This window comes from Vibrio sp. 1078-1, from assembly GCF_033340475.1.
The window spans coordinates 1-57,671 of the sequence record NZ_JAWOWM010000015.1; the positions used below are offsets into that span (position 1 = coordinate 1).

A 57,671-nucleotide genomic window follows, 5' to 3' on the forward strand; every position below is an offset into this window, starting at 1 on the left:
CGGCCTGTCACGCCGGGGGTCGCGGGTTCGAGTCCCGTCCACTCCGCCACTTATATTAAGCCTCAGTCGAAAGACTGAGGCTTTTTCGTTTTGGTTCCCCCGACTTACCTTAAATCCACTTTCATATTAAAACCTTGCATCTAGAGTTACACTACCCTCTTCACATGGTTTTAATATCGTCGTGAACGAGCTAGCATGTAACTCTGTGCCTTAGTCTTAGCCTTATTCCGATACCAAGCTCTAACCAAAGCTCCTTTTTATTCGATATTAGAAAATCTAGTTATGTGACAGAGTTTAATTGTTTGAGGTGTCGCTTGTTTCTAATTTGAAAACAGGACGACTTTGAATACAAGTTTAGTCTCACTGAGTTCAAGAGGGAGGGATTTAAACTTCCGTTAAGGCTTTGCTACCTGGGTGCCAGCTCAGTTTTATCTCGGTGAGGTTGCTAACCCGTTTGGGTTCTGAACGCAATCACCCTAAATGTCTCTTTCTCATAAAAATACAAACTCGCTCATTGCTAAGTATTGTGGAAGTTTAGCTTTGATGTTTGCGAGGAGCCTATATTGCCAAGGGAAGAGAAGTGATACAGATGAAAATGGGTAAATTAAAAGACTCGTCTATGAATACTATCTATCGGCAATAGTTAGTATCTATGAAAATGTAGCGTAGCGATTCTTCGTATATTTGATGGTATATCAAAGAATAAGGAGCCTTCGTCCTTGAAGGGGAGTCTGAAAATTAGTTATGAAAAAAGCAGCTAGGTAGCTGCTTTTTATTTATTAAGTTACGTGTCTTTAAGAGTCCACTGTCTCCGTATGTTCCGGAGTGGTTATTGCTTGGTTGTTCTCTTCCATCTTCTTCTCTTCTGCTTTTGCTTTTTCAATCATTGGAGTGATTGTTGAGCCTTGAATGAGGATAGAGAAAACAACGACGGAGTAGGTCATTACAAGAATAATCTCTTTTACATCGATTAACTTATCTTGAATCACCCAAATACCAGATGGAATGGAAAGTGCCATTGCCAATGCAAGGCCCCCGCGTAAGCCGCCCCACGTCAAAATACGTACTGACCACGGGTTATATTTTCTGTAACGCTTAAAGCCAATGTACGAGAGAAATACGCTTAAATAGCGAGCTGCTAGTACAAGAGGGACTGAAATAGCCATCATGATCCAGTCTTCTTTGTGGAATTCAAACAGCAGCATCGACATGCCGATCAGTAGGAATAACACGCCATTCAAGAACTCATCAACAAGCTCCCAAAAATGGTCAAGGTGATCTTCACTCTCTTTTGAAAAGCCAATAAAGCGTGTCCAGTTGCCAATCATAATACCGGATACAACCATTGCGAGTGGGCCTGATACATGGATGTATTCAGCAAATGCGTAACCTGCTGTTGGGACACCAATGGTAAGTAACAATTCCATTGAGTGATCATCGGTGGCACTGATCAAGTAGTGGAATAGCAAACCGAGGACGAAACCATATGTGATACCACCGATAGCTTCTTGGATGAAGAGTAAGGTGACACTACCTACAGTTGGTGCCTCAGTGCCAAATGCAATCGTAAATAGAGTGACGAAGATAACCAAACCGAAGCCATCATTGAAGAGCGATTCTCCTTCAATCTGAGTGGAGATACGTTTAGGAGCATCGAGTTTTTTCACAATAGCCAATACAGCGATTGGGTCAGTTGGCGATATTAGAGCACCAAATAGTAAGCAGTAGACCAAATCAAATTGGATGCCAATTAACTGACAAAACCCATACAGCGCAAATCCAATAAAGAACGTAGAAAACAGTGTAGCTCCAAGGGCTAAAACAGTGATCTCCCACTTTTGATCTTTAAGGTTCGGGAGTTTGATGCCTAGTCCACCAGCAAATAGTAAGAAGCCAAGAATGCCTTTGAGCAAGAAATCTTCGAAGTTAATCCTTGTGACCGTCTCCGTTGCAATTTCGGTGAGATGGAACCAGTTGTTTTGACCCGCAATTAAGATTAGAAGTGAAAGCACCATTGAACCTGCGGTAATCGCAATGGTGGTTTGCATCTTTCCTATCTTGCTGTTTACAAAAGCAATTAGCATCGCAGCTGCGGATAGAAAACATAAAGTATGATAGACCGACATAGAGCTCTCTATTTGTAACATTTTATGAATGGAATTCTCGGCTGATGCTGCTTAAATAGCAAACATTTTTTCGTGATTATTTTGCAAGTTAAGAAGGATATAAAATAATCATTAATTCTACGTTTAGACGTCTAGACTCCTGAAGTTTGTGTGATAGGATGGAAAGATAACTAAAGGAATGAGGCTGTACTGTGGGAAGTAACGTAATACAACAGATTGAAGCTCAATTGAAGCAACGTATTCTTTTGATTGATGGTGGTATGGGAACCATGATTCAAGGGTACAAACTTGAAGAGCAAGACTATCGAGGAACGCGCTTTGCGGATTGGCATTGTGATCTAAAAGGTAACAACGACCTGTTGGTTCTAAGTCAGCCTCAACTTATCAAGGAAATTCACGCTGCATATTTAGAAGCGGGTGCAGATATTCTCGAAACCAACACGTTTAACGCAACAACCATTGCGATGGCTGACTACGAGATGGAAAGCCTAAGTGAAGAAATTAACTTTGCTGCTGCCAAGCTTGCACGTGAAGTTGCAGACGAATGGACCGCAAAAACACCCGATAAACCGCGTTATGTCGCAGGGGTTTTAGGGCCGACGAACCGCACTTGTTCTATCTCTCCTGATGTAAACGACCCTGGATATCGAAATGTTTCTTTCGACGAGTTAGTTGAGGCTTACTCTGAATCGACTCGAGCGCTGATTAAAGGTGGTTCTGATCTTATTCTTATCGAGACCATCTTCGATACTCTTAACGCTAAGGCTTGTTCATTTGCTGTTGAAAGTGTGTTTGAAGAGATGGGTATTGAGTTACCTGTGATGATCTCGGGGACTATTACTGATGCTTCCGGTAGAACATTATCCGGTCAAACCACAGAAGCGTTTTACAACTCATTACGTCATGTTAAACCGATTTCGTTTGGTTTGAACTGTGCACTTGGCCCGGATGAACTGCGTCCTTATGTTGAAGAGCTCTCGCGTATATCAGAATCTTTTGTTTCCGCTCACCCAAATGCTGGGCTTCCGAATGCATTCGGCGAATACGATTTGTCGCCAGAAGATATGGCTAAGCATGTTAAAGAGTGGGCTCAAAGTGGCTTTTTAAACTTGATTGGTGGGTGTTGTGGTACAACTCCTGAGCACATTCGCCAAATGGCACTCGCGGTTGAAAATATCGCCCCTCGTCAATTACCTGAACTTCCCGTTGCTTGTCGCTTGTCTGGCCTAGAGCCACTCGCTATTGATAAAGACTCTTTATTTATCAATGTCGGTGAGCGTACGAATGTAACCGGTTCTGCGCGTTTTAAGCGCTTGATTAAAGAAGAGCTGTACGATGAAGCGCTCGATGTGGCTCGTCAACAAGTTGAAAATGGCGCTCAAATTATCGATATCAACATGGATGAAGGCATGTTGGATGCACAAGCTTGTATGGTTCGCTTTTTAAACCTTTGTGCGTCAGAACCTGAAATCTCAAAAGTACCAATCATGGTTGACTCTTCCAAGTGGGAGGTTATTGAAGCCGGTCTTAAGTGCATCCAAGGCAAAGGCATTGTTAACTCGATCTCTCTCAAAGAAGGCAAAGAGAAATTCGTTGAACAAGCTAAGTTGATCCGCCGTTACGGTGCGGCTGTGATTGTGATGGCGTTTGATGAGATTGGGCAAGCAGATACACGTGAGCGCAAAGTAGAAATTTGTACCAACGCTTACCGAATTCTTGTTGATGAAGTGGGCTTTCCACCAGAAGACATCATTTTTGACCCAAACATTTTTGCCATTGCTACGGGGATCGAGGAGCATAATAACTACGCGGTGGATTTCATTGAAGCCGTTGGCGATATCAAACGTGATTTACCACATGCGATGATCTCGGGTGGTGTTTCTAACGTCTCATTCTCTTTCCGTGGCAATAACTATGTACGTGAAGCGATTCACGCGGTGTTCCTCTACCACTGTTTTAAAAATGGTATGGATATGGGGATTGTGAATGCGGGTCAGTTAGAAATCTACGATAACGTGCCTGAAAAATTGCGTGAGGCTGTGGAAGATGTCGTTCTTAACCGTCGTGATGACGCCACTGAGAGATTGTTAGATATCGCGGCGGAATATGCAGGCAAAGGGGTAGGTAAAGAGGAGGATGCCTCTGCACTTGAGTGGAGAACTTGGCCTGTTGAAAAGCGCTTAGAGCACGCGTTAGTGAAAGGAATAACTGAGTTCATCGTTGATGATACCGAAGAGGCTCGTGTCAACGCTTCAAAGCCATTAGAGGTGATTGAAGGCCCATTAATGGATGGGATGAACGTCGTCGGAGACTTGTTTGGTGAAGGTAAAATGTTCCTTCCTCAGGTCGTAAAATCTGCACGAGTGATGAAGCAAGCAGTCGCGCATCTGGAGCCCTACATCAATGCAGAAAAGCAGGTGGGACAAACAAACGGTAAGATTTTGCTAGCGACGGTCAAAGGTGATGTACATGATATCGGGAAAAATATCGTTGGCGTTGTATTGCAGTGCAATAACTACGAAATTATCGATCTTGGTGTCATGGTTCCTTGCGAAAAGATCTTAAAAGTAGCGCAAGAAGAGAACGTCGATATTATTGGTTTATCAGGGTTGATCACACCTTCATTAGACGAAATGGTGCATGTTGCAAAAGAGATGGAGCGTCTCGACTTTAACTTACCTCTTCTCATCGGTGGCGCAACAACGTCAAAAGCCCATACAGCAGTTAAGATTGAGAAAAATTACAAGCATCCAGTGGTTTACGTGAACAACGCCTCACGTGCAGTGGGCGTATGTACTTCTCTTCTGTCTGATGAACGTCGCCCTGAATTTGTTGAAAAACTTGAAGCTGATTACGAACGAGTACGTGATCAACATAATCGAAAGAAACCGAGAACCAAACCAGTGACATTAGAAGCTGCTCGAGCGAATAAAGTTGCTATCGATTGGGAAGCTTATACTCCTCCAGTGCCTGTTAAGCCTGGCATTCATATCTTCGATGATTTTGATGTGGCTATATTACGTCAATACATCGATTGGACACCATTCTTTATGACTTGGTCACTTGTGGGTAAGTATCCAACAATTTTCCAACATGAAGAAGTTGGTGAAGAAGCAAAACGTTTATTCGAAGATGCCCACGAGATACTTGATCGAGTTGAGCGAGAAGGCCTGTTAAAAGCGCGTGGAATGTGTGGCTTATTCCCTGCTGCGAGCGTGGGGGACGACATTGAAGTTTATGCTGATGAAACTCGTACCGACGTTGTGAAAGTATTACGTAACTTGCGACAACAGACCGAGAAACCAAAAGGATTCAACTATTGTTTATCCGACTACATCGCACCTAAAGAGTCGGGTAAGCATGATTGGATAGGGGCATTTGCTGTCACTGGTGGTATTGGTGAACGAGAGCTTGCTGATGAATACAAAGCACAGGGAGATGATTACAACGCAATTATGATTCAAGCGGTGGCGGATCGCCTAGCCGAAGCGTTTGCTGAGTATTTGCATGAGCGTGTCCGTAAAGAAATTTGGGGTTATGCAGCTGATGAAGATTTATCTAACGATGATCTCATTCGTGAAAAATACCAAGGTATTCGCCCTGCGCCGGGTTATCCCGCGTGTCCTGAACATACTGAAAAAGGACCGCTTTGGGAGTTACTTAATGTGGAAGAGAACATTGGTATGACTCTAACCTCCAGCTATGCAATGTATCCGGGCGCGTCAGTCTCTGGTTGGTATTTCTCTCATCCTGACTCACGTTACTTTGCGATCGCACAGATCCAAGAAGATCAGTTAGAGAGTTACGCCGATCGTAAGGGGTGGGATAGGATCGAGGCTGAAAAATGGTTAGGGCCAAACATTAACGGTTAAATTGATGTTTACCTCGTCCAAATGTAACAACTAATGAAACGACAAAGGGCTGCAAATACGCAGCCCTTTGTTTTATTGAGTTGAACTTACTTCTCAAACAACTCAGTGTGGAGTTTTTGTATGGCTTGTTTCGATACCGATTCATGGAGCAAGAAGCATAAGTTGTGAGGGCTAGCGCCATAACAAATCATGCGTAGGTTAAAATCTTCTAGCGTGCCAAAAACCTGTTTCGCGTAGCCTTTACTCTCACTCATGTTGTTTCCAATGAGAGCAACGAGGCATAGGTCATGTTCAACTTCTACCTTACATAACTCTTCTAACTCTTCTCGTGCAGCTTGCGGCAGCTGTGGTGCTCCGCCAGAGGTATCAGTTTGATCAAGTGTTAACGATACACTGATTTCAGATGTCGTGATCAAATCGACAGAGATCTTATGCTTTGCAAGGATCTCAAAGACCTTTGCTAAAAAACCGTATGCGTGGAACATATTGGCGCTGCGTAGCGTTACCATGGTTTGGTTACAACGCAAAGCTAGCGCACGGAATAACGGTGAGCTTTCGACTTGGTGGCGAATCCAAGTTCCCCCTTTTTCTGGCTCTTTCGATGACCCTACAAATACCGGAATGTCGTGGCGCAATGCAGGTACTAGCGTAGAAGGGTGAAGGATTTTAGCGCCAAAGTTAGCCATTTCTGAAGCTTCACTAAAGCTGATCTCAGGAATTGGTGAGGCTTTTGGTGCAATTCGCGGGTCTGTTGTGTAGATTCCCGGAACATCAGTCCAGATTTCTAGCCCTGCCGCTTTAACGCTCTCAGCAATTAAGGCGGCGCTGTAATCGCTGCCCCCTCGACCTAATGTTGTTGTATTACCGGCTTCGTCAGATCCTATGAAGCCTTGAGTAACAACAACGGATTGTTGGCAAAGTGGTACGAGTTTATCTTGCGCAAGCGTCGAAATTGCTTCAATGTTTGGCTCCGCGCGACCAAAGTTGTCATCAGTACGCAACACATCGCGGATATCAAAGCGCACTGCTTGAATGCCTCGCTCACACATTAACTGAGTTAGAATGTGCGTCGACATGAGTTCACCACATGCGACTAAATGATCGGTTAACTTCGCACTAGCTTGGATAGATGCAGCCTCGGCCAGGCTGGTTACGGTATCTAATATGCCATACACCTCGGCAGCAGTTTTCGTGCTGTCTTCGAGCTGAGTTAAAATGGCGTCATGAATGTTGGCCAAATTTTGTAGCAGCTCAGTACGGTGCGTTTGATCCTGAACACCGTTGGCGAGTTCTACCAATAGGTTGGTGACGCCAGAGCAAGCGCTGCTCACGACCAGGCGAGTATTTGGATTGTTTTCGATAATGGTGGCGCAACGACTCATTGCCTCAAAGTTGGCAACACTGGTTCCACCGAATTTAGCTACGTTAAATGCGCTCACTGCGTTCTCCCACGGCTTCCTAAAAAATTGTACATCCAATGTTTAGTGAGAAAAGGAACAGAGCAAAAAGAGAGGTATTTAGAATGCTATTTGAAAAATTTACCCTCAGAAGCCCTTCATCAGACTGCGCTGATGACAGTTGATGGGATTCAGCCCAATTCAACCGACAAGTCAAATCCTGCAACTTTGACTTACCTCGGCACTACTCCCCCTCAATGATTGGTGTTGGAATTGCGGTTCCACAAATCATCTACCTGGGTAGCGCTCCTCTTCTACATAAAGCTCAAACATTGAACGGTTTTGAGGCCTTAATGTCAATCAATATTTCAACCTTTATGGTGTTTTTTATTAACGATTTTGTGACACTGGTTTGACCTCCATACTTACGGCTAATTGCTGATAGAGGAAAAATCTATTAGGGTGAAGAACCCTACACCTGAGCCATGTTATTGAATAGAACTTTTAGAATGCTCAGGATAAAAGATAATCAAGGAGCTGACATGTCGATCCAAAGCTTTATTCCGCCTCACCGTATTTTAATGGGACCTGGTCCTTCTGATATTTATCCTCAAGTGTTACAAGCACTAAGCCGTCCTACGGTAGGTCACCTTGATCCTCTGTTTATCGGTATGATGGATGAGCTCAAGCAGCTATTGAAGTATGCCTTTCAAACTGACAATGAGTTCACTATTGCGGTTTCAGCGCCAGGTAGTGCAGGGATGGAAACCTGCTTTGTAAACTTGATCGAGAAAGGCGATAAAGTGATCGTTTGCCGTAATGGTGTATTTGGTGAACGCATGCGCGAAAATGTCGTCCGTGCTGGTGGTGAAGTTGTTATCGTCGATGATGAATGGGGGACGCCTGTTTCCATTGATAAAGTCGAGCAAGCACTCGAACAGCACCCAGATACAAAAATTCTTGCTTTTGTGCATGCGGAAACCTCAACTGGTGCAGTCAGTGATGCTCAAGCATTGGGTAAGCTCGCGAAACAGCATAATGCATTATCTATTGTTGATGCGGTGACATCGCTTGGTGGTGTGCCGTTAAAAGTGGATGAATGGCAACTGGATGCGGTTTACTCTGGTAGTCAAAAATGTTTGTCATGTGTACCTGGACTCTCACCAGTGACGTTTTCTCCTGCCGCGATTGAAAAGATTCAAGCAAGAACAACACCAGTACAGAGTTGGTTCCTCGATCAGAGTTTAGTTTTGGGGTATTGGAGTGGAGAAGGCAAGCGTAGTTACCATCATACGGCGCCAGTTAATAGCTTGTATGCGCTTCATGAAGCTTTATTGATACTGAAAAATGAAGGATTAGAAAACGCTTGGGCTCGTCACCAACTGATGCATGAAAAACTCAAAAATGGCTTACAAAAGTTAGGATTTGAATTTGTTGTGGACGAAGCCCATCGGTTGCCACAATTAAATGCGATTTACGTGCCTGAAGGAATTGATGAAGCAAAAGTTCGTGCTCACTTGCTAGAAACCTATAACCTAGAAATTGGTGCAGGCCTTGGGGCATTAGCTGGTAAAGCGTGGCGTATTGGCTTAATGGGTTACGGCGCTCGATCTGAAAACGTTGCGCTGTGCTTAAAAGCGTTAGAAGAGTCACTCACTGAATAAAATCATACAGCAATGAGATAAAGAAAAGCGAAGGTCATCCCTTCGCTTTTTGGTACTTATTACTCTGCACCTGAAGTGGGGGCTGGTGAGGCAGAGATTGCTTGAGAAGGTGGTTGGTAATTGACGTCACTGAAATCAATCTTCGGGAACAAAAACTGCGCTTCAGCTCTAATTTGCTCCGCTTTACTTGAGTCATCTAAGCCTTGGTAGGCCAAAATCAAATTATTATAAAATGCAGGGCGAGGCTTATCTTTGATGATTTTTAGCGACCAATCGATATAAGGCTGAATCAAGGTTGCGTCTTGTTGGTACAGCCCAAGGTTTAAAAACGTGCTATAGACATCCCAATCAAACCTGTCTTTCCAAACCACAGGGTTACTGACTTGATTCAGAATATCAGGGTTAGTTGGTCTAGTGGTCTCAAACTTCGTCAATACATAGTTCGTATGTAATGCGCTTACCATGTAAAACGTAAACGCAACGGGAAGTACCAAACTAAAAACACGCAGCAAGCTTTTGGTCACATTACTAAAGCCGACTTGTCGATAACGAGAGACGCGCTGATCGACCCAGTACAGTAGGATAACGAAGATCAACCAATGCACGAGAGAGTGGTAGAAAGGGTATTCCAGTTGTGAGTGCAATACGATAGGTATAAACAAGGCCAGCAACGCAAGACGAGTTCCGCGTTTGGCTTGATAGATTCGATACAGTACCAGTGCCATCGCTAAGAAGATGCCGATTATTGGCAGCAAGCCACCTTCTACTCCCCAGTAAAGTAGCTCATTATGCGGATGATCCATGGCTGGCAAACCTGCTGGGTAATTCTCATTTAGGGCATGTTGACGAGCCGTATACAGCATGTACTCAGATTCAAACTTGCCATATCCATAACCAGTAAAAGGCTTTTCAATCACCATGTCTAATGTTTGCGGAAAAGTATACGCTCGAGGAGACTCCATATTTACTTTTTCTGCGGCTAACCTACCTCCATCAGGAAAGGCAAGATGCATGACAACGACAGAGAGTAAGAGCCCACTTACAAGTGACACAACCCAGCGGATAAAGCGCCCTTTGGTTGCAAAGCGGTACATGTATGGAATGACCAACAACACGGCGATGACCGAGGCTAACCAACCAGTGCGTGAAGCCAACGCCACAATTAGTGGTAAAGTTAAAACTGGTACGGCATAGAGAAGGTAAACATCGCTTAACTTACGATCGTATTTGTAGGGCTGACGTGCAAGTAAATAGCTGGCAATCACCAACCCTGTCGCAAGAAAACTGGCCATTACATTGGGCTGTTGGAAAATACCATAAGGACGATTGGCCACCGTGTCGTAACCAAACGGATTGCCTGGTTTGAGATACAGATATTGTGTCAGACCAAAAATGGCTTCGATAACAACCGCAAGGACAATGAACCATAATAGGCGTTGGCGATGTTTATTACTGAAATGAAATTGTTGTAAAACAATAAAGAACAGGACACCACACCACAGGCCTATGAGCTTATTGGCTGCCAAGCTGCTATTCGCATTTGGGTACAGAATGGGCACTGTCATGATAAGAGCACTAATGAACAAGCCGATGGTTAGTTTTGAGTAACGTAGCACTCGATTATTCGCTAGTTGGTAACACCCAATGCCTAATGCAAAGCTAAAAGCAATCCAAGTTGTCGCATTGAACGAAAGCGAAAGCCCCGAACCGCCGGGGTTGGGCATGAAAAAGTGCATTGCCAACACAAATAGTGTTGCCAAGGCAATGAGAAACTTGCGATTGAGGGGAACCTGTACTTTTTCGGGAGAAAGCTTTGTTCCACTTACATGTATAGTAGCCATAGTTATTGCGTTGTTTTGAATGAAAAAAGACCAGCACTTGCTGGTCTCGATACTTTACCTGTTTTTTCTACTTCAACATAGGCTTGAGGAAGTGAGCTGTGTGCGAACCCTCGATTTGCGACACATCTTCCGGAGTGCCTTGAGCGATTATCTCGCCGCCACCTTGACCCCCTTCAGGACCAAGATCGATAATCCAGTCCGCAGTCTTAATGACGTCCAGGTTATGCTCGATCACCACGACAGTGTTTCCGTGGTCGCGAAGTCTGTGCAGTACAGTGAGCAACTGCTGGATATCATGGAAGTGCAAGCCGGTTGTTGGTTCATCCAAAATGTACAAGGTTTTTCCTGTATCACGTTTGGATAGCTCTCGCGCCAGTTTCACACGCTGTGCTTCACCACCGGAGAGTGTTGTTGCCGCTTGACCCAATCGTATGTACGACAAACCCACATCCATCAGTGTTTGTAGTTTGCGAGCGATGGCAGGAACTGGATCGAAGAAGGTGCGTGCATCTTCGACCGTCATTTCTAGCACTTCATCAATAGTTTTACCTTTGTAACGTACTTCGAGCGTTTCACGGTTGTAGCGTTTACCTTTACACACATCACATGGCACATAAACATCTGGTAGGAAGTGCATTTCTACTTTGATAACACCGTCACCCTGACAGGCCTCACAACGACCACCGCGCACGTTAAAACTAAAACGGCCCGGTTTGTAACCGCGAGAACGCGACTCCTGTGTGCCTGCAAACAGTTCACGGATTGGTGTAAAGATCCCCGTATAGGTTGCAGGGTTAGAGCGAGGTGTACGGCCAATTGGGCTTTGATCGATATCGATGACTTTATCGAAGTGCTCTAGACCTTTAATCGATTTATAAGGTGAAGGCTGAGCCGTTGTCGCTCCGTTAAGTTGGGTATGCGCAATTTTAAAGAAAGTATCATTAATCAGCGTTGATTTACCTGAGCCAGATACTCCTGTAATACAGCTGAATAACCCAACAGGAATTGAAAGGTTAACGTTTTTAAGGTTATTACCTGTAGCGCCTAATAGCTCAACCGTTTTTTTCGGATCTCGCGGCGTGCGATCTTTCGGTACTGCGATTTCTTTAACACCACTTAAGTACTGACCTGTCAGAGAATTCGGATTCGCGACTATCTCTTCCATGGTGCCTTCCGCAACAACATTACCACCATGTACGCCAGCACCAGGACCAATATCTATGACATGATCTGCACAGCGAATCGCATCTTCATCGTGTTCTACCACAAGTACGGTATTACCTAAATCGCGCAAATGAGTGAGCGTTTTTAATAAGCGTTCATTATCACGCTGGTGGAGACCAATCGACGGTTCGTCCAGAACATACATCACACCAACAAGACCCGCCCCAATTTGGCTTGCTAAACGAATACGTTGAGCTTCACCGCCTGATAAGGTTTCTGCACTGCGTGATAAGTTTAGGTAGTTCAAACCGACGTTAACTAAGAATTGCAGGCGGTCGTTGATTTCCTTCATCACTTTTTCAGCGATTTGGGCGCGTTGACCTTCCAGTTTCAAGGAATGGAAGAATTCCAATGCATCAGCAATGCTGAGTTCAACAATCTCAGGTAGTGTCGTATCAGCAATAAACACGTTACGTGCTTCAAGGCGTAGACGAGTACCGCCACAGCTTGAACAAGATTTAGTGGAGATGTATTTTGCAAGCTCTTCACGGACAGAGTTGGATTCTGTATCACGATAGCGACGTTCTAGGGTATTCAGAATACCTTCGAATGGATGGCGTTTAACGCGAATATCGCCACGATCGTTGATGTATTTAAACTCAATCTCAGTACGACCTGAGCCCTTTAGAATGACATCTTGCGTTTTCTTTGGCAGAGAATTAAAAGGGGCATGGAGGTCAAAACCATAATGATCGGCCAATGAGATGAGCATTTGGAAGTAGTAGTAGTTCTTTTGATCCCAACCGCGAATTGCACCTTGTGCCAAGCTTAATGAATCATCTTGAATGACTCGGCTTGGATCGAAGTATTGTTGAACACCCAAGCCATCACAAGTGCCACATGCACCAGCAGGGTTGTTGAATGAGAAAAGTCGCGGCTCTAACTCTTGCATGCTGTAACCACATTGTGGACAAGCGAAGTTGGCGGAGAAAATAATCTCTTCACCGTCGCCATCCATTGGCGCGACAACTGCAATTCCGCCTGATAATTCGAGTGTTGTCTCGAAAGATTCGGCCAAGCGCTGTTGTAAGTCTGGACGAACTTTAAAGCGGTCTACCACAACTTCAATGGTGTGCTTTTTATGTAGTTCAAGGGTTGGAGGATCGGAAAGATCGCAAGTTTCTCCATCAATACGCGCACGAATAAAGCCTTGAGCCGCTAAGTTCTCAAGCGTTTTAACATGCTCACCTTTACGTTCTTTGACAATAGGCGCCAATAGCATCATTTTGCTGCCTTCCGGCATCTCTAGGACTTTGTCCACCATTTGGCTGATAGTTTGCGCAGCAAGAGGGGCATGGTGCGTTGGACAGCGGGGTTCGCCCACACGAGCATACAATAGACGTAAGTAGTCGTAGACTTCGGTAATTGTACCGACGGTTGAACGCGGGTTATGAGAAGTAGATTTCTGTTCAATAGAAATCGCAGGTGATAACCCTTCAATGTGGTCGACATCGGGTTTTTCCATCAGAGACAAAAACTGACGAGCGTAGGCAGAGAGAGACTCTACGTAGCGTCGTTGGCCTTCTGCATACAATGTATCGAAAGCGAGAGAGGATTTACCTGAGCCACTTAGTCCAGTAATGACAATCAGTTTATCGCGAGGGATTGTAAGATTAATGTCTTTAAGGTTATGGGTTCGGGCACCGCGAACTTCTATTTTATCCATCGTTTTTGCTCTATGTATAACCAAGTGGGGCAAGTATTACATAGTGTGAGAAATGTGCAAAGAAAATTACTGGATAAAAAAACAGTAAAGTAAAAAGCCCAGCGTTGTGCTGGGCTTTCGATACAGTAATTTCGTACTAAGACGATGCTTTATACTGCTTTTTGTGTTGCGTGCTTACCTAGCTCAGAGGTTTTTTCATCTTTTAGATACAGGTTTTCAAAACAATAGTTAGTTGCTTCGATGTAACCTTCAACGCTACCACAGTCAAAGCGTTTGCCCTTGAATTTGTAAGCCAATACACAGCCCGCTTTTGCTTGTTTTAGCAGCGCGTCAGTGATTTGAATTTCACCACCTTTACCAGGTTCGGTGTTTTCGATCAGTTCAAAAATATCGGGAGTCAGGATGTAGCGACCAATGATCGCAAGGTTGCTAGGTGCCGTGCCTTTCTCTGGTTTTTCTACCATGTCGTCTACGCGATAGATGTCGTCTTTGATCATTTCACCAGAGATAACGCCGTATTTGTGTGTTTCTTCGGCTGGTACTTCTTGTACTGCAACGATAGAACAGCGGAACTGCTTAAATAGTGCCACCATCTGAGCCAGTACGCCCTCTTGCTCGTTCACACAAAGGTCATCAGCAAGAACAACAGCAAATGGCTCATCGCCTACCAATTCTCGTCCAGTTAGAATCGCGTGGCCCAAGCCTTTCATTTCGCGTTGACGTATATAAGTGAAGTTTGCAGATTCAATGATTTCACGGATATCTACCAACAGCTCTTCTTTGTTGGTACCGCTAATCTGATGTTCCAGTTCGTAGTTCTTATCAAAGTGGTCCATGATCGAGTGCTTGCCACGACCTGTCACAATACACATGCCGTTCATACCAGCTTGGATTGCTTCTTCGACACCGTATTCAATAAGCGGTTTGTTCACGACTGGCATCATCTCTTTTGGCATAGATTTCGTTGCCGGTAGGAAGCGTGTGCCATAGCCTGCAGCAGGGAACAGACATTTTTTTATCATTGGGGGAATATCCTATCTCGTTTTTATCAAGAATCTGCGTATAACTTTAACACGAGAGGTATCAATGAATCATGAATAAAGTAGGAAAAAATGTGAGACTCGGTGCGGAAAAAAGATGAGCGACTTGTCATTTCAGTTATCAGAGCCGCTCACATTGCATCATGACATTAAGTTTTGGTCTGCCCAGGCGATTGCCTGTACTCGGTTCTTTACGGATAGCTTTTTGAATATCTGATACAAGTGCGATTTGATGGTGAATTCACTGACGAATAACTCCTCGGCCATCTGACTGTTCGAGGCGCCAGCTTGTAGGCAACGTAGTACTTGTAGCTCACGAATGGTTAGGTCTACCGTAGCTGGTGCAGTATGAGTATTAATGACATTGCGGTAATAGTGTAAAAGTTGACTGGTTACATTACGCGGCAGCCAGTTTTGACCGTTAACAATGCCTTTTAACCCTTCTCCAATTTGCTCTAGCGTATCTTCAGAATAAAACACACCTTTTAATTGACCAAATGAAAGAAGTTCATCCGTGGTTAGTCTTTTAGGCACGTTGAAGACAACGGTTTCAAAGTTTTTCCATACAAGAGGCAAGTTTTTGATCGATTGAACAAGTGATTTATGTTCACTGAAGTCGATCAGTAGAATTTTATTACGGTGTTGTGGCTTGGCTTCCATGAGTGCTGCGGTTGAAATCACCGGGATGCTCATATCAACGTACTTTTCGAGTGCCGCCACTTTTTTTTGCGCATTATCTTCCATACTGATCAGAAATAGCTTTCTTGCGTAAGCCGACTTTCTCACGTGTTCCAATCTCCCTGGGTTCAATAGAAGCCATAAACTGGCATTAAAGAGAGGCCATAACCATCGCTTTACTGAATAAATGCGTTCGAATTCAAAGCTTCACGAAACGATGTCTGCAACGCGAATCAAAAATGCTACACACGTAAGTTGAAATACGATTTGGGTTCTAGAGGGTGACTCAATAGATCACAATGGTATTAGACTTTAATCAAAACATTAAAGCGTGCTATTCTAATGCGCTAAAATTTTATATATCCAGAGTGAAACGGAGCACATCATGGCCAGCCGTGGAATTAACAAAGTTATTTTGGTGGGGAATCTAGGTAACGACCCTGAAATTCGTTACATGCCGAATGGCGGTGCAGTAGCAAACATTACTATTGCGACTTCTGATTCATGGCGTGATAAAGCGACTGGCGAACAGCGCGAAAAAACGGAATGGCACCGTGTTGTGTTGTTCGGCAAACTTGCGGAAGTAGCAGGTGAGTACTTGCGTAAAGGCTCTCAAGTTTACATTGAAGGGCAACTGCAAACTCGCAAATGGCAAGATCAAAGTGGCCAAGATCGCTACTCAACGGAAGTCGTTGTTCAAGGCTTCAATGGTGTGATGCAAATGCTTGGCGGTCGTGCTCAAGGTGGCGGCGCACCTATGGGCGGTCAACAGCAGCAACAAGGTGGATGGGGTCAGCCTCAACAGCCAGCTCAGCAGCAGTACAATGCGCCTCAGCAACAGCAACCACAACAACAGGCTCCGCAGCAATCACAGCAGCAGTACAATGAGCCACCAATGGATTTTGACGACGATATCCCGTTCTAAATTCTGCTTATGCTTGAATCGAAAAGGCCGCGAATATCGCGGCCTTTTTTATTGTCGCAATCTAATGATTTCACAGGCTTCTCTTGGCAAGGTTAGGCGTAACAATAAAACTTATCAATGAGTGTGATTTTCTTTATGCTCCAGCCTCTCACTATCAGACTAATCCGATTGTTTGATGAACTCTTATCAAGTATAAATATTTCAATAAGGTATATGATGAATAAAAAAGGAATTTGGTATTCATGAGGTATACCCCAACTCTTAAGTTAAGCACACGGCTGGTGGCCTTTGTCACCATGATCGTTATCTGCGCCATGTTTATCTTGTTTGTCGGTGGCACCCTCTCTTTTAAACGTCTTGGGCAGGAATATCTCACCCATTATTTAGAAGGGATCGTAGAGGTGGTCGACAAGGAGATGGAAGATCCTGACGCCGCTTATTCTATGCAGCGCTGGATGCCGAAGATGCTGCAGGCTTCCAATATTGTCGAAATGACGTTGTCGACCAACAACGCCGTTGTTTATCGCTTCAAAGATACTTCTCATCAAATGGAAGCGTCAGTCTTGTTTGAGGCTGAGTACCAGTTGACTCACAATCAAGATTACACAATTCACTTTAAAGCAATTCCCCCTTACTTAGGTTACAGCTACTCAATGCAGGCGCTTTGGTCGATCACGCTTGCCGTTATATTGATCATCTTCTGCTTAATGCGCGGCGTGGCATGGCTTAAGGAACAATTAGAAGGCTCCGAAATGCTCGAAGAGCGAGGCAGAATGATCCTGGCTGGTAGGGTGGAGCAGTATGCCAAAGGTGACAAAAAAGAATGGCCTTACACCGCCAGTGAAGCGCTCGATGTATTAATCGAAGAGTTACAAGATGCGCGTCAAGAGCGAAGCCGATTTGATACCTTTATTCGAACTCAAACCTTCCTTGATAAGCTAACCGGTACCGCTAACCGAGTGTTATTTGATAGCAAGTTGGAATCGGCGTTACTAGAAAGCGGGGCTCGCGGCGCCGTGTTGCTAGTTCGTATTCAAGACTGGAAACTGGTTGAAGAAGAGCAAGATAAGCAAATTACGGATGAGTTTATTGTTGAAGTTGGGAGTTTATTGTCCAATTTAGTTCAACGATACCCAGATGTTGTATTTTCCCGTTATTACGATGCTGATTTTGCGCTTTTTCTACCGCACCAAAGTGCGAAAGATGTGGCTAACCTTGCCTCGCAATGCATTCGCCAGTTAGAAAAGTTAATGCCGCCAGAGCCACTTGATCCAGACAACTGGTGCCATATTGGCATCACCACTTATAAAGAAGGTGAGCGACACAGCCAAATCATTGATGAAGCCGAGACTGCTTTGCGTAGTGCGCAACTACAAAATAACAATAATTGGAGTCGCTTCAAAAAATGGAACCACGATGAAGAAGCTCGCGGAAGTGTGAGGTGGAGAACGTTATTTGACACAGCACTTACACCTGAAAGTGTGATACTCTACGCACAATCTGTGCACCCAATAAGTGACGCGACGCATAAAAAATCATTATATGAAGAGTTAACATGTCGGATTCGCGATCCTGAGAATGGGATTGTTAAAGCATCTCGGTTCATTTCTGCGATCAGACAGGTTGGTTATGAAGCGCAAATGGATAAGTCGGTTATTAATAAATTCTTAAGAGAGTTTAAGGATAATTTTGATAACTCAAGATCGTATGCGCTCAATTTGAATGTAACGCCATTTTCTAACCGAGAGTACTTTAAATGGTTTCGTGATGAACTCTTACAGTTGTCACGTGAGCAGAGAAAGTGTCTCAGTTTTGAGTTTGTTGAAGCACAATTTGTAAGACACTTAGACTTTATGCGACCAGTCGCTAAAATGCTGGCCGGTTTAGGGTGCCACTTAATGGTTGGGCAGGCTGGGCGTACCATCGTCAGCACTCACTATTTAAAAGAAGTGGACATTCGTTACCTTAAACTTCATCGCAGTTTAGTAGCAAAAATCGACCAACGACATGAAAACCAGCTATTTGTCCGCAGTATGCTAGGTGCGGCGGCAAACAGTAAAACTAAAATTATAGCAGTGGGAATTGAGAATCAGAACGAGCTCAACACATTAATTGAGCTCGGGGTTTATGGTGGGCAAGGGCGTTACTTTTCTGCGGAGCAGCAGTTTCTTCCTCGTCCCCAAGCGTTGCCGAATTCTCAATCAGAATCCCAAGTTAAATTGGGAAGACGAAATCGCTGGCGGAAAAAATAAAGATAATAATCATGGATTTCAAAGCACTATTCGACAAGCTTAAGCGATCATCTAGTGGTGATCGCTCCTGCTTTTTGGTTATTCAGCCAGACGCCGTTTATTTATCATCTTCAATCAAAAGTAGTCGTCCATACCAATTTGATATTTCTGAGTCCAATTGGGAAAAAGCCGTTGAGCAAGCATTGAGCGTTGCAGCGAGTGCGTATGATTCATTAACGGTTATTCTTTCTCATAACTATTACCAGATGTACCAAATCGACAAACCGGTCATGCCGCGTCAAGAATGGCCAGCCGCATTACCGTTTTTGTTGAAAGAACTGATCTCTGAGCGCGCCATCGACATTATTGCCGATGCGGTCGAGTTACCGAATTCAACCAAAGTGCAAGCATACGTCTTATCGCGAAAAATATTGGATAAGATTGTGTTACTGGCCAGTCGAGCCCAGTTACCATTAGAAGCCATTCTTCCTGAAGACGATATTTGGGGAGAGACTGCTGGTGAACTAGGAAACTTCCTATTATTACAACGCAGTGTGCGTGGTCATTTCCGTATAAGCGCTTTTGTCGAAAATACTATTGCGTTCCACCGCTCTATTCGCAGTGTGACGCCACCGTTAACGGGGGTTCCGTCTAGCGATTTACAGATGGACAGTCTGTCGTTAGAACTGCAACGTTCGATTGACTATCTTTCATCTCAGTTACGCCACGTGCAATTACACCAATTGAAAGTGTGCTGTGATGAAGAGGATGAGAGCGAGCTTGTTCAGGCTCTGAACTACCGTTTAAGTACTAAGGTTTCACCGTTATTACCACCAGAACATGAGCTATCAGGGCATGTTTTGGCTGACACTGCGGCTACTTCAAATACTCGACGCGTCAACTTATATCCCGATTACTTAAAACCGAAAAAAGAGCTCCTGACGCTAAAAAATATCGCGTTATCTTGGGGCGTTGCGGCGGCTGCAATTCTATTTTCTTACGGTTATGTCACTTGGCAGAGCAGCGGTTTGGAAGATGAGATTGCTATTGTAAAAAGTAAAGGCGATATCATGAAGTCAGAGCTTGAACGTTATCAAGTCAAGCTACGTAAACATCAACCTGACAATAATAAGCTGGCAGCTAAAGCCCGCTTAGAGCGTGAAGTCAAGGCGAAGCGAGACTCGCTTAAAGCTGTCGGGAAATACGATGACTCGCAACGCACGGGTTACTCTGGCGTGATGCAATCATTAGCGAAGCTAGGAAACCAAGAAATTTCTTTGTCCGAAATTCGAATCAATACCCATACCTTAGATCTGAAGGGACTAGCGAAAAAACCGAGCTCAGTGCCAAATTGGGTCAGCCAATTTAAAAATGAAATTAGCTTGGTTGGCCGAACGTTTGACGACGTCAAAATAGGTCGAAATGATAAGGATATTGTGACGTTTGAACTAAAAACGCGCGAGGATAAAGAGAAATGAACGAATTCTGGCTCTCATTAGAAGGGCGCTTCGGCGAAATGAGTACGCGTGAAAAAGTGCTCACCGCATTGTGCGGTTTAGTTGTCGTGATCATGTTGCTCTTTACGCTGGTATTGGAGCCAAAGCTTAACGAGATCATCAGTAATGAGAGGCAACTAAGTAATTTAAAGCAAGCCAATCAAAAGATTGAAATCGATACGCTACGTATTCAGGCGCAACTTAAGAAAGATCCAAATGCTGAGATTGATCGCGCGATATCTAATCTGTTAGCTGAGAGTCAGCATCTTTCGATGCAATTAGCGGAGATCATCGAGCATCTTATTACACCTTCGCAAATGGCTGAGCTGCTTGAAAATGTGTTGGAGCAGCAAAGTGGCATTCACCTTTTGTCTCTGCAAACCTTGCCATCTGAGCCAATAACGGAAGATAAAGAAGCATCGCAATACTCTGGTTACTACGTGCATCCTGTTCGTATGGAACTGACTGGTGACTATTTTTCTATTGCTAATTATCTGAATAAATTGGAGAGCCTTCCTGCGAGTTATTACTGGCGCAGCTTTAGTTATAAAGTCGAAGAGTACCCGAAAGCGAAGCTTGTGTTAGAAGTCTACACACTAGGATCTAGAGAGGAGTTTATTGGTGGTTAACAAACTCATCATCTCATTGCTTGTTATGGCAGCGGCAGGAACCGCTTGGGCAAACCAAGACCCAACGGCCCCACTTGGTTGGGAAAAACCAGCGGTTGAAACGTCAGCGAAACCAAAAGTTAAACGGTACCGACTGCCTAAGCTCAACAGTATTGTGTGTAAGCCAAGTACTGATTGTATCGCGATTATGGATAACAAACTTGTCGAAAAAGGCGAGCTATTTAAGGGTTATCGCGTCGCGAGCATTAATAGTGAATTTGTAACTTTAAAGCGTGGTAACCGTCAGTGGGACCTAGAGCTTTTTGATTTAAACGTAAAACAATAATAACCAGAGCCCGATCAGATATGCGCAAATTAGTTGTAGGAATAACGATTGCTTCTTTAATGGGATGTTCAATGGGTCATCGGAATCCAGTGGAAGTTAAAGAAGCGCTCAATGAATCGATCAATCAAGCGAACAGCCGCACATTGGAAGAAATCCCTTCTTCTGTTGAGGCAGACTTGATGCCAAATTTAGACTCGAACGTTGCATCAGAGCAAGGCACCTCGAAGCGTTTTCGTATTCAAGCGAATGCGGTCGATGCAAGAAGCTTTTTCGCCTCGTTGGTGAAAGGCACAGAGTACAGCGTGGCGATTCACCCGTCGGTACAAGGTAATATCACTGTCAACTTGTCAGATGTGACATTGGATGAAGTTCTGAATGTTGTACAGAATATGTATGGCTATGACGTGGTGAAGTCTGGCAAAGTTATTCAAATCTACCCAGCAGGTATGCGTACTGTGACCATTCCAGTCGATTACCTGCAGTTCAAGCGTTCTGGTCGCTCATTAACCAGCATTGTTACGGGCTCTGTAACCTCGGCTGGTACGTCTAATTCTGGTGGTAGCTCAGACAGTTCTGACTCGTCAGACTCTAACAATGGAAACAACAACGATAGCTCGACCACATCTACGGGTGGTACACGCATCGAAACCATCACTGAAAGTGACTTCTGGCCTATGCTGCAGCAAGCTGTTGCGAATCTAATTGGTTCAGGCAAAGGGCAAAGTGTGGTTGTAACGCCACAAGCGGGAGTTATTACGGTTCGAGCATTTCCAGATGATATTCGCGAAGTACGCGAGTTCTTAGGTGTATCGCAGGAGCGCATGCAGCGCCAGGTCATTCTTGAAGCTAAAATCCTAGAAGTGACGTTGAATGATGGCTACCAACAAGGCATCAACTGGTCAAACTTATCGGCGTCAATTGGTAACTCGGGTAGTATCGTAGTCAACCGCCCTGCGTCGACATTACCACCATTGGATGCGATTGGCACGCTATTGGGCGGTCAAACTAACGTGACTATTTCGGATGGTAACTTCAATGCAGTGTTGAGCTTCATGTCTACGCAAGGTGACTTGAACGTCCTTTCGAGCCCTCGTATTACCGCTGCCAACAACCAAAAATCTGTCATCAAAGTGGGTACCGATGAGTACTTTGTTACCGAGCTATCGAGCAATGCAGGCAACGGTGAAAACTCAAATGCAGTTCCTGAAGTGGAACTGACGCCATTCTTCTCGGGTATTTCCCTCGATGTGACTCCGCAAATTGATAACAAAGGCAATGTGTTCCTGCATGTTCACCCCGCAGTTATTGAAGTCACGGAAGAAGTGAAGCAATTGAACTTGGGCGGAGATTTCCAAAACATCCAACTGCCATTAGCGAAAAGCTCTATTCGTGAATCAGACTCGGTTATTCGTGCTAAAGATGGCGATGTTGTGGTTATCGGCGGTTTGATGAAACAGCAAAATCGTGAGCTTGTTTCTAAAGTCCCATTTTTGGGCGATGTACCAGCACTGGGGCATTTGTTCCGCAACGTGAATAACGTAACTGAGAAAACAGAATTGGTCATCTTGCTAAAACCGACCGTAGTTGGCGTGAACTCTTGGCAGAAAGAGCTAGAGCGCTCTCGTGATCTGCTGCAAGAGTGGTTCCCAGATGCGCAATAAGCGCTGGGAAAGGTTCTGTTTTTCAATAGGTTTGTGATTCGAGTATGTACTTGTCACACTTTGGATTCCGAGTTCAGCCTTTTTCGTTAACCCCAAATACAGAAATGTTCTTGGGGTTAGCCCCTCACTATGAGGCGATCCAAACCATCCTAGCTGCCGTGCAAATGGGAGAAGGGGTGATTAAGGTGACGGGAGAAGTCGGCACTGGAAAAACCATGGTATGCCGTAAGCTGATCGAGCAGATTGAATCTGAAGTTGAGCTTATTTACTTACCCAATCCAGTGTTGAATGGGGAACAGTTGCAGTTTGCTGTCGCCAGAGAGTTGGGTATCGAGAACGATGATCCGCTGCGTATCGTTTCCCTCATTCAAGAGCACTTGATTCAAGTACATGCCTTGGGAAAGAAAACCGTCTTGATCGTTGATGAAGCGCAAGCTCTTTCCCCACAAGCTTTAGAAACATTGCGTCTATTTGGCAACCTAGAAACGGAACAAGATAAGCTCATTCAATTGGTGTTATTCGGACAACCAGAGTTGGATGAAAGATTGGCTAACCATGATCTAAGGCAATTTCGTCAACGCATTACGTTTAGTTGCCAGTTCCGTCCTCTCTCTATCGATGAAGGCGTGGCTTACATCAATAATCGTTTAGATAAAGCAGGCAATGGGGCACACATTTTTTCTATTGAACAGAAAAAAGCGATTTGGCGTTCATCCATGGGGATTCCGCGCTTGATAAACCAAATTAGCCACAAGTCGTTGCTTGCTGCATTTAATGATCGTTGCACACTATTGAAAAATCATCATGTTTACGCCGCTATGCACGATACGTTTGATGCCCGTAAACCTAAGTTTAAAACACCCGTATTTTGGGGATGGAGTCAACCTTGAGTGCCATCAATAAAGCATTATCAGAACTTGCTGAAAAAACATCGCCGTCAGAGCTTACTCGTGCAGAGATTCCAAGTGTCTCACGCAGTAAACCTTGGCTTTGGCTTGTCGCCGGTTTTTCGTTAAGCCTTGCGGTTGGCAGTTGGGCGGTCTCTCGCGGTCCTGTCCCTTCAGGCGAGCTATCACAGTTTCAAACCGACGCTATGCCACTGTCGTCTGTGAATGTCTCACCAATTGTTTCATCGGAGCGCACTCACTCACCAACGAGTAAAATGACGCCCGATACAACTCAAGTGGTTTACACCAAACCAGCCACACAGCCGGTTGCGCAACAGCCTCACATGCAAGAGACTGATAGGTTCACGCCAAGATCTGAGATAAATATCGCCTCTGATGATGCAGTTTTACTCGCGCAGTTAGCAACGATGCCGAGCGAGGAGCAATACGATCACGTAACCCACACAACATCAGAAAACAGTTCAATGCGCATTGAGCAGGTTGAGCTTACTCACCGCCAATTATCTCTTAAAGCGGTTAGCCGAGCGGAAAAAGCACTGGATGCTAACGATATGCAAACGGCGTTATCGGCTTATGCCGAGGCGTTGCGTTATGAGCCAATGAATGCAGACACGCGTCAAAAGTTATCAGCGTTGTACTTTGGTAAAGGTGACACGCGTAAAGCATATGAGATTATTCAAGAAGGCATCAACCTAGATACGAACAACCAAGTACTCCGCTTGGCCTTGTCTAAGTTGTTAGTGAAAGCTAATCAACCTGAAGCGGCGCTGAGCCCGCTTGTTCATTTGCCTCCAGTACCAAGTCGAGATTACTTGGCGATGCGTGCGGCATTGGCACAAAAACACAAGCAAAATGACATTGCGCTTGAGAGCTATCAACTCCTCACTCAGCGTGAGCCGGAAAACGCGCGCTGGTGGTTAGGTTTGGCTATTCAACAAGAGCGCGCCCTGGCTTTTACTGCCGCGATTAACTCTTACAACCAAGCTCTGGGTAAAGTTGGCATTTCGAATCAATCGCAAGCATTTATCCGTGACCGTTTGAGCATCTTGAAAGAGTTGGAGAGCGCACAATGAAAATTCAGTTGAGAAAACGCTTGGGCGATCTTCTGGTTGAGGAAGGTATCGTCTCTGAAGAACAAATCCAGCAAGCACTAAACGCACAACGCAGTACCGGGCAGAAGCTAGGGGATGCGTTAATTGACCTTGGCTTTATTACCGAAAAGCAAATGTTGGACTTCTTGTCTCAGCAGCTTGGTTTGCCACTGATCGATCTTGGTCGTGCGCCTGTGGATGCCGAAGCCGTGCAGATTCTACCTGAGGTACACGCACGTCGCTTACGTGCGATGGTCGTTGCTCGAAATGGGGACACACTGCGCGTTGCTATGAGTGACCCTGCGGACTTGTTCATCCAAGAATCATTGATGAACTTGTTGGGCCAATACAACCTTGAGTTCATTGTTGCTTCAGAGCGTCAGCTTATTTCAAGCTTTGACCGTTATTACCGCCGTACTAAAGAGATAGCCTCCTTTGCTGAACAGCTGCATGAAGAGCATAAAGATGTACAAAGCTTTGATTACGGTATTGATGAAGCCGATAGTGAAGAGGTTACCGTTGTAAAGCTGGTTAATTCCATGTTTGAAGATGCGGTACAGGTTGGAGCTTCGGATATTCATATTGAGCCAGACGATCAAGTATTGCGTTTGCGCCAGCGAATTGATGGCGTATTGCATGAAACGCTCTTAAATGAAGTGAATATTGCATCGGCTTTGGTTCTTCGACTGAAGTTGATGGCACACCTAGATATTTCTGAAAAGCGCTTGCCGCAAGATGGCCGATTCAATATCAAAGTTCGTGGCCAATCAATTGATATTCGTATGTCGACGTTACCAACGCAGTACGGAGAATCTGTAGTAATGCGCCTGCTTAACCAGTCCGCTGGTTTGCGTCCGTTAGAAGAGTCGGGCTTGCCGCCAGACTTGCTTGCTCGCTTACGTCGACAGTTGGCGCGTCCGCATGGCATGATTTTGGTTACCGGGCCGACAGGTTCCGGTAAAACCACCACGCTTTACGGCGCATTGAGTGAGCTCAACGAACCTGGGAAAAAGATCATTACAGCAGAGGACCCGGTTGAATATCGTCTGCCTCGCATCACTCAGGTACAGGTTAACAGTAAGATCGATCTAACTTTCTCGCGTGTCCTTAGAACCTTTTTACGTCAAGACCCAGACATAATTCTTGTTGGTGAGATGCGTGATCAAGAGACAGTAGAAATTGGTCTGCGAGCTGCACTAACGGGTCACTTAGTATTGAGTACTCTCCACACCAACGATGCTGTCGACAGTGCGTTACGTATGATCGATATGGGTGCGCCGGGTTACTTGGTTGCTAGTGCAGTCAGAGCCGTGGTGGCGCAGCGTCTCGTGCGCCGAGTTTGCCCAGATTGTAAAACAGAAGACCACTTAGATGAGTCTCGCCAGCAGTGGTTAGCTGGGCGTTTCCCAAATCAAGTTAGCACCATTTTTTATAAAGGCGCAGGTTGCCAAAACTGTAACTTGACTGGTTATCGAGGCCGAATCGGTGTGTTTGAAATGCTCGAACTTGAGCAAGAGATGATGGATAAATTGCGCGCCAATGATGCGGTTGGCTTTGCGCAAGCCGCGCGCCGCTCAGAAAACTATAAGCCACTGCTTGCTTCTGCAATGGAACTGGCGCTACAAGGCACCGTCAGTTTGGATGAAGTGATGACCCTAGGTGAGGGCGATGCTTCTGGTAAGACTGATCCCATTTTCATATAGGTAAGTGAATGCCAACTTTTCGTTATCAAGGCCGCACGTTAGACGGCTCATCCACTAACGGCAAAATCGAAGCAGTGAACTCAGAAGCTGCGGCGGAAGCATTGATGAATAAAGGGGTCATCCCGCTCAATGTACGTTTAGAGAAAGAGTCGGCAAAAAGCCAAGTGAGCTTATCTAAGCTGTTTGTGCCTGCTATTCCGTTGGAAGTAATTATTCTTTTCTCTCGCCAGTTGTTTAGTTTGACTAAAGCTGGCGTACCTTTGCTGCGCTCTATGCGTGGCTTGTTGCAAAATTGCGAAAACAAACAGCTCAAAGAGGCGCTAGAAGATGTCGTTTCTGAACTGAGTAATGGCCGAGGTTTGTCTTCTGCGATGCAGCAACACAGCAAAGTATTCAGCCCACTATTTGTTTCTATGATCAACGTCGGTGAGAATACGGGTCGGCTTGACCAAGCGCTATTGCAACTGGCGAATTACTACGAACAGGAACTTGAGACTCGCAAACGCATTAAAGCGGCGATGCGTTATCCGACGTTTGTCATTATCTTTATCACCATCGCCATGTTTGTATTGAATATCTTGGTGATCCCTGAGTTTGCATCGATGTTCACGCGCTTTGGGGTTGAGCTACCATTGCCGACGCGTATTTTGATCGCGACTTCTAATTTCTTTGTTAATTATTGGGTGTTGCTGGTTGTAGCAATGATTGGCGCGTTTACTGTATTCAGAGCGTGGGTGGCGACGGCTGATGGTCGGGAGAAGTTCGATAAGTTTCGGCTTCGGCTGCCAATTGTAGGCGATATCGTTAATCGTGCGCAGCTTTCTCGTTTTGCCAGAACCTTTTCGTTGATGCTGAAATCAGGTGTGCCACTTAACCAGTCTTTGGCTTTGGCCGGGGAAGCATTAGGGAACCGTTTTTTAGAAAACCGAATTCTTGAGATGAAGTCCGCAATTGAAGCGGGTAGCACCATTTCAGTGACGGCCATCAACAGTAAAATATTTACCCCATTGGTGATTCAGATGATTGCAGTAGGTGAAGAAACTGGTCGTATTGATGAGTTGCTGCTGGAGGTGTCGGACTTTTACGATCGAGAAGTTGATTACGATCTAAAAACACTGACCGCAAGAATAGAACCATTACTTTTGGTGATTGTCGCAGGCATGGTCATGGTGCTGGCATTGGGTATCTTCCTACCAATGTGGGGAATGCTCGACATTATCAAAGGCGGCTAATGCGTGGTTGAAAATCAAAGCCGAGCAACGCTTATTGTGTTTGGGGTTATTGCTACGATTATGGCGGTGGGTTTGGCGGTCAAATTACGTCCTGTGACCGAGCAAGCACAAGTAACTGGAGCGAAGTTAGCGAGAGTTTGGATGCAAGATAGTGTTCAGCGTTATCGTCAAGCTTGGCTAGTACAAGGCGAGCCAGAACATATGCTGATGGATGGTTTTAACCTTACTATGACTGAGGACGGGTTAGTGTCTCCCTTTACTCAGCAAGGTGTATTAGATTGTGGTTATTGGCTAGCGGTGCATTACCCCCAACGTAAAATAATGACCAACAAGTTAATAGATATCAGTGGAGTCATCAAAACTGATCGTTATGTCTGTCAATACACTTATGAAAATGGTCAGTCGATTGTAGTTATTTCAACAGCTAATCAACTGAAAATAGACGTCGAAATGTCGGCGGAGTGAATTTTTTGACACCTAATCACTATAATTGGTGTTGAAAGTCGGTATAATGCAATCATTACCATAAGTAAGAAGCTGTAATAGAGGGTAAACAATAATGTGTTTTTCTCATTGCAGCATGAACTGAATAATGGCGAATCGTCATTCTGCTCAAGCGGTAGATACAGTATCCACTTCACGGTCAGTTTTAGTGAACGTTGCTGCCCCAAACCGTTTTGACAATATCCAAAATGGTCGCGTGACCTAAACAAAACTTTGCAGTTGTACTGCATGCTTACATAGAGAGAGTAAACAATGAAAAGACAAGGTGGTTTCACCCTTATCGAATTGGTAGTGGTAATTGTAATCCTAGGTATTCTAGCGGTCACTGCAGCACCACGTTTCCTTAACCTGCAGGACGATGCTCGCAAAGCAGTTAACCAGGGCCTGAAAGGCGCAATGGATGGCGCTGCGGGTATTGTTTACGGCAAAGCAGCGGTTGAAGGGAAAGAAACCAAAACAGCTGCAGATACCAAAGTTGAAGACATTACGATTTATTTGGGTTACCCAACAGCAAATGAGGCTGGTATCGGTAAAGCGGTACAGGGCCTTAGTGATACAAATGACTGGACGTTGATTAAAACAGAAACGCGTACAGCTCAAGCTGGCACTACAGATGGAGTTCCAGGTAAAGTCACTTACGCATCAGAAAGTGGTGTGGACCAGTGTGTTCAGTATGCTGAAGCATATAAAAATAAAGATGGCGATGTTTTGCCAGCTAAAGCATCATTAGTGACTGAATGTACTAAAGTTGCATCTGGCTCATAGAGTTTAGGGGCGAAAGCCCCTTTTAATTTTTTAGGGACTGAGCAGTGAAAAGCATCAGAGGATTAAGCACTACTGAATTTATCGTGCTGCTGACTTTTCTCGCCGTCGCTGGCTACGTGCTATTGCCTCGGTATATCAGTTTTGGACCAGAAACATACGAAGCAAAATGGGAGCAAACCAAGCAAACCGCGGAGCACGTTTCTGAGACGCTAAGCAATAAAGAAACTTACGATCGAATTGAAGAAGAGATTAGTCGTTCAAAGGGGAGAAATAACTAGACATTGGCTATTTGTTCGTCTGTTCACATTTCGAATCGAAAAATTATAAACCTATCATTAATCTCATAATTTCATCGTATACTTATCTCGCTTGTTCTAAGCCTAAGGTTGGGTTATGAAAATTCGCAGCTCTGCATTAGGGTTTACGTTAATGGAGTTAATCCTCGTGATTGTTCTCCTCTCTATCCTTTCACTTTTTGCAGCCAGCCGTTTTATGGGCTCTGGCAGTTTCTCTGCATATGCATTACAAGAACGCGTGATTTCTGTTATTCGCCAAGTGCAGGTGAATCGTATGCAGTCGAATTTTGAAAAAAAAACTGATAATAACTTTCGTTTACAAGTTTCTAGCTCATGCATTGGTTCAGTTGCTGCCTGCACACTAACAGGCAGTGCACAAGATGCTCGTAGTGACGTAGTTATTGATAAATCCGCAAAGTTTTCACTGACCAATGCCGTAACTAATCCAATCGAGTTTAATTTGTTGGGTAATCCTATAAATTCTGCGAGTGGTGGAGTTTCAATCCTGATTGAAGATAAACATGGTCGAAGCCGCTGCCAAGTTGAAATTAATACTCAAGGTTATGTTTCAAAAGGTACATGCTCATGAAGAAATCTAGTGGCATTACGTTAATAGAAATGATCATCGCGATTGTTTTAATGGGCATTGCGATGGTGGCGTTTACTTCTTTTCTTGTCCCTCAAATTCGAGACTCAGCTATACCTCATTATCAAACTCGTGCCGCTGCATTAGGCCAAGGTTTTATGTCTCAGATATTGTCGCGAGGCTTCGATGAAAACAGCGACTTTGATGGTGGCACCGTTCGGTGTGGTGAGAATGGAGTGAGCTGCACTGACGTAAATAAATTAGGTGCGGATAAAAAACTAGACGGTTCCTTGGAAACAACGCCTAGTGATTTCAATGATGTCGATGACTATATCGGGTGTTGGAGCACATCTACAACGGCTTCTCAGTGTGATGGTGTCCCTAGAGGGAATATTAGTGATGTACTTGGTGCGGACAGTACTGAGCAGTACAAAAACTTTAGATTAGAAATTAGCGTTGCCTATGATGATCTGACGGATAAAGCTCCCGATGAAATAACCGAATACAAAAAAGTAACATTAAGGATTTTTGCGGGGAACACGCAGCCCCTTACTTTAACAGCTATTAAGGGGAACTACTGATGAAAGATCGTGGTTTCACCTTAATGGAAATGATAGTTACGATTGTGGTCGGCAGCTTCATCATGTTGGGGATAGCTGGGTATGTCCAGTTAGGAATGAAAGGTTACGCTGATACTATCGATCGCCAACGAATACAAACACAGGCTCAGTTTGTTTTAGAAAAGATGACCCGAGAAATCCGCCATGCTGTACCTAATAGTTTTCATGTGCCAAAAGGAACAACTAATTGTCTAGAGTTTGTGCCGATTGAATATTCTGGTTTTTACACGTTTAAGAATAATGATTTAGAGTTTTTGCTAGGTAATGACTCAACGCTTAATCCTATTCCTGCGAATCGCAGGATGGTGATAAATCCGAGCCGATATGAAGATTTACAATCAACTTCTTCGCGAAATATAGCCATTGGTGGTTTAGCTAAAACAGGTAAGGTTTTTGTTGTTAGTGGGGGGGCAAGTACGATTACGGGATCCTCTGTTTCTAGCCGTCTTTATATTTATCAAGAGAAGTCGGAGGTTCGCTACTGTTTTGATACCAAGCGAGTTACGCGAAATGGTATTACGGTTGCGGATAGTGTCGATTCGTCCGTAAGTGGTATGCGTTATCTAGAGCCAACTCTGCAACGAGGTGGTTTAGTTCATATCAATTTAGAGTTTGAGCAGGATGGTGAACGTAGTGTGTATCAACAAGATGTGCAGGTGCTCAATGTCCCATAGAAGAAACTCCAGCGGAAATGTACTAATCATCGTGTTGTTCGTCATTATTGTAATGGGATATTTGGCTTCCTCTTTAATGAAAGTGACATGGTCGAATCAAAGCGGATTAACAAGAGAGTTTTTGGGAACAAAAGCTTGGTTTGTTGCTCAGTCTGCAAATGAGTGGGCATTGACAAGGTTATATCCCATCAATGGTACGAGTGATAGCGTCGCGACAATCTGCACAAATACGGTAAGCGGTGCAATGCCTAATGTCACACAAGGGACCGGATGTAGGCTTAGCCCAATGAGTTGTGTAGATTTAGGCACTTTAAACTTAGGAACACCAGCAGCAGAGTCACTATTTAGGGTGCAAGCTACGGCCGTTTGTGGCTCGGGCTTATCGCAAGTTGAGCGCCAGCAAGAGATTTGGGTTCGGGAGTAATAACAAGAATGAAAAAACTGATTTGCTTAGCCTTGATATGTATGATGAGTACGGCGAACGTTCTCGCTAAGGTTCACGATATTACGCCAAGTTGGGACTGGGTGAGGTGGGTCCCTGAAGGTGCAAGCGATTTGTGTGATAACGGTAGTTACCAAGATCGATTTAATTTTTTTGTTAGGCCTACAACCTACGTATGCCCGAACGGACTCACGTTGAATAACGGCGATACTATTGTGTCTGATAGTAAAATGACGATTCGTGTACGAGGTACTATTCAACTCGCTGGCAACAACCAGATCGGTAAATCTAATGCTCATATTGACCTTATTAACGAGACCAGCGATGTTATCGGAGATAACGGTGGCTATGATATTTATGGTGATATTGAGTCGCACGGTAAAATTCAACTTAAGAACCGATCGCATGTTTATGGTTCGATCTTGTCCACGCATGGGGAGGTTATTCTTTCTCAAGCGGTTATTGAAGGAAATGTTACGAGTAAAACGAGCACGATAAAAACCGAACAAAGCGACAATATCATTCGCGGTAACGTTGAAGCTGCTGGAACGGTTACGTTGAAGCAAACCCATGTCGAAGGTAGCGTGACAAGTATCGGTGGTGAGGTGAAAACTGAGCAAAGCGGGAATGAAATTCAAGGTGATATTTCTGCATCAAGCCGGGTTACATTAAATGAAACAAAAGTTACGGGTGACGTTACCAGTAAGGGCTTAGAGGTTATTTTAGAAGCCAATAACCAAGTACACGGAAATATTCTCGCTCTACATAAAGTCGATATTAAAAACTCATTGGTTTGTGGCCGGGTAGAATCAACAGGTAGCGAAGTATCGTTGACTAACTCTAAACTCGATCAAAATCGAGGTGTTTATACTCTTAGTGAAGCGATTCAGTCCCACGGGAAAGCCACAGTAAAAAGCTCGACCGTCTGTGGTTCTGTTAACTCAAAATCACATTCTTACGAGTACAATGATAGTGACATTTATTGTGGTGTAGATGATCCCAACTGTCAGCCCCCCCAGACCGGAGAGTGCCCAATAGAGGCTGTAGCCTCACTTTGTCCTGAATTAGTTCCTGTTATTCCGCCAACACAGCAATGTTCACTATTACCAGAAGAAAACTTCAATTCAGGTTCATTGTCAAACTGGTCGGTGATGGGCTTTGGTACCAGTGACGAGCCCCATATCTCTGATGGACGTTTCATCTTAAACTCAAATAAACCAGAGCAGGCAACAGCCTCTGCATATAACTATATTTTTCCGTCAGATCAGAACTATTTAGAGATTGATTTTGATCACAATGCATATGGTGGGAATGGTGCTGACGGTGTTGCGCTGGTGATTTCTGATGCGAGTGTCCCTCCTCAAACCGGGGCATTTGGTGGTCCGCTTGGTTACGGGATGAAGCTTCTAAAGAATCACTACCCTGAAGTCTCCAAAGATGTAGAAGGCTTTGCTGGTGGTTGGCTAGGTATTGGTATTGATGAGTTTGGTAACTACATTCGTGAAGGGAGCGAGAAAATCGTTTCAAATAGTGTTGCTGATAATGTTGGGGTGCGTGGACAGGGCGTCCAAGATGCGAATGGTAAGTGGTTGAAAGGTTATCCGTATATCACTGGCAAAAAATACAGCAGCTCGTTGGATAATCGAAAAGGTAAAGAGAAACTGCATCGTTATAAAGTAGTTTTAAATTCGCGTAACACCGATACGATAACGCTGGCTGTATTTCGAAAAGTCGGAAAAAATGGCGGATGGGATCCTGTTATCGAAGAGTTTAACGTTTTGGAAAAAGGTGGTTTTAACTATATTCCAGATAACTTCCGTCTGTCGGTAACGGCATCCACAGGTATGCTTACCAATACGCATGATATTGATAACTTCCGAGTCTGTGCGGACAAGTACTCGCGATTAACAGATGGTATTCATCATTTCGAGTTTGACTACTCAGGCTCAGGCAGTACGTGTCAGGCTTCTGATGTGACACTTAGAGCTTGTATGAATGAAAGTTGTTCTGAGCAATATCCTAGAGATGCATACGATGATGGCAGCTTAACGCCTCTCTCTGTCACTTTACTTCCATCTACTGGCAATAATGTTGCCAACTGGGTTGGTGGTACAAATGTACAGTTTGAGAATGAAACTCAGCTTGAGCTGCAAGGTTCAAGAGCTGGCGATATTACTTTGGGTATCGATCAAAGTTCCGTACCACAGTTTGGCTTTGAAGGGGCACGATGTCGAATTAATGGCGGGCCACTATCTGCTAACAACTGTAATGTAACCTTCGCTTCAAATGTGCTTGCGGTGAATGTTAATGATGTAGTTGCTAGTCGCGAAACTACGGGGGAGGACTACCTATCGTTTTGTTCAACTCGAACTGAAGACGGCGGAGAATCTCGCGGTGTTAATATGTCGATTGATTATGAAGTGGCACCGATCGATAGCTCTCAACCTGTCGTGATTTCTTACAAGAAAAAAGTGAAAGATCAGGCTGTGGAATGGAGTTCAAATGTCGAGCTAACCAGAGCTAATAAATACCTGCCTAATGTTTATTTTGATGATGAAGGCAAGGCATTCTTTAAGTTGAGATACTCTGAAGCTGGAAAGGTCAAACTTAAAGCCAGTGTTGAAGGTGTTGATGACTCGGATGGATTCGGCAGCTTCGTTAGTTTTCCTTCAAAACTGAAAGTTACTGCAAAGAGTGGTGATAAGAGCGGAGAGTGCACCAACAGTGAAAATGGCTGTTCTTCGGGGTTTGTTGCTGCTGGTGAAGTTTTTGAGTTAACCATCTCGGCATTGCAAGATGATGATACGGTTGCTGAGAACTATCAAGAGAAGACTATTACGGTTAGTAATAAAGTGAAGTACCCGTCTAATGGTTCATTAGCCAAACTTCTAAATGAGAAGCTACCAGAATCAAGTAAATGGTCTCGTGGTAGTGTGACGTTTGATCAATCGGTTTCAGAAGTCGGTGTTTTCGAGCTTATTGCTGAGGCACCAGTTGCTAAAGATGAAAATGGCGATGATATTGGCACATCTCTATATCTTGGTAGTAATGCATTTAAAATAGCCGATGGTAAGTTAACCATTGGGCGCTTCTATCCGGATTACTTTAAAGTCACCGGGACAGAGTGGACCTACCCTGATAATCAGAATCAATCTGTATATATGGGACAGAATTTTGAATCGGTTAAGTTTGAAGTCACAGCATATAACGCTAACGGTTACACAACTCAAAATTATGGTGGTTTTGCCAATTCTTTAAAAGCAGATTTGTATTTGGCTGGTGGTTACTCAGATAGACTTAGCATTTTGGATTCCGATTTGACTAGTGATAACTGGTCGGGAGCTGTGTGGAGCAAAACTTGGGATAACTCAGTTTATTGGCGTAAAGATTTATCTTTGCCGAGTCCCGATGGTCCATTTAATTCAAAACTACCGGCAGACAAGGATAGTTCCATCGAAACGTCTATTTCGCTTTCACTTAATAATAATGGAACTAAAGTATCTGGCTATGTTGATCCTACGATGTTCTTAAAAGAAGGGCAAAATAGCACTGAAGATAGAATGGTTTCGCAACAGCTACTATCGCAACCTGATGTCAGGTTTGGTCGCATAGCTCTGGATGATGTGGGAGTGAATCAGGGTAAATCTGTTAATATCCCCCTTAGAGTGGAGTATTGGAGAGATACCCGATTCGTTTTAAACAGTAAGGATAACGGGACAACAGTGTCCCCAACTCTAAAAAGCCAGGAGCCAGTTTGGCCTGATGATGGCTCCGACTGCGACATTTTACTTGAAGGCGTCAGAACGACGGTTAACGATGGTGCCATGCGTGAACTTATTGCTAAGCAAGAGCGCGCAGACTGTGGACGTCAACAAGCTGAAGTTTGGCTTAATCTCGACCCTAGTGGTAACAACCTCCCTTGGCTCAAATACGACTGGGACAATGATGGCTCCGAAGAAAACCCATCCTCCGTCGTCACCTTTGGTATTCATCGAGGTAACGATCGCGTGATTTACCGTGGTGAGCCAGGGTTAACCGGACAGTAACAACTTAGGTTTTTGCCCTTAAGTTAGGAAACTGCAAGAAATTGAGGCTTTCTGCTCATGTTTGTGTACCAATACCTTGCTGTGACAGCGAGGCATTGGTACATTTAGAGCAATTTTTGTCTTCTATATTTTTGCAGGATGAGCGAAGAGTATGTTTAAGAAACTTCGTGGCATGTTTTCTAACGATCTATCTATCGATTTAGGTACAGCCAACACTCTAATTTACGTAAAAGGGCAAGGAATTGTCCTTGATGAACCTTCTGTAGTTGCTATTCGTCAAGATCGTGTAGGTTCTGCAAAAAGCGTTGCTGCAGTCGGTCACGCAGCAAAACAGATGCTTGGTCGTACACCTGGCAACATTTCCGCTATTCGCCCAATGAAAGACGGCGTAATCGCTGACTTCTACGTAACCGAAAAAATGCTTCAGCACTTTATCAAGCAAGTGCACGATAACAGCATCCTAAAGCCAAGCCCACGTGTTCTTGTTTGTGTTCCTTGTGGTTCTACCCAAGTTGAGCGTCGCGCAATTCGTGAATCAGCACTTGGTGCTGGTGCGCGTGAAGTTTACCTAATCGACGAGCCAATGGCGGCGGCAATTGGTGCTGGTTTACGCGTATCTGAGCCGACAGGTTCAATGGTGGTCGATATCGGTGGTGGTACAACTGAAGTTGCCGTTATCTCTCTAAACGGTGTGGTTTACTCATCGTCTGTACGTATCGGTGGTGACCGCTTTGATGAAGCTGTGATCAACTACGTACGTCGTAACTACGGCAGCTTGATTGGTGAAGCAACGGCTGAAAAGATCAAACACGAAATCGGTTCTGCTTACCCTGGTGATGAAGTTCAAGAGATTGAAGTTCGCGGTCGTAACCTTGCAGAGGGTGTGCCACGCAGCTTTAGCTTGAACTCAAACGAGATCCTAGAAGCGCTTCAAGAGCCGCTATCTGGCATCGTATCAGCAGTCATGGTTGCACTAGAACAGTGTCCACCAGAGCTTGCTTCAGACATTTCTGAAAACGGTATGGTACTAACCGGTGGTGGTGCACTACTTAAAGACCTAGACCGTCTACTAATGGAAGAAACTGGTATTCCTGTGGTTATCGCGGAAGATCCACTAACGTGTGTTGCGCGTGGTGGCGGTAAAGCACTAGAAATGATCGACATGCACGGTGGCGATCTGTTCTCTGAAGAATAAAGGTTTAGGTGAAGCTCATGTCGGGCTTCACCTTCATTTCTGCTCTCTCTGTAATTCAAACATGCTCCATACCTAAAAGTATTTAGTTAAGTATTTTTAGGTTGCCAAGTAAGGCTCAATAATCATGGAAGCAATCAGGTCAAAAACAAGATGAAACCGATTTTCGGCAGAGGTCCGTCTCTGCAATTACGTCTGTTTTTTGCTGTCATCGTGTCGGCGAGCTTAATGCTGGCCGATAGTCGTCTAGATACGTTTTCCAACGTTCGATACCTACTAAACAGTATGGTTGCACCGATTCAGTACGCAGCGAATTTACCTCGTAGTATGTTCGATGGCGTATTTGAACGTTTTAATTCTCATCAGGCATTGGTTGAAGGCAATCGCAGCTTAAAGCGAGAAGTGCTACGCCTGAAAAGCGAGCTTATCTTGCTCGACCAGTATAAAGAAGAAAACCAACGCTTACGTAAGTTGTTAGGATCTTCATTTGTCCGTGATGAAAAGAAAGTCGTGACAGAAGTAATGGCGGTTGATACTTCACCTTATCGTCATCAAGTGGTGATCGATAAAGGCCGTATTGATGGTGTTTACGTTGGTCAGCCTGTTATCAATGAGAAAGGCATCGTTGGTCAGGTCACGTTTGTCGCAGCGCACAACGCACGTGTTCTGCTGCTAACGGACGCGAAAAATGCAATTCCTGTCCAGGTGATCCGCAATGATATCCGAGTGATCGCATCGGGCAATGGTGAAATGGATGAAATCCAACTGGAGCACATTCCAACCAGCACAGATATTCAGGTTGGTGATTTATTGGTGACATCCGGTTTAGGTGGTATTTACCCTGAAGGATATCCAGTCGCGACGGTTACCAATGTGGATCACGATACGCGTCAAGAGTTCGCCTCAATCAAGGCTGAGCCGGTTGTGGAATTTGATCGCTTACGCTACCTACTGCTGATTTGGCCGAATGAAGACCGTCAACACAAAGTACTACGGTCCAATGTAGATGAAGGGTTAGAGCAAGAACAAGAGGTAACCGATGGCCAATAATGTATTGAGTAGCCGAATGGTGATTGGTGTCAGTTTCTTCGTTGCGCTGGTACTGCAAACCATTCCATGGCCAGGTGTGTTAGATGTGTTACGTCCGTCATGGTTGTTCCTTGTCACGTGTTATTGGGTGTTGGCACTACCGCACCGAGTGAACGTCGGAACTGCGCTAGTGTTGGGCTTATTGTGGGATATCTTGATCGGCTCAACGCTTGGAATTCGTGGCATGATGATGTCGATCGTTATCTACCTTGTGGCGCTGAATTTCCTGTTGATTCGCAACATGGCATTGTGGCAACAGTCGATTTTAATTGCCTTTTTTACTGCGTTATTGGAAGTTTTGATATTCTGTGGGGAATATTTGAACCAGGACGTAGTATTTAATCCATTATCTCTGTGGACGGCGGCAATAAACTGTATACTTTGGCCATGGATGTTTTTATTAATGCGACGAGTTCGTCGTGCATGGCACGTAAGGTAAAGCGGTGAAGAAAAGCTTATCTCTCGTTCTCGCATCGGGTTCTCCGAGAAGAAAAGAGCTGCTTGCTCAACTGGGTTATGATTTTGAGATCGTATTGCCTGATATTGAGGAAGCCAAACAGGCTCATGAGCAAGCACGAGATTACGTGTTGCGTCTTTCTTTGGAAAAAGCTCAGGCAGGCTTAGCGTTGGCTAAGCCTGATTCCGTTGTATTGGGCTCTGATACGGTCGTAGTATGCGATGACCGTGTGCTAGAAAAACCAAAAAGCTTTGAAGATTCAAAGCGTATGCTTACTGACTTATCCGGTCGTCGTCATCAAGTGATGACTGCGGTGAGCGTTGTATCATCGGAACAACAACATTCAGTGGTCGTTACCACTGACGTGTGGTTCAAACCACTGACTCACGAAGAAATCGAACAATATTGGCAGTCAGGAGAGCCATGCGATAAAGCTGGAAGTTATGGTATTCAGGGACTCGGAGGGCGATTTGTCACCCGAATCGAAGGCAGTTATCACGCTGTAGTAGGCTTACCTTTGTTCGAAACCGATCAGCTAATTCAAGAATTTTTATAATTGTTTTGAGGTGTGCACATGAGTGCAGAATTGCTGCTTAACGTGACCCCGAGTGAAACTCGTGTGGCCATGATTGAAGGTGGAGTACTACAAGAAATACATATCGAGCGCGAATCGCGTCGCGGTATTGTGGGCAATATATACAAAGGCAAAGTAAGTCGAGTGTTACCAGGTATGCAGGCGGCTTTCGTCGACATTGGTTTAGATAAAGCGGCGTTTTTACATGCGTCAGATATTGTTCCTCATACCGAATGTGTGGCAGAAAACGAAAAACAGCAGTTTCAAGTCCGTGATATCTCTGAACTGGTACGCCAGGGACAAGACATTGTTGTGCAAGTGGTCAAAGATCCGCTCGGCACGAAAGGTGCGCGTTTAACGACGGATATCACCTTACCTTCGCGTTATCTTGTTTTTATGCCGGGGGCCAGCCATGTCGGTGTTTCGCAGCGTATTGAAAGTGAAAAAGAGCGCGAGCGTTTGAAAAAGGTGGTGAACCATTACTGCGATGAGCACGGTGGTTTTATCATTCGTACCGCGGCAGAAGGCGCTGATGAAAAAGAGCTCTCTCAAGATGCGGCATTTTTAAAGCGTTTGTGGTTAAAAGTCATGGAGCGTCGCTCAAAATACAAAACGCGTTCAACACTTTACGGTGAACTCGGCTTAGCTCAACGCATTCTGCGTGACTTTGTTGGCACAGAGCTCGATAAGATCATGGTCGACTCCCGCCTTGAATATGAAAACCTGAAAGAATTCACTTCTGAGTATGTACCGGAGTTAACAGATAAGCTTGAGCTTTACGAAGGTGACAAGCCAATCTTTGACATGTACGACACCGAAAACGAAATTCAGCGTTCTTTAGAGCGCAAGGTCGAGCTAAAATCGGGCGGCTATTTGATCATCGATCAAACCGAAGCCATGACCACCATCGATATCAACACGGGTGCATTTGTTGGTCGTCGTAATCTCGAAGAGACTATCTTCAATACCAATATAGAGGCAACGCAAGCTATTGCGCGTCAGCTACGTTTACGTAACCTCGGCGGTATCATCATTATTGATTTTATCGATATGGCATCCGAAGAGCATCGTCAGCGAGTACTTACCTCACTGGAAACGGCGCTGGCGAAAGACCGAGTAAAAACCAACATCAACGGCTTTACCCAGCTTGGCTTAGTTGAAATGACGCGTAAGCGCACGCGAGAAAGTATTGAACATATCTTGTGTTCTGGCTGTCCTACTTGTGAAGGCCGTGGCAGCGTGAAAACGGTCGAAACCGTATGCTTTGAGATATTACGCGAGATTACTCGTGTGAACCGTGCTTACGACGCCGATAATTTTGTCGTGTACGCATCGCCGTTTGTTGCTGAAGCGCTATTGGGCGATGAGTCTCATGCGTTGGCTGAGCTCGAAGTATTTATTGGCAAGCAAGTGCGAGTTCAGGCTGAACCCCTGTACATTCAGGAACAGTTTGACGTCGTAATGATGTAATTTGGAACATTTGTGAATTCTGGTGTTAACCGTTTTGGGCGTTTTTGTGCGTGGAGTTTAGTTACTGTATTAGTGTTATTAGCCATATTAGTAACCACGCTTCGCGTCACACTGCCGCAACTTAACCACTTCCAAGATGAGATCAAAACCTGGGTCAAACAAGGCACAGGTTTTGACGTTTCTATTGCCAATGTCGCAGGGACGTGGCGCAATAATCATCCCTCAATCGCGTTACTGGGTTTAGAGGCAAATCTACCAAACGTGCAAGATGCACGCTTCGCTGTTGAAGAAGTCCAAATTGAGTTCGACCTTATTCAATCTCTTTTTCAACTTAAACCTGTAGTTGCAGACCTTACCATTCATAACCTCGCTTTAGACATTCACACGGTAGACATTCTGCCGACTTCTCATCGTCAAGATCCGAAGCCTGAAGTGGATAAGAGCGAAGTGAAACTCATTGACCAACTCGACTCACTTCTTTTACGTCAGTTCGAAGACTTCACTATTAGCGATTCACGGATTTGGTATAAGTCGGTGTCTGGTGAAACTCGCCGTTTAGATATTGAGCAGCTTCGTTGGAGCAATCAAGGGAAACGTCACGTAGCCGAAGGCACGGTTAGCATTGCCGATGTTCGCCTGAACTCATTGTTAGTAAGCGCTAACTTTAAAGATCATGGCTCGTTGCGTGATGTATCTGGTGAGTTTTACGTGAGTGCTCAAGATGTCTCGGTCACACCTTGGCTGACCACTTACATGCAAGAAGAGTCAGGAGCAGAGTCGGGTAAAGTCAGCTTAAATACTTGGCTAACGCTCAAACATAGCCAACCGCATGATGCTTATGTTGAATTGCTGCCTTCCGAGTTGGTGTGGAATGAAGATGGACATCATGAGCTGTTTATTGAGTCTGGAATTTTCAATCTTCGACCAGATAAACAAGGCTGGAAAGTAAATGGCCACTCACTTCAGATCAGAACCGATAATACCCCTTGGCCAGAGCTAGACGTCGCGTTTGATTGGCAACCAAACGGCTGGATGCTTAATCTCTCTCAACTCGACATCGAAGCACTCATTCCGCTCATCAAGCTGGCTCCGGAGTCAGAGTCGACCAGCGACCTTATTAACAAACTAGCACCGAAAGGTCGGGTCGAAGATGTCCGATTGTCAATGAACGGTGGTTTAGACACCTTACGCTACTCGGCTGAACTGGATGAACTCGCGATGACACAATGGGAGCTCCTACCCGGGTTTCATCACGTACAGGGCAGCGTATCGGGGGATGTGAATCAAGCTAAAGCAAAAGTCACCGTCATTGATGATGTCTTTCCGTACGGCGATGTATTCCAAGCTCCGCTGAATATCAAACAAGGTGAAGTCGATATTATCTGGCAGCAAGATGATGCGGGTTGGCGTTTGTGGTCGGATAAAGTGACGGCAGCAACGCCTGATCTTCAAGTTTTGGGGGCATTTCGTCTTGATTTCCCAAAAGAACAAAGCCCATTTTTATCGTTCTATGCCGAAGCGGATCTCTACAACGCGGGTGAAACATGGCGCTATCTACCGACTCTGGCACTTGGACAAGACTTGACCGACTATCTTTCGACCGCGATTCAGGGCGGAAAAGTGAATACAGCGAAATTGTTGTGGTATGGCGAGTTAGGTGATTTTCCTTACAAAGAACATAATGGCATGTTCCAAGCTTGGGTTGGATTAAAAGACGCGAAATTTAGCTTTGATACGGCATGGCCAACCATCACGGATTTGCAGCTAGACTTGCTGTTTGAAAATGATGCCATGTATTTGGATTCAAAATCAGCCACACTAAATGGCGTTCATGCCAAGCGTATCACTGGGCGAATCCCTGAGTTGGCAGAAGGTGGACACATCGAGATTGAAGCGAAAGCAAGCGCGCCGGGTAATGAAGTCCGTGACTACATGATGGCGACGCCATTAGTGGATTCAGTCGGTGCCGCATTGACAGCGCTGCAAGTGAGTGGTCCCGTTTACTCTGAGTTTCAACTCAATATACCGTTTGATTTTGAGAAAGAGTCTCGCGCTTGGGGTTATGCCGATTTAACAGAAAATCGTGTTGATATTGAAGCGCCGCCAATGACGCTTGAAAACGCCACAGGGCGTATCACCTTCGACAATGATGTGGTTACCACATCGGGTTTGTCGGCCGAATTATTACAACAGCCTATCTCTCTTGATTTCCATGGGGAGAGTGCGGAGCAAGGCTACAACGTGACAATTAATACACTAGGAGATTGGGATGTCGAGCCTCTCAAACCCTATGTCGGTGAGCGTTGGTTAAACCTTGTTTCTGGCCATGCGCCGTGGCAAATGGACATTGACTTGCAACTCAATGATGTTGGTTTCACTTATCAGCTTGAAGTGCTGGCGCAGCTAAATCGTCTGGCTAGTCAATATCCTTATCCTTTAGCGAAAAAAATTGGTGAGTCTGGGCAAGCGAAACTGCAAGCATCCGGTAACCAAGAGAGTATTTCAGCAAGACTACAGATCCCAAATGTGAAGTATCAAACTGAGATAGATATCGCTGGCGATGTCCCGGTTCTGACTGCGACTCATTTAATGGTTGGCAAAGGTGGCTTCCGGATTAGTCCTATTGTCGGGCACGATGCTTCGGTGCGTGTCGAAGAACTGAATTTAGACCAATGGGCGGAGCTTGCGCAGGTCTCTGAGAGCAAGCCGTCATCGTCTGTTTTGGCAAGCATGAAAACGCCGACCATTCCATTGCCGACACGCATTGAAGTTGAAACGCCAAACTTACAGCTCGGTGGGATTGAGTTTCATGATGTGGATTTTTCAGCAAGCAAGAAAAATTTGAGTTGGCAACTCGATGTGGACAGTCAAGAGGTTAAAGGGAAAGCTAACTATCTGAAACCCTATGATCTATCGGTCTCTTTAGAGCACTTGCATCTGTACATTCCAGGGTTTGAAGAGATGACCAAAGAGCGCAGCTCAATCTTTGCGAGTGAAGATCAAAACGCACCTTTGATTACCAATTTTGACCGCAAGTTTCACGCAGAGATGCCAAACTTAACTTTGAACATTGATGATTTTTGGCTGCAAGGCTACAAAGTGGGCAAAGTGAATGTTGATTTGCAGCGTCGCCAGAACCGTTTGGAGTGGAAAAATATCACCTTTAGTAGCGGCAAAAACCGCATTGATATGAGTGGTTGGTGGGACCTGACGAAAGAGAGTAGCCATTCCAACTTAACCATGAAAATGAAAGGTGATAACAACACCGATCTTATGGAGCGCTTTGGTATTACATCAGGCATTCAACAAGCACCATTTGAGATCAATGCCAATATGGAATGGGACGGCGCACCTTGGTCAATGAAGACACAAACCTTGCAAGGAAACGTCTCAACGGAATTTGGTAAAGGCGTGATCAGTGAAGTTAGTGGTGCGGCACGCTTGTTAGGCTTGTTTAGCTTGGATTCTATCATCCGTAAGATGCAGCTCGACTTTACCGACGTATTCGATAAAGGCATGGCATTCAACTCGATCACGGGAACGGGCAAAATCCAAGACGGTGTGTTTATCACCAATGATATCGTAATGGATGCGTTAGCAGGGGAAATGCAAATCCGCGGCATCGCTAATATGAACAGCAGAATGGTTGATGCGGAAGTGAAATTCACACCAGACATCACATCAGGCCTACCAATGCTGACCGCGTTTGCCGTTGCGCCTCAAACTGCTTTGTATGTCTTGGCCATCTCTACGGTGATATCTCCGGTGGTTGAGGTCTTCACTCAAGTCAATTATGAAGTGAAAGGCCCACTAGATTCACCAACGGTGAAAGAAATTTCGCGAAGTAAAGGTGAATACAAGCTGCCAGAAAAACTGCGTGAACAGGCCAAATAACTCACCGAATATAATGGAATAGGGAGGAAACACATGGAGCGTGTTGGCATTATTCAAATGACTTCGGGTCCGGATATTAACGCGAATTTGGACTTCATTGAAAAACAGTGTGCTTTAGCGAGCAAGCAAGGTGCCAAACTTGTTCTTACTCCTGAAAATACAGTGCTATTTTCCAGTCGCGAAGCTTATCATCAACATGCAGAGCCACTTGGCAGTGGCATGATTCAACAGCGGCTCTGTGAAATCGCTAGAAAGAACCAGTTAACGCTAATTGTCGGAAGCATGCCCATTCAAACCGCAAAAGGTGTCACCACCACAACACTTGTATTTCCGCCGCACGGTAAATGCATTGCTCACTATGACAAACTGCATATGTTTGATGTCGACGTAGCCGATGGTTATGGTAGTTATCGTGAGTCGGATACGTTTATGGCGGGTAATCAAATAGTCGTTGCGGAAACTGATATCGGCAGTGTTGGATTGAGTATTTGTTATGATTTACGTTTCCCAGAACTTTATAAAGTATTGCGTCAAGAAGGGGCGGATATCATTGTGGTGCCCGCTGCGTTTACCGCTGTGACGGGGCAAGCTCACTGGGAAGTATTATTGCGAGCTAGAGCGATTGAGACACAATGTTGGATTTTGGCAAGCGGACAAACTGGAACGCATCCATGTGGACGAAAAACATGGGGACACTCAATGGTCGTTGACCCTTGGGGACGTATCCATAAACAGCTTCAGGATGAAGTAGGCTTATTGGTGACAGAGATAGATTTGTCACAAAGCCAACAAGTAAGGCAGAATATGCCGCTGACTCAACACAGTCGCTTTCAAAATGAATTGAGACGGAAATAAAAGAGCTAACTATGAGCACAAACCAAATAGAACAGGCACTCCTTGCCCCAAATGGTCTGACAGAACAAGACATTGCTGACACGCTTGCCAGCATTGCGACGCGCCAGATCGATTATGCGGACATTTACTTTCAGTCCAGCTGGCATGAGTCTCTGGTTCTAGAAGATAGCATCATCAAAGATGGCTCTTTTAACATTGATTGTGGTGTTGGTGTCCGTGCAGTAACTGGCGAGAAAACAGGCTTTGCCTACTCTGATCAAATCCAGCCTGAAGGCCTGAAGCAGAGTGCAATGGCGGCGCGCGGTATTGCTCAGCAAGGGCAAAATGGCAAAGTCCAAGCGTTTAAACGCACCGAAAACCAAGCGTACTACGCCGCTGTGAATCCACTAGCTGAATGGGAAAAGCAGCAAAAAACAGAATTGCTCAAATCTCTAGATGCTTACATCCGCACTAAAGAACCATTGATTAAAGAAGTCTCGATCAGCATCAGCGGTGTGCATGAGCAGATGCTTGTTGCGGCAACAGACGGTACTTATGCAGGCGATATTCGTCCTTTGGTGCGTTTGTCTATTAGCGTGCTCGCACAAAAAGGTGAACGACGTGAACGCGGTAGTGCTGGTGGCGGCGGCCGTTTCGGTTACGATTTCTTTTTAACGGAAAGCAATGGTGTGAAACAAGCTTTTCATTACGCAGACGAAGCGATTCGCATGGCGTTAATCAACCTTGAAGCAGAAGCCGCACCAGCTGGCATGATGCCAGTGGTATTGGGTTCTGGCTGGCCTGGCGTGTTGCTACACGAAGCGGTAGGTCATGGCCTAGAAGGTGACTTTAACCGGAAGGAATCTTCGGTTTTCTCTGGCAAAATGGGTCAACAAGTGACGTCTTCGTTGTGTACCATCGTCGATGATGGCACGTTAAAAGACCTTCGTGGTTCACTGAATGTGGATGATGAAGGGGTAAACGGTCAGTACAACACGCTTATCGAGAATGGTGTGCTGAAAGGCTATATGCAAGACAAGCTAAACGCGCGGCTAATGGGTGTAAATCCAACGGGTAACGGTCGTCGTGAATCGTATGCACACTTGCCAATGCCTCGTATGACCAACACTTACATGCTTCCAGGTGAACATACGCCAGAAGAAATTATCTCGACGGTCGAGAAAGGGTTGTATGCGCCAAACTTTGGTGGCGGCCAGGTGGACATTACTTCGGGTAAGTTTGTGTTCTCTGCATCGGAAGCGTACTTGATTGAAAACGGTAAAATTACGCGCCCTGTTAAAGGTGCGACGTTGATTGGCTCAGGTATCGAAGCAATGCAGCAAGTGTCTATGGTCGGTAACGACCTAAGTATCGACAAGGGCGTTGGCGTATGTGGTAAAGCAGGTCAAAGTGTGCCAGTTGGTGTTGGTCAGCCGACCTTGAAGCTGGACTCACTGACAGTGGGTGGCACGGAGTAACTCAGTCGAATCGTTATAAAAAGAGCGCTCATTAGAGCGCTCTTTTGCTTTGTGAGTCGGTGTCAATTACAGGTTTTCTTCAGCAAATTCCGCCAAGCGGCTACGAACCACGCCGTTGAGGTGAATATTTGCGCTGCCTTCAAAGTTCTTGAAGCGCTCAACCATGTACGTCAATCCTGATGTCACTGGGGTGAGGTAATGAGAGTCAATCTGCGCCAAGTTACCGGAGCAGACGATTTTGGTTCCTTCGCCACAGCGGGTAATGATGGTTTTGATTTGTGATGCAGTGAGGTTTTGACACTCATCAAGCAGTACAAACGCATTTTGAATCGAACGGCCACGCATAAAGTTGATCGATTTAAATTGAATGTTGGCTTTATCGCAGATGTACTTCAATGAGCCTTCAGTGCAGTGATCGTGTTTATGTAGTGCTTCCAAGGTATCGGTCACCGCCGCTAACCACGGCATCATTTTCTCCTCTTCGGAGCCGGGTAAGAAGCCGATGGATTCACCGATATCTGGCGTGTTACGTGTTACGATAATTTTATCGAACATGCTTTTTTCAATGGTTTGCTCCAATGCTGCTGCCATTGCCAGTAATGTCTTACCACTACCCGCCGCACCCGTTAGAATCACCAAGTCAATTTCTGGATCGAGTAAGGCATCTAACGCCATTCCCTGGTAGATATTTTTAGGTGTGATGTCCCAAGCCTTACGATGCATTAGACGTTCGCGGCTCAGGTCGAGAAGCGTTAGCTTGTCTTCATTGATGGTTTCTACGCGACCAGCAAAGTCACTGTCTTCATCAATAACGTATTGGTTGATAAAGGTTGGGTCGAAGGGTTCGCGACTGAGTTTGTGGTAAGTTTTTCCGCCCAGAGCATAGCTTTCTACTTCCTCAATACCGCTCCAGAAATCACCTTCACGCAATTGAAAGCCTTTGGTTAGGTATTGAATGTCGTCAATCAGTTGGTCGGTTCTATAGTCCTCAACAAAGCGTACACCAGCCCCTTTGGCTCGCAGACGCATGTTGATGTCTTTCGTGATCAGTACCACTTCACGTGGTGCACGTTTATTTTGCAGATAAAGCACCGCGTTGAGAATACGGTTGTCACCGGCTTTGTCGGCGAAGGCTTTGACAGTTTCCTGCAGTTCAAAATCCGCCAAAATGGAAATAGTACCTTGGTCGGGGTTGTCTTTAGAAACAGGAATGCCTTCAGAGATTTCATCTGGCGTTGCTTCTTTAAACAAATCTTCCAAGGTGCGAATAGCCACGCGCGCATCTCTTGCAACGTCGCGCTTACTGTCTTTGATTCGGTCGAGTTCTTCCAACACGGTCATGGGGATAACGACATCGTGTTCTTGGAAAGAGAAGATGGCAAAGGGTTCATGAAGAAGAATGTTGGTATCGAGTACAAACAGTTTCCGATCGGTATCGCCCATAGCGTCTCCTTGCCGTAGTACGGCTCTGCATGCGAGTTGTTAGGTCGTTTCCAAATAGATGTGAAGTGACCTAACTCTGATTGCTTGCAATAGAGGTTGTCGGGCTGATGTCGGCTAGTGTGCAACCGAGTAGCAAGACAACTTACTGCAAACCCGTGTTGATCCTAATCGTGTACTAACGCGCTTAAATCATATGCAATGGTTTTAAACGCCCCTCATTAGAAGTATACGTAATATTTACGTTCTACAACTTAATAATTGGCATGAGTATTTTACAATTTGATTGCATTTAGAGTTTGGGAAAAAAAGTTTCTGCTTGGTGCGGTTTCGGCGTGACCTAAATCACAGCTTCAAGTAAGATTAGCGACCTTTTTCTGCGTATAGGCTACGTCCGATTTATCATGTTGAGCTGGCTTAAAAAATACTCAGTTCATACTGGAATGACGAATGCTATCGGCATAGCAGAAGCCAGAATCAGATCTAAACTATTATCCGTGCCTACGGGCATGAGTAGACCAACAAGAAATACGAATCAAGAACTAATAACGAGGTAGTCAATTCATGACATTTGCTTTGGGGCAGCGCTGGATTAGCGATACGGAAAGCGATTTAGGTTTAGGTACCGTTGTAGCAATGGATGCTCGTACTGTGACATTGATGTTTGCAGCGTCAGAGGAAAACCGAGTTTACGCACGTAACGATGCACCTGTTACCCGAGTCACCTTTAATGTTGGGGATGTCATCGATTGCCAAGAAGGTTGGTCTCTAAAAGTAGAAGAAGTACTGGAAGATGAAGGTCTTTACACCTATTTCGGTACTCGTGAAGACACGCAAGAAACCGCTGTTGTTCTGCGTGAGATTTTCCTTAGCAACCAAATTCGTTTTAACAAACCTCAAGATAAGTTGTACGCCGGTCAAATCGACCGTATGGACAACTTTGTTCTGCGTTACCGTGCGCTAACCAACCAGTTTGAGCAGCATAAGAGCCCAATGCGTGGCCTATGCGGTATGCGTGCAGGTTTGATCCCTCATCAGCTTTACATCGCGCACGAAGTTGGCCGTCGTCACGCGCCACGCGTCTTGTTGGCGGATGAGGTAGGTTTGGGTAAAACCATTGAAGCGGGTATGATCATCCACCAACAAGTTCTGTCTGGTCGTGCCGAACGCATTTTGATTGTGGTGCCTGAAACACTGCAGCATCAATGGCTGGTTGAGATGATGCGTCGTTTCAATCTGCATTTCTCTATCTTTGACGAAGAGCGCTGTATCGAAGCTTTTGCGGATGCAGAAAACCCATTTGATACTCAGCAATATGTGCTGTGTTCTTTGGATTTCCTACGCAAGAGCCGCAAGCGTTTTGAACAAGCACTGGAAGGTGAATGGGACCTACTGGTTGTCGATGAAGCGCATCACCTTGAATGGAGCCAAGATAAACCGAGCCGTGAATACCAAGTGGTAGAAGGCTTGGCTGAACGTACTCCAGGTGTGTTGCTACTGACTGCAACGCCAGAGCAGCTTGGTCGTGAGAGTCACTTTGCTCGTCTGCGTTTGTTGGATCCAGACCGCTTCTATGATTACGAAGCATTCGTTGAGGAAGAAGAGCAATACGCGCCCGTAGCAGATGCGATTACTTCACTCTTTTCCGGTGAAAAGCTACCTAATGAAGCAAAAAACCAGATCACTGAGTTGTTGTCTGAACAAGACGTAGAACCACTTTTCCGTATTATTGAAAGTGAAGCGGACGAAGAAGCTAAAGCGTCGGCACGCCAAGAGCTGATCGATAACTTGATGGATCGTCATGGTACAGGGCGTGTTTTGTTCCGTAACACGCGCGCGGCCATCAAAGGCTTCCCTACGCGTAACGTGCATCTGATGCCAATGGATATTCCACCGCAATACACTACATCAATGCGTGTTGCTGGAATGATTGGCGGTAAGATGAGTTCTGAAGCACGTGCGATGAAGAACCTTTACCCGGAAGAAATTTTCCAAGAATTTGAAGGCGATGACGCGAGCTGGTGGCAGTTTGACTCGCGTGTGAATTGGTTGCTTGAAAAAGTAAAAGAGAAGCGCAGCGAGAAAATCCTCGTGATTGCTTCTCGTGCGAGTACCGCACTGCAATTGGAGCAAGCACTGCGTGAGCGTGAAGGTATCCGCGCCACCGTTTTCCACGAAGGTATGTCGATTCTTGAACGTGACAAAGCGGCGGCTTACTTTGCGCAAGAAGAAGGTGGAGCACAAGTTCTTATCTGTAGCGAAATCGGCTCTGAAGGTCGTAACTTCCAGTTTGCCAACCAACTTGTCATGTTTGACTTGCCATTCAACCCAGACTTGCTTGAGCAACGTATTGGTCGTTTGGACCGTATCGGTCAAAATCGCGATATCGACATTCATGTTCCTTACCTGAAAGGCACATCGCAAGCGATCCTAGCACGTTGGTTCGATGAAGGCCTGAACGCTTTTGCGGAAACCTGCCCAACAGGCCGTGCTGTTTACGATAAGTACTCCGATGATCTGATTGAAATTCTTGCCTCTGGTGATACCAGCACGCTAGATGAGATCATTGAAGCGTCAGCAAAAATGAATAAAGAGCTGAAATCCCAATTGGAGCAAGGCCGTGATCGCCTATTAGAAATGCATTCAAATGGCGGGGAAAAAGCACAACAAATCGTTGAGAAAATTGAATCAACCGACGGCGATACCAATCTGGTCACCTTCGCACTTTCTCTTTTTGACACGATTGGCTTGAATCAAGACGATAAAGGTGAAAACGCCCTGATTGTGACCCCATCTGAGCACATGATGGTGCCAAGCTACCCAGGTCTGCCATACGAAGGAGCGACGATCACGTTTGATCGTGATACAGCGTTATCTCGTGAAGATATGCACTTTATCAGTTGGGAACACCCAATGATCCAGGGTGGTATCGATCTTCTTATGAGTGAAGGGGTGGGGACGTCTGCGGTATCTCTATTGAAAAACAAAGCGTTACCAGTCGGGACTATTCTTCTTGAGTTGATTTACGCGGTAGATGCGCAAGCGCCAAAACGCAGTGGTATCGCGCGCTTCTTACCGAAAACGCCAATCCGTTTAATGATGGACTCGCGTGGTAATGATTTGTCTGCTCAAGTGGAGTTTGAAAGCTTTAACCGCCAGCTCAGCCCTGTAAACCGTCACTTAGGTAGCAAGTTGGTTACGTCGGTACAGAAAGACGTACACCGCTTAATTGAAGCTGGTGATGTTCTTATTGAAGAGAAGGTCGAAGAAGTACGCAAGCAAGCTCATCAAGATATGCAGCACAGTTTGAATGCAGAGCTTGAGCGTTTGCAAGCACTGAAAGCGGTGAACCCAAATATTCGTGACGAAGAAATTGAAGCTATCGACGCACAAATTAAAGAGCTCACTGGTTACATCAACCAAGCTCAGGTTCAGCTCGACTCGCTGCGTTTGATTGTGGTGAGCCACAACTAAGTAAGTATTTATTGCTCATTAAAAAAGGTCTTCAGTTGAAGACCTTTTTCTTTATTTACGGTTTAGTTTCTTTATGCGGAATGCATTAATCACTGATAGCTATCTCATTTACATCAACCACTTCCACCAAATAAACACAGCCAAGAAGCCAAACAAGTAAATCAGGCCTGCAATCGACAACCACTTTAGTTTAGGTCCAACAGCCAAAGGCTCAGGTAACTTGGTTTTGCTCACTAATGTGTAATTTAGCAGAGCAAAGAATGGCGTGGTCATAAAGGCGAGGATCATCGCAAAGTTCAGCATAGGCAATAACGCAGAAGCCCAGAAAACCACAATACCCAATGCAAGTAAGGAGACTACCAGCATGATCGCTGAAGTGGTTTTAGGGTTAGTGTCTGGTTGCGAGCGCAGTAAGCGTTGAGAATCCGAAATAACGCGCGAATAGCCATCAATAACGGTAATCGTGCTGCCAAAGATACAGAAAAACGCAATTACCGCGATTAAGTAACGAGACCATTCGCCAATCGTTGCCGCATATAAGCCAACCAATTGGTGGGAGAAGCCAACGCCAGAGCTTTCAAGCGCAACGCCAGAACCATAAAGCATCAAAGAGCCTAGCGATACAAAGATAATGGCAAGAAACGCCGTGCCAATATAACCGACATTAAAGTCAAATAGAGCAGAGCGGTATGTTACTTCTTGCTGGCTTGATTGGCGTTTTAGCCACGCTGAGGTTAAACAGGAGATCTCAATCGGTGCAGGCATCCACCCCATTGTCACAACGATAAAACCAATAGCCGCAATAGACCAAGGTGACGGCGGCTCGAAGTTGGCCACTTGTTCAACAGGGTTACCAAAGGCGATAGAAACAGCGAGTAAAGTCGCGATGGTTAACACCGACATGATCACCTTAGATAGCGTATCGAGCGCTTTGTAATGGCCAGCAAATAATATGATCAGGCAGGTGACAATCACAATGATGCTGAGTGATGCCATTGATAGTGAAAACGGAATGAAGTAGCCCAGCAAGCTAGCGCTAAACATCAACAAAGCGGCGGTATTGATGACGGCCGATACCACGCTAAGAAATAGAAATAGCCATAGATAAGGCCGACCTAATTTCGCGTAGCCCTCAACCAAGGTGAGCCCTGTCCCCATGGTGTACTGTACGCCCGCTCGGAAAAAAGGGTATTTAAACAGGTTTACGAGCAGAATCAGTGCAGCCAATTGCCAACCATAAATCGCACCAGCCTTGGTTGATGCCACGAGGTGAGAGCCACCGACCGCAGCAGATGCCATTAATATGCCGGGGCCTAGCGAACGAAAAAATAAGGAAAGTTTGGATTGGGGTTTATCTATAACGGCGGAGTCCATTGCTTATTGTCCTTTTTATCTTATGTATCTTTCTAAAGAGATACATACCGCAGTACATGACAAGCTGAGCGATCGCCCTATACTGCGCAACGGTAATGTCTTTTAAATGCTGTGTTTTGGTGTATTTATTTTAAGTATTCTTTGCGAATATCATGCTGTGTGCATCTAGCACTCTATTCAGTTATGCGTCTTGTTGTCAAACTAAATTTACAACGTGCTATTTTTAGTTTTTATGCTAAAGGATTGACTTTGTTTTATTGGGTTGAACTTTTCTTCAGAATCCTGCATCTGGGTGCTATTTGGGTATATAATCGCGGCGTTTTTATTTTGTAGAGATCTCCCATGGCAATGCTTGAATATACCCCTCCCACCGACCCTTGGGTTGACATCGTTTTTGAGGATGACGACATTCTGGCAGTGAATAAGCCATCAGGGCTGCTGTCTGTCCCTGGTCGCCTTGCAGAGCATTACGACAGCATGTGGATCCGCCTCAAAGAGTTGCATCCAGAAATTCAAGTTGTGCATCGCTTGGATATGTCGACATCAGGGTTGATGTTGCTGGCGAAAAACAAACCCGCGGAGCGAGCATTAAAAAAGCAGTTCCAATATCGCCTCACTCACAAGGTGTATTACGCACGTGTTTGGGGGCATGTTGAGCCGCAAGAAGGGAATATTGATCTTCCATTAATTTGTGATTGGCCAAATCGTCCACGACAAAAAGTATGTTTTGACGACGGCAAACCATCTCAAACTTTATTCCAAGTAGTGAAGCGTGAAGTGCACCCTGATGGCACCCATACGACCGTTGTGCGACTACTGCCCATTACTGGTCGATCGCATCAGTTACGCGTGCATTTGATGGCGATTGGTCATGCGATTGTGGGTGATGAGTTTTATGCAAGCGAAGAGGCGTATCAGTTTTCAGAACGTTTAGAGTTGCACGCTGCGGAGCTAAGTTTTTATCATCCAGCTACGGATCAGCTGAGCAGTATTTTTGTACCCTGTGACTTTTATTCTGAAGCCGAGGCGATGATCTTTAACTATTTTTCGCCAGAGCGTACATTGCCTGATTATAAAACGTTGCCACACCCTTAATGCCAATTGCACTCAACAACGGTTCTTTCTAGTTCGCTATTTTTGGCTATTTCGTTACTGTGGTTGATGTATCCTGTCTTTCAGCCGTGAACAAGGAGTTGTTATGTCTTTGCCAAGCATCGTATTTTTAGACCGAGCGACCATCCCAGAACATATTGAGATCCCACGACCTGGCTTTCCGCACCACTGGCGTGAGTACGACCTAACTGCGCCTGGGCAGGTAATAGAAAGGTTAGCAGATGCCGATATCGTGATTAGCAATAAAGTCGTGCTTGACCAACATGTATTAGAGCAACTACCAAAATTACGGATGATCGCGGTTGCCGCAACTGGTTTTAACAACGTCGATGTGAACTACTGTGCTAATAATGGTATTGCGGTTGCTAATGTACGTGGTTACGCGACGCGTTCGGTGCCCGAGCACGTGATGGCAATGTTATTCGCTTTAAGACGAAATTTATTTGGGTACCACCAAGATATTGCCGCAGGTGAGTGGCAGCGTAACCAGCAGTTTTGTTTTTTTACTCACCCAATCGGGGATATTGGTGGTAGCACGTTAGGTGTTGTTGGTAGTGGGGCACTAGGGCAAGCGACGGCGAATCTGGCTCAAGCGTTAGGAATGACCGTGTTGTTTTCTGAGCGTAAAGGGGCGGCAGAATGTAGACCAGGTTATGTGTCGTTTGAGGAAGTATTAAAACGCTCCGATGCGCTGACTTTGCATTGCCCGCTCAACGATCATACTCAGAATTTAATTGGTCAAGCAGAGTTGAAACAAATGAAGTCCAACGCCATTTTGATTAATACAGGGCGTGGAGGTTTGGTGGATGAGAGCGCACTGGTGGATGCCTTAAAACAGCAAGAAATTGCAGCGGCTGGTTTTGATGTTTTTACACAAGAACCGGCTGATGAGAGCAATCCGCTGATTGCCAATATGAGTTTACCTAATTTGTTACTGACACCGCATGTTGCATGGGGCAGCGACTCATCTATCCAACGTTTAGCGGAAATCCTGATTGATAACATTAACGCTTTCGATCGCGGAGACCGCGTTAATCGCTTAGTGTAACGCTGACTGTAAAACCAAAGATAAAAAAAGCAGACATTGACGTCTGCTTTTTGCGTTTAAATCGAATGCTCATTGCGTGAGCCCTCGAATTAAAACTCTTCTTCGTTTAGACCTTTAAGGATCTGAAAGATTTCGCGGTACGCTTTTGCTGGTTTCCCAGCTTTTCTCTCTTTCGCTGCTTGGCGAGCAAGTTGGCGTAGACGCTGACGATCCGCTTCTGGGTACATTTCCATTACGTCATCAATGGCTTTGTCACCTTCTTCCACAACGCGATCACGCAACGCTTCAAGTTTGTGGAATACCGCCGTTAATTGAGAGTGCTTATTACGAATTTTATCCAGTGCGGCTTGGATTGGCTCTGGATCTTCGTAACGCATCAATTTACCAATACGTTGTAATTGGCGACGACGCGCTTCATTTTTAAAGCGTTGCGCGTCAGCAATTGCTTCTCGCAAATCTTCGCTCAATGGAAACTTTTCTAGAACTGAAGGTTTGAGGCCGACAAGCTCCTCACCTAGCTTTTGCAGTTCTTCCATGTCTCGCTTCATCTCGGATTTACTTACCCAGATGATCTCTTCTTCTGGTTCCCATGGCGCTTTTTGATTCTTACGTGCCATTTCAGTTGCCTGTGTTTTGATTAATATTATGACTATTTTAACAAGAATCATGGGGAGAAAGCGAAATTCTTGTTATCCTATTGTTCATCAAAGACAAGATGTGAAAGACAATGGATATTAAACAGCAGGTTGCTGAGCAACGTACCGAGCTAGAGCAAGCCGTCGCAAGAGCCTTAAAGCTTGCATCGGCAAAATCTGACGCCGCCGAAGTCGCAATTACTAAAAGCACTGGTTTAAGTGTTTCAACTCGTATGGGTGAAGTAGAAAATGTCGAGTTCAACAGCGATGGTGCGCTGGGCATTACCGTTTACCGAGGTCAACGCAAAGGCAGTGCTTCCACGTCTGATTTAAGTGAAGCTGCAATCGAGCAAACCGTTATAGCGGCGCTAGATATTGCACATTACACATCTGAAGACCCATTTGCAGGCCCTGCAGCGAAAGAATACATGGTGCAAGAGATCCCTGAGCTTGATCTTTTCCACCCTGACGCACCCGATCCAGACTATGCTGCCGATGTGGCGATTGCCGCTGAGAAAGAAGCGCTAAGTTATAACAGTGCAATCAAGCAAAGTGATGGCGCGAGTTATGATAGTCATTACGGCGTGAAAGTGTATGGCAATAGCCATGGCTTATTAGCTAGTTATGCGTCTAGCCGCCATAGTACTAGCTGTTGTGTAATTGGCGTTGGTCAAAACGGCGAGATGGAACGTGATTACAGCTACACCGTGGCACGTCATCGTGATGACTTATGGACCCCAGAAACGGTGGGTCGTAAGGCGGCAGAGAATACGGTTAACCGCTTAGATGCGCAGCGTCTAAAAACAGGTCAATACCCAATCATGTTTGCGGCTGATGTTGCGACAGGCTTGATTGGCCATCTCGTTATGGCGATCAGCGGTGGTAACCTGTACCGAAAATCTTCTTTCTTACTTGACCATCTAGGCAAACAAGTGCTTCCTGAATGGTTCAATATCTCAGAACGTCCGCATGTATTGCGTGGTTTGGCATCAAGTCCATTCGATAGTGAAGGTGTGTACACTCAAGACCGTGAGATCATTACCGACGGTGTGCTAGCAACTTATCTGTTAACCAGTTATGCCGCACGTAAAATGAAGATGACGCCGACAGGTCACGCTGGTGGGATTCATAACTGGTACGTGAAGTCGACAGGCCAAAACTTCGAACAAATGCTTAAAGAGCTCGGTACTGGTCTTCTAGTGACAGAGGTTATGGGACAAGGTGTGAACGTGGTAACGGGTGATTACTCTCGCGGTGCCGCAGGCTTCTGGGTTGAGAACGGCGAGATCCAATACCCAGTATCAGAAATTACCATCGCAGGTAATCTAAAAGACATGTTCACCAAGATTGTAGCGGTTGGTAGTGATATTGAAACGCGCTCACAAATCCAAACGGGCTCTATCCTACTGGATACCATGAAAGTGGCGGGTGAATAAGCTTTTCTAGCAATTCAGAATCAAAAAAGCCTGATGTGTTCATCAGGCTTTTTCGTTTTTGCTGTTAGGTAATCAGTATTGTGGCAAGCCCTAAGAAGACAGATAAACCAATCACATCCGTCACTGTTGTTAATGCCATACCACCAGCTAAAGCGGGATCGATGTTCATTTTTTTCAATAGGATTGGAATCGTTACTCCGGCAATACCTGCGACCAATAAGTTGGTCAGCATGGCGGCGGAAATGATTCCTCCGAGCATCCAGTTACCTTTCCAAGCAACAACAATACCACCAATAATTAGCGCCCACATGATGCCGTTAAGTAAGCCGATCGAGGCTTCTTTCATTAACAGTTCGCGTTTGTTTGAGTCTCCGATATGACCAAGAGCAAGACCACGAATCACTAGTGCGACGGTTTGGTTACCAGCGACACCACCCATGGACGGAACAATCGTCATCAATACCGCAATGGCGGCCATTTGGTCTAATGTGGCCTCAAACATGTTAGAAACGGAAGCAGCA

The 57,671-nt window shown here is 45.1% G+C and carries 42 protein-coding genes and 1 riboswitch (1 of these 43 running past the window's edge); of the genes, 32 read left to right on the forward strand and 10 right to left on the reverse strand.

Annotation, left to right across the window (positions count from 1 at the left end; all coding sequences use genetic code 11):
- Window positions 1-794: 794 nt before the first annotated feature.
- On the reverse strand, window positions 795-2,126 hold the full coding sequence (locus R7190_RS20820) for a cation:proton antiporter (protein WP_064354335.1): 1,332 nt from the start codon (window positions 2,124-2,126) through the stop codon (window positions 795-797).
- A gap of 191 nt (window positions 2,127-2,317) precedes the next feature.
- On the opposite strand from R7190_RS20820, the gene metH reads away from it, so the two are divergent.
- A complete protein-coding gene (gene metH / locus R7190_RS20825; protein WP_186584630.1) occupies window positions 2,318-5,998 on the forward strand; it encodes a methionine synthase in 3,681 nt (1,226 codons plus the stop codon).
- 86 nt (window positions 5,999-6,084) lie between these two features.
- On the opposite strand, the gene lysC is transcribed toward metH, so the two are convergent.
- On the reverse strand, window positions 6,085-7,437 hold the full coding sequence (lysC, locus tag R7190_RS20830) for a lysine-sensitive aspartokinase 3 (RefSeq protein WP_017821324.1): 1,353 nt from the start codon (window positions 7,435-7,437) through the stop codon (window positions 6,085-6,087).
- Between the two features lie 101 nt (window positions 7,438-7,538).
- A riboswitch (Lysine riboswitch) is annotated at window positions 7,539-7,717 on the reverse strand.
- Between the two features lie 220 nt (window positions 7,718-7,937).
- Here lysC and R7190_RS20835 point away from each other — a divergent pair.
- On the forward strand, window positions 7,938-9,059 hold the full coding sequence (locus R7190_RS20835) for a pyridoxal-phosphate-dependent aminotransferase family protein (protein ID WP_017821323.1): 1,122 nt from the start codon (window positions 7,938-7,940) through the stop codon (window positions 9,057-9,059).
- A gap of 59 nt (window positions 9,060-9,118) precedes the next feature.
- Here the strand turns inward: R7190_RS20835 and R7190_RS20840 are convergent, their stop codons facing one another.
- The 4 genes from R7190_RS20840 to R7190_RS20855 form a co-directional block, all read right to left on the reverse strand.
- A complete protein-coding gene (locus R7190_RS20840; RefSeq protein WP_132937242.1) occupies window positions 9,119-10,900 on the reverse strand; it encodes a PglL family O-oligosaccharyltransferase in 1,782 nt (593 codons plus the stop codon).
- Window positions 10,901-10,967: 67 nt separating this feature from the next.
- Entirely contained in the window at window positions 10,968-13,790 is a 2,823-nt protein-coding gene (gene uvrA / locus R7190_RS20845; RefSeq protein ID WP_170897625.1) for an excinuclease ABC subunit UvrA, read from the reverse strand.
- 149 nt (window positions 13,791-13,939) lie between these two features.
- Entirely contained in the window at window positions 13,940-14,812 is an 873-nt protein-coding gene (gene galU / locus R7190_RS20850) for a UTP--glucose-1-phosphate uridylyltransferase GalU (protein WP_005381239.1), read from the reverse strand.
- Window positions 14,813-14,971: 159 nt separating this feature from the next.
- On the reverse strand, window positions 14,972-15,616 hold the full coding sequence (locus R7190_RS20855; protein ID WP_005381237.1) for a LuxR C-terminal-related transcriptional regulator: 645 nt from the start codon (window positions 15,614-15,616) through the stop codon (window positions 14,972-14,974).
- A gap of 277 nt (window positions 15,617-15,893) precedes the next feature.
- Between R7190_RS20855 and R7190_RS20860 the strand changes: the two genes are divergently transcribed.
- The 26 genes from R7190_RS20860 to tldD all read left to right on the forward strand — a co-directional run bounded on the left by R7190_RS20860 (window position 15,894) and on the right by tldD (window position 46,630).
- Window positions 15,894-16,433, forward strand: a complete 540-nt coding sequence (locus R7190_RS20860) for a single-stranded DNA-binding protein (protein ID WP_005381235.1) — start codon at window positions 15,894-15,896, stop codon at window positions 16,431-16,433.
- Between the two features lie 242 nt (window positions 16,434-16,675).
- A complete protein-coding gene (gene csrD / locus R7190_RS20865) occupies window positions 16,676-18,685 on the forward strand; it encodes an RNase E specificity factor CsrD (protein ID WP_005381201.1) in 2,010 nt (669 codons plus the stop codon).
- Between the two features lie 11 nt (window positions 18,686-18,696).
- Window positions 18,697-20,142, forward strand: coding sequence for a hypothetical protein (locus R7190_RS20870; RefSeq protein WP_005387799.1), 1,446 nt, complete (start codon window positions 18,697-18,699; stop codon window positions 20,140-20,142).
- Window positions 20,139-20,789, forward strand: a complete 651-nt coding sequence (gene gspM, locus R7190_RS20875; protein WP_005381197.1) for a type II secretion system protein GspM — start codon at window positions 20,139-20,141, stop codon at window positions 20,787-20,789. The genes R7190_RS20870 and gspM overlap by 4 nt, the downstream gene beginning before the upstream one ends.
- Window positions 20,782-21,114 carry a hypothetical protein gene (locus tag R7190_RS20880; RefSeq protein WP_005381196.1) on the forward strand — a complete coding sequence of 111 codons (333 nt, stop codon included), beginning with the start codon at window positions 20,782-20,784 and terminating at the stop codon, window positions 21,112-21,114. The genes gspM and R7190_RS20880 overlap by 8 nt, the downstream gene beginning before the upstream one ends.
- Window positions 21,115-21,134: 20 nt before the next feature.
- Entirely contained in the window at window positions 21,135-22,775 is a 1,641-nt protein-coding gene (gene mshL / locus R7190_RS20885; RefSeq protein ID WP_005388471.1) for a pilus (MSHA type) biogenesis protein MshL, read from the forward strand.
- Between the two features lie 44 nt (window positions 22,776-22,819).
- Window positions 22,820-23,665, forward strand: a complete 846-nt coding sequence (locus tag R7190_RS20890) for an ExeA family protein (RefSeq protein WP_186584631.1) — start codon at window positions 22,820-22,822, stop codon at window positions 23,663-23,665.
- Window positions 23,662-24,756, forward strand: coding sequence for a tetratricopeptide repeat protein (locus tag R7190_RS20895; RefSeq protein WP_186584632.1), 1,095 nt, complete (start codon window positions 23,662-23,664; stop codon window positions 24,754-24,756). Before R7190_RS20890 ends, R7190_RS20895 begins: the two co-directional genes overlap by 4 nt.
- Entirely contained in the window at window positions 24,753-26,477 is a 1,725-nt protein-coding gene (locus R7190_RS20900) for a GspE/PulE family protein (RefSeq protein WP_005381188.1), read from the forward strand. Before R7190_RS20895 ends, R7190_RS20900 begins: the two co-directional genes overlap by 4 nt.
- An 8-nt stretch (window positions 26,478-26,485) precedes the next feature.
- Window positions 26,486-27,709 carry a type II secretion system F family protein gene (locus R7190_RS20905; protein ID WP_005381186.1) on the forward strand — a complete coding sequence of 408 codons (1,224 nt, stop codon included), beginning with the start codon at window positions 26,486-26,488 and terminating at the stop codon, window positions 27,707-27,709.
- Window positions 27,710-27,712: 3 nt separating this feature from the next.
- Window positions 27,713-28,174, forward strand: coding sequence for an MSHA biogenesis protein MshF (locus tag R7190_RS20910; RefSeq protein ID WP_132937239.1), 462 nt, complete (start codon window positions 27,713-27,715; stop codon window positions 28,172-28,174).
- Between the two features lie 291 nt (window positions 28,175-28,465).
- Window positions 28,466-28,978: a type II secretion system protein gene (locus tag R7190_RS20915; RefSeq protein WP_132937238.1), complete on the forward strand. Its 513-nt coding sequence runs from the start codon at window positions 28,466-28,468 to the stop codon at window positions 28,976-28,978.
- Window positions 28,979-29,022: 44 nt separating this feature from the next.
- Window positions 29,023-29,256, forward strand: a complete 234-nt coding sequence (locus tag R7190_RS20920) for an MSHA biogenesis protein MshA (protein ID WP_132937237.1) — start codon at window positions 29,023-29,025, stop codon at window positions 29,254-29,256.
- 115 nt (window positions 29,257-29,371) lie between these two features.
- Window positions 29,372-29,863 carry a type II secretion system protein gene (locus tag R7190_RS20925; RefSeq protein ID WP_132937236.1) on the forward strand — a complete coding sequence of 164 codons (492 nt, stop codon included), beginning with the start codon at window positions 29,372-29,374 and terminating at the stop codon, window positions 29,861-29,863.
- Window positions 29,860-30,441 (forward strand): prepilin-type N-terminal cleavage/methylation domain-containing protein, encoded by a 582-nt coding sequence (locus R7190_RS20930; RefSeq protein ID WP_132937235.1) that lies wholly within the window; start codon window positions 29,860-29,862, stop codon window positions 30,439-30,441. Before R7190_RS20925 ends, R7190_RS20930 begins: the two co-directional genes overlap by 4 nt.
- Window positions 30,441-31,154, forward strand: a complete 714-nt coding sequence (locus R7190_RS20935; RefSeq protein WP_104979757.1) for a PilW family protein — start codon at window positions 30,441-30,443, stop codon at window positions 31,152-31,154. Before R7190_RS20930 ends, R7190_RS20935 begins: the two co-directional genes overlap by 1 nt.
- Window positions 31,144-31,578 (forward strand): MSHA biogenesis protein MshP, encoded by a 435-nt coding sequence (locus R7190_RS20940; RefSeq protein ID WP_186584633.1) that lies wholly within the window; start codon window positions 31,144-31,146, stop codon window positions 31,576-31,578. Before R7190_RS20935 ends, R7190_RS20940 begins: the two co-directional genes overlap by 11 nt.
- Window positions 31,579-31,586: 8 nt before the next feature.
- Window positions 31,587-35,642, forward strand: coding sequence for a DUF6701 domain-containing protein (locus R7190_RS20945; protein ID WP_186584634.1), 4,056 nt, complete (start codon window positions 31,587-31,589; stop codon window positions 35,640-35,642).
- Window positions 35,643-35,793: 151 nt separating this feature from the next.
- A complete protein-coding gene (locus R7190_RS20950; protein ID WP_005381144.1) occupies window positions 35,794-36,837 on the forward strand; it encodes a rod shape-determining protein in 1,044 nt (347 codons plus the stop codon).
- A gap of 150 nt (window positions 36,838-36,987) precedes the next feature.
- Window positions 36,988-37,884, forward strand: a complete 897-nt coding sequence (gene mreC / locus R7190_RS20955) for a rod shape-determining protein MreC (protein ID WP_005381142.1) — start codon at window positions 36,988-36,990, stop codon at window positions 37,882-37,884.
- Entirely contained in the window at window positions 37,874-38,362 is a 489-nt protein-coding gene (gene mreD / locus R7190_RS20960; protein ID WP_005381141.1) for a rod shape-determining protein MreD, read from the forward strand. The genes mreC and mreD overlap by 11 nt, the downstream gene beginning before the upstream one ends.
- Window positions 38,363-38,366: 4 nt before the next feature.
- The gene (locus tag R7190_RS20965; protein WP_005381139.1) at window positions 38,367-38,936 is read left to right on the forward strand and encodes a Maf family protein; all 570 of its coding nucleotides are present in this window, start codon (window positions 38,367-38,369) and stop codon (window positions 38,934-38,936) included.
- A gap of 18 nt (window positions 38,937-38,954) precedes the next feature.
- Window positions 38,955-40,424: a ribonuclease G gene (rng, locus tag R7190_RS20970; RefSeq protein ID WP_005381138.1), complete on the forward strand. Its 1,470-nt coding sequence runs from the start codon at window positions 38,955-38,957 to the stop codon at window positions 40,422-40,424.
- A 12-nt stretch (window positions 40,425-40,436) separates the two neighbouring features.
- Window positions 40,437-44,318 (forward strand): YhdP family protein, encoded by a 3,882-nt coding sequence (locus tag R7190_RS20975; protein ID WP_186584635.1) that lies wholly within the window; start codon window positions 40,437-40,439, stop codon window positions 44,316-44,318.
- Between the two features lie 33 nt (window positions 44,319-44,351).
- A complete protein-coding gene (locus tag R7190_RS20980; protein WP_005381136.1) occupies window positions 44,352-45,173 on the forward strand; it encodes a carbon-nitrogen hydrolase family protein in 822 nt (273 codons plus the stop codon).
- Between the two features lie 11 nt (window positions 45,174-45,184).
- Window positions 45,185-46,630: a metalloprotease TldD gene (tldD, locus tag R7190_RS20985; protein WP_005381134.1), complete on the forward strand. Its 1,446-nt coding sequence runs from the start codon at window positions 45,185-45,187 to the stop codon at window positions 46,628-46,630.
- A gap of 66 nt (window positions 46,631-46,696) precedes the next feature.
- Here the strand turns inward: tldD and R7190_RS20990 are convergent, their stop codons facing one another.
- Entirely contained in the window at window positions 46,697-48,073 is a 1,377-nt protein-coding gene (locus R7190_RS20990; RefSeq protein ID WP_005381133.1) for a PhoH family protein, read from the reverse strand.
- Window positions 48,074-48,634: 561 nt separating this feature from the next.
- Between R7190_RS20990 and rapA the strand changes: the two genes are divergently transcribed.
- Window positions 48,635-51,544: an RNA polymerase-associated protein RapA gene (gene rapA, locus R7190_RS20995; protein WP_005388434.1), complete on the forward strand. Its 2,910-nt coding sequence runs from the start codon at window positions 48,635-48,637 to the stop codon at window positions 51,542-51,544.
- A gap of 108 nt (window positions 51,545-51,652) precedes the next feature.
- Here rapA and R7190_RS21000 read toward each other — a convergent pair whose 3' ends face one another.
- Window positions 51,653-52,918: an NRAMP family divalent metal transporter gene (locus R7190_RS21000; protein WP_085570017.1), complete on the reverse strand. Its 1,266-nt coding sequence runs from the start codon at window positions 52,916-52,918 to the stop codon at window positions 51,653-51,655.
- A gap of 342 nt (window positions 52,919-53,260) precedes the next feature.
- On the opposite strand from R7190_RS21000, the gene R7190_RS21005 reads away from it, so the two are divergent.
- Both R7190_RS21005 and R7190_RS21010 read left to right on the forward strand, forming a co-directional pair.
- A complete protein-coding gene (locus tag R7190_RS21005) occupies window positions 53,261-54,013 on the forward strand; it encodes a pseudouridine synthase (RefSeq protein ID WP_085570018.1) in 753 nt (250 codons plus the stop codon).
- Window positions 54,014-54,116: 103 nt separating this feature from the next.
- Window positions 54,117-55,079: a D-2-hydroxyacid dehydrogenase gene (locus R7190_RS21010; protein ID WP_025767613.1), complete on the forward strand. Its 963-nt coding sequence runs from the start codon at window positions 54,117-54,119 to the stop codon at window positions 55,077-55,079.
- An 89-nt stretch (window positions 55,080-55,168) separates the two neighbouring features.
- Here R7190_RS21010 and yjgA read toward each other — a convergent pair whose 3' ends face one another.
- Entirely contained in the window at window positions 55,169-55,696 is a 528-nt protein-coding gene (yjgA, locus tag R7190_RS21015) for a ribosome biogenesis factor YjgA (RefSeq protein WP_025767614.1), read from the reverse strand.
- 110 nt (window positions 55,697-55,806) lie between these two features.
- On the opposite strand from yjgA, the gene pmbA reads away from it, so the two are divergent.
- On the forward strand, window positions 55,807-57,150 hold the full coding sequence (pmbA, locus tag R7190_RS21020) for a metalloprotease PmbA (RefSeq protein WP_085570019.1): 1,344 nt from the start codon (window positions 55,807-55,809) through the stop codon (window positions 57,148-57,150).
- 64 nt (window positions 57,151-57,214) lie between these two features.
- On the opposite strand, the gene mgtE is transcribed toward pmbA, so the two are convergent.
- Window positions 57,215-57,671, reverse strand: partial view of a magnesium transporter gene (gene mgtE / locus R7190_RS21025; RefSeq protein ID WP_005381121.1) — the final stretch only. The gene runs 902 nt beyond the window's last position; 457 of the gene's 1,359 nt are visible here — the last part of the coding sequence; its start codon lies off the right edge, out of view — the gene reads right to left on this strand; the stop codon is at window positions 57,215-57,217.

Excerpts from the sequence above, each read along its gene's own strand:
- R7190_RS20820 (WP_064354335.1), bottom strand. The coding sequence starts at position 2,126 with ATGTCGGTCTATCATACTTTATGTTTTCTATCCGCAGCTGCGATGCTA.
- R7190_RS20835 (WP_017821323.1), top strand. The coding sequence starts at position 7,938 with ATGTCGATCCAAAGCTTTATTCCGCCTCACCGTATTTTAATGGGACCT.
- R7190_RS20840 (WP_132937242.1), bottom strand. The coding sequence starts at position 10,900 with ATGGCTACTATACATGTAAGTGGAACAAAGCTTTCTCCCGAAAAAGTA.
- uvrA (WP_170897625.1), bottom strand. The coding sequence starts at position 13,790 with ATGGATAAAATAGAAGTTCGCGGTGCCCGAACCCATAACCTTAAAGAC.
- galU (WP_005381239.1), bottom strand. The coding sequence starts at position 14,812 with ATGATAAAAAAATGTCTGTTCCCTGCTGCAGGCTATGGCACACGCTTC.
- R7190_RS20860 (WP_005381235.1), top strand. The coding sequence starts at position 15,894 with ATGGCCAGCCGTGGAATTAACAAAGTTATTTTGGTGGGGAATCTAGGT.
- csrD (WP_005381201.1), top strand. The coding sequence starts at position 16,676 with ATGAGGTATACCCCAACTCTTAAGTTAAGCACACGGCTGGTGGCCTTT.
- R7190_RS20870 (WP_005387799.1), top strand. The coding sequence starts at position 18,697 with ATGGATTTCAAAGCACTATTCGACAAGCTTAAGCGATCATCTAGTGGT.
- gspM (WP_005381197.1), top strand. The coding sequence starts at position 20,139 with ATGAACGAATTCTGGCTCTCATTAGAAGGGCGCTTCGGCGAAATGAGT.
- mshL (WP_005388471.1), top strand. The coding sequence starts at position 21,135 with ATGCGCAAATTAGTTGTAGGAATAACGATTGCTTCTTTAATGGGATGT.
- R7190_RS20890 (WP_186584631.1), top strand. The coding sequence starts at position 22,820 with ATGTACTTGTCACACTTTGGATTCCGAGTTCAGCCTTTTTCGTTAACC.
- R7190_RS20900 (WP_005381188.1), top strand. The coding sequence starts at position 24,753 with ATGAAAATTCAGTTGAGAAAACGCTTGGGCGATCTTCTGGTTGAGGAA.
- R7190_RS20905 (WP_005381186.1), top strand. The coding sequence starts at position 26,486 with ATGCCAACTTTTCGTTATCAAGGCCGCACGTTAGACGGCTCATCCACT.
- R7190_RS20915 (WP_132937238.1), top strand. The coding sequence starts at position 28,466 with ATGAAAAGACAAGGTGGTTTCACCCTTATCGAATTGGTAGTGGTAATT.
- R7190_RS20925 (WP_132937236.1), top strand. The coding sequence starts at position 29,372 with ATGAAAATTCGCAGCTCTGCATTAGGGTTTACGTTAATGGAGTTAATC.
- R7190_RS20930 (WP_132937235.1), top strand. The coding sequence starts at position 29,860 with ATGAAGAAATCTAGTGGCATTACGTTAATAGAAATGATCATCGCGATT.
- R7190_RS20935 (WP_104979757.1), top strand. The coding sequence starts at position 30,441 with ATGAAAGATCGTGGTTTCACCTTAATGGAAATGATAGTTACGATTGTG.
- R7190_RS20940 (WP_186584633.1), top strand. The coding sequence starts at position 31,144 with ATGTCCCATAGAAGAAACTCCAGCGGAAATGTACTAATCATCGTGTTG.
- R7190_RS20945 (WP_186584634.1), top strand. The coding sequence starts at position 31,587 with ATGAAAAAACTGATTTGCTTAGCCTTGATATGTATGATGAGTACGGCG.
- R7190_RS20950 (WP_005381144.1), top strand. The coding sequence starts at position 35,794 with ATGTTTAAGAAACTTCGTGGCATGTTTTCTAACGATCTATCTATCGAT.
- mreC (WP_005381142.1), top strand. The coding sequence starts at position 36,988 with ATGAAACCGATTTTCGGCAGAGGTCCGTCTCTGCAATTACGTCTGTTT.
- mreD (WP_005381141.1), top strand. The coding sequence starts at position 37,874 with ATGGCCAATAATGTATTGAGTAGCCGAATGGTGATTGGTGTCAGTTTC.
- rng (WP_005381138.1), top strand. The coding sequence starts at position 38,955 with ATGAGTGCAGAATTGCTGCTTAACGTGACCCCGAGTGAAACTCGTGTG.
- R7190_RS20980 (WP_005381136.1), top strand. The coding sequence starts at position 44,352 with ATGGAGCGTGTTGGCATTATTCAAATGACTTCGGGTCCGGATATTAAC.
- tldD (WP_005381134.1), top strand. The coding sequence starts at position 45,185 with ATGAGCACAAACCAAATAGAACAGGCACTCCTTGCCCCAAATGGTCTG.
- R7190_RS20990 (WP_005381133.1), bottom strand. The coding sequence starts at position 48,073 with ATGGGCGATACCGATCGGAAACTGTTTGTACTCGATACCAACATTCTT.
- rapA (WP_005388434.1), top strand. The coding sequence starts at position 48,635 with ATGACATTTGCTTTGGGGCAGCGCTGGATTAGCGATACGGAAAGCGAT.
- R7190_RS21000 (WP_085570017.1), bottom strand. The coding sequence starts at position 52,918 with ATGGACTCCGCCGTTATAGATAAACCCCAATCCAAACTTTCCTTATTT.
- R7190_RS21005 (WP_085570018.1), top strand. The coding sequence starts at position 53,261 with ATGGCAATGCTTGAATATACCCCTCCCACCGACCCTTGGGTTGACATC.
- R7190_RS21010 (WP_025767613.1), top strand. The coding sequence starts at position 54,117 with ATGTCTTTGCCAAGCATCGTATTTTTAGACCGAGCGACCATCCCAGAA.
- yjgA (WP_025767614.1), bottom strand. The coding sequence starts at position 55,696 with ATGGCACGTAAGAATCAAAAAGCGCCATGGGAACCAGAAGAAGAGATC.
- pmbA (WP_085570019.1), top strand. The coding sequence starts at position 55,807 with ATGGATATTAAACAGCAGGTTGCTGAGCAACGTACCGAGCTAGAGCAA.